The sequence below is a fragment of the Devosia sp. MC1541 genome, from assembly GCF_012847305.1.
Classification (GTDB): Bacteria; Pseudomonadota; Alphaproteobacteria; order Rhizobiales; family Devosiaceae; genus Devosia.
The window spans coordinates 114,419-172,089 of the sequence record NZ_JABBDZ010000006.1 but is presented as its reverse complement, the minus strand read 5'-3'; the positions used below and the strand labels follow the sequence as shown (position 1 = coordinate 172,089).

Sequence of the window (57,671 nt, the reverse complement as noted above, 5' to 3'; positions counted from 1 at the left end):
GCGTCCTTCGCCACCATGGCAAAGGTCAGCAATCTGAGCCTGCTCGACTACCTGCGGTAAGAACCATGTCCCTCAAGCTCACCCTCAAGCCCGGCGAAAGCGTTCTCATTGGCGACACGCGTGTAGAGATTGTCTCACGCGGATCATCTACGCTGTTGATCAGTGGGAGCGTGCCCGTGCTACGGGGTGAGTTTGCTGTGGATGCTGATACCGCGCAGGATACGCCCTCTCAGTTGCGCCTTGTGCTGCAGAAAATGTATCTCGATGCCAATGTCGCCACCCATCACGATGCGTATTTCCAGGTGGTTGGCGACATGTTGGCCGAGTACCCGAACTCGGTCCCCTTTATCACCGAGATCAATCGCTGTCTGATGACGGGCGACGTCTATCGCGCCATCAAAATCGCCAAGGAATACCTTGCCGATATGAACGCCCCTGCTGACAAGTGGATGCTGAGCGGCCCCGAGCCAAAACTCGCTCCTCAGCGCACCAACGCCGCTTAATCAATCGAGCGCAAACGCAGCAGATGGACGCGCATCGCGTCCTCTGCCTTATCGGGCTCTCGCGCTTCGATATGATCCAAAATCTCGGCATGATCACAATCAATGTCATGCCAGAGATGGGGACGACCCGGACTGCTCTTGGCGCAATGGGCAAAGATTCGCCACACGGGCGGCGCGATAACAGCCATCAAACGGTTACCCGCCGCCTCCATCACGGCCTGATGGAAATCCACACTGTGATCGGTGCGCTCACTCAGCACCTTACCGCGCTCAACGCTGCGCGCCGCAAGCCGAATGCGCTCAAGGTCTTGCTCTGTCCGACGCTCCGCCGCCCAACGCGCTGCAGGCAGTTCTAATGCCAGACGAGTCTCCAGAATCTCGGCTTCCGAAATCTGCTCCCCCGCGGTCATGAGACCGAGGCCGTTTTCAATATTGGCCTGCACAAAGCTCACATCGGGAATGACGACGAATGTGCCGCCGGTGATTCCCCGCGACGTCTGCACCAATCCCTGCGAGCTCAACACCCGAAGCGCCTCTCTAGTAGTGTTCCGACTGACGCCAAAATTGGCAGACAGCTGAGCCTCCGAAGGCAGTTGCTCTCCCGGTTGCAGCGCGCCTTGCAGGATTAAGTCCCGCAATTGCTCAGCAATCTGCAAATAAGCACTTTGCACCTTGCGCACGGCCAAAGCCTTACCCTTGGTTGGTTTTTCTATCAAAGAAGCCCCCAAAATCAGCATTCCGGCCCTGCACGGCACAGCGCGCGATTAAATTTTAATCACAACGATTTCATGCTCATCATTTAAACTTTTTTTCGCCTCCCGGACAGCTTTTTTGTTGCCGGAGTGCGAGATAGCCCCTTAGCCTCTAATTGTTGGACATTTAGAGGCGAGCGATGCCACGCTATATTCTCACCCGTATTGCATGGGGTCTGTTGACCCTGCTGGCAATCCTTACCTTCGTGTTTTTTCTGGCGCGAATGACCGGCGACCCGGTCCGCTTGCTGCTGCCAGACCAAGCGACACAGGCCGATGTCGACGCCATGCGCGAGACGCTCGGGCTTAATCGTCCTGTTGTAGAACAATACTTCGACTTCATGGCGAAGGCCGTGACCGGCGATCTGGGTGACTCTCTGCGTCAGCAGCGTCCCGCCCTCGAAATCGTACTAGAACGCCTCCCCGCGACCTTAGAACTCGCGATCACATCCTTTGTCATCGGCTTTGCCGTTGCGCTGCTTCTGGCGGTCTTGGGGGAAGTCACGGGCAATCGTCGACTGCGCAACGGCCTCCTATGGGTCGCAACCTTCCGCCAGTCGGTGCCGCCCTATCTCTTCGGCATCCTGCTCATTCTCATCCTCTCGGTGAATATGGGCGTCTTACCCGCCATCGGCCGCAATTCCACTGCCAGCTATGTCATCCCCGTGCTGACCATGGCGACATTTGAAATCGCGCTCTACCTGCGCCTCTTCAATACCTTCTTTGATGAGATGCGGCGTAACGACTGGGTCCGCACCGCCATTGCCAAGGGCATCAGCCGCAACCGCCTCGTGTTCCGTCACATGCTGCCCAATGCCATTCTGCCGGTCATCACCGTCGCAGGCATCAATCTGGGCATCCTCATCGGCGGCACCGTGGTGCTGGAGATGGTGTTCAATTGGCCGGGCATGGGACGCCTGATCGTCCAGGGCGTCACCCAGCGTGATTACCCCATCGTGCAGGCCGGCGTGGTCGTCACCGCTGCTGTGTTCATCCTCATCAACATCGTTGTCGACATTCTCTATGCGGTCCTCGATCCGCGCGTGAGGCTCTCATGACCCCAACATCTGTCACGCCCGAAAAGACCACCAAAACGATCCGCCTGCCCCGCCTGCCCTTTTCTCTTTGGATCGCCATCATCATGCTCGCCGGTGTTCTGGCGCTCATGGCCTTGGTGCCTCTGTGGTCAGGGTTTGATCCCAATAAGCAGAGCCTGTTCTTTGCGCTCGAACCCGCCTTCACCAATCCGGCGCACCCGCTGGGCACCGACGCTCTGGGCCGCGATATCTTGAGCCGCCTGTCGGTCGCGGCCAGTGTCTCTGTTCTGGTCGCTCTTGGTGCCGTGTGCATCTCGGCCGTCATCGGCATCGTCATCGGCCTATTGGCCGGTTGGATGCGCGGCCCGGTCGATAGCCTCCTCATGGCGCTGGGCAATGTGCAATTGGCCATCCCAACTGTTCTGCTGCTCATCGTTCTGGTCGCCGCCCTCGGCTCAAGCCCTCTTTTGCTGGTGATCCTCCTCGGTTGCGTCAACTGGGTCGGTTATGGTCGCGTCGTCCGGGCTCAGGTGATCTCGCTGCGGGAGCGCGAATTCATCACCGCCGTCACCACGTCCGGCGGCTCCAGCTGGTGGATCATGCGCAAGCATCTCCTGCCCAATGTTCTGCCCGCTGTGCTCGTGCTCGCCGCTTTCGATGTCGGCGTCATCATCACCGTTGAATCCTCACTCAGCTTCATTGGTCTGGGCATCCAGCCTCCGACCCCGAGCCTGGGTCTGATGATCAGCGAAGGTCAGCGTTATCTGCAGACCAATTTGCCGCTCACCCTCCTGCCAGCCTTGGTCATCTTCTTCCTCATCGGCGGCATTCAGTTCGCCTCCCAATCCCTCAATCGCGCCCCGTCTCGCGGTTGAACTTCCGCCCTTCCGTTTCCTCCACCTACCCAACACTGGAGAACACTATGATCCTCTCACGTCGCACCCTGCTGGCAACGACCACTGCCCTTCTCGCCATGACCGCGCTGTCACCAGCCTTCGCTGCCGACAAAACCAGCGTCACCGCCGCACTGGTCGCCGAGCCTGTCAGCCTCAACCCGATCTACGACACCAGCCTGCCAGCTTTGAACGTTTTCTATAACGTCTTTGATCAGCTGACCGGCATTGACGCCTCGGGCGCTGTTGTTCCGCGCTTGGCTGACGCTTGGGCAGCCTCGGAAGACCTCATGACTTGGACCTTCAACCTGCGTGAAGGCGCCACCTTCCACGACGGTTCGCCTGTCACCGCTGAAGACGTGCTCTTCACCTATGAAACAGCCATGACCGACAAGACCTCGCGTCTGGGTGGCTATCTCTCGACGGTCGAAAGCATCAGCGCGGAAGGCAACCGCATCATCTTCTCGCTGAAAATCCCATACGCACCGTTCGACCGTCAGGCGACGCTGATCCCGATCATTTCCAAGGCCGCATTTGGGACCATGGGCGCCGAAGCCTATGCCCGCAAGCCCATCGGCAGCGGCCCATACTCGGTCGAAAACTGGGCCAATAGCGACACCATCACTCTTCAGCGCTTTGACGCCTATTGGGGCAATAAGGGCACCTACGAAACCGTCATCTTCCAGCCGGTTCCCGATGAGACCACCCGCGCCAACTCGGTTCAGTCCGGCGATCTCGACATTGCCCTTCTTGGTCCATCCAGTGTTCCAGCCGTTGAAGGCTCGGGCAGCGCCAAGGTTGTCCACCAGCAGTCCAACCGCGTTGTCTATCTTGGCTTTAACGCCACCACGGCTCAGCTGAGCAATGCCAAGCTGCGTAAGGCTGCCGATCTGGCGCTAGATCGTCAGCTGCTGTCCTCGCGTCTGCTCAATGGCGCTGCCGAGCCAGCTTCCCAGCTCGTTGCGCCGGTGTCCTTCGGCTACAGCCCAGACATCGCTCCCACGACCTACAATCTCGATCAGGCCAAGGCTCTGGTTGCCGAAGCTGGCTATGACGGCACGGCCATCCCCCTGACCTACCCAAATACTGGTCTGCCGCAGATTGATCAGGTTGCACAGGCCATCGCCTTCTTCCTCGGCGAAGCGGGCATCACCGTGACCCTCGACCCGCAAGAAGCCAACACCTTCTCCAATTCGTGGTTCTCAGCCTCGCTCGGTGGTTTCTACCTCCACGCCTTTGCCCCATCGGTGATGGACGCGGACCTGCCCTTCAACATGCTGCTCCGCTCTGGCGGTCAGGGCTATGCCAACAATGCTGACATCGACGCTCTGCTCGACGTTCAGGTCGGCACTGCAGCCCAGAACGCACGCGCCGCAACACTGGCTCAGATCAGCACCATCGTTACCGAAAACACCTTCTACGCACCGCTGTTCGTGGACACCTATTCCTACGCTGTCACCCCAGACGTCGAGTGGTCCCCGCGTCCCGATGGCATGATCGTTTTCAACTAATTCACTGATTTCAGAGGGATATTAAAATGGCTGAACTCCACCCAATCCGCGAATACACCGGCGACGTTCCAAAGCACGAAACCGCCGTAATCGTTGTCGATATGCAGCGCGCCTTCTTCGACAATAACGATAGCCTGGGTCAGGCCGGTTTCGACGTCACCCCTTTGCGTGAAGCCATTCCGGGCACCATCGAGCTGGTCAACCTTGCCCGCGCCAATGGCGTGCCGGTGATCTTCACCCGCTACGTTTACTCCCCCGGCATGGTCGATTTCGGTCGCAAATACGGTGCGAACCCAGAAGCGCGTAAGTCCACCAATTCACTTGGCTACGGCACTGCCGAAATCGAGATCATCCCAGAGCTGAACGTGCAGCCCGACGAAGTTGTCATCGATAAGTCCCGTCCAAGCTCCTTCTACGGCACCCGCCTTGAGCCAGTGCTTACCGGCATGGGCGTCCGCAACGTCATCGTCTGCGGCGTCACCGCCAACATCTGCGTGGAAACCACCGTCCGCGACGCCGGCCAACGCGACTACGGCACCTTCGTTGTTGCCGATGCTGTCGCCGAGTTCCTCCCAGAGCGTAAGCACTATGCCCTTTTCGGCATGGCTTGGTCCTTCGCCAACGTCGTCAACGTCGCCGACATCGCCCGCTCTTGGGCAGCGACTTCTGCAAGCGACGCTGCTTAGGAACACTTGTGTCTTCACTTTCACACTCAGCAGGGTCGGGCCAATCTTTGGCCCGGCCGGCAATCTTGGTGGCGCTTGGGTTTGCCGGGGTCATCGGTGCCCTGATGCAGACCCTTGTGCTGCCCCTGCTTCCGCTCTTTCCCTCGATGTTCAACGTCTCCATCGCCGCCGCATCATGGGTGGCGACATCGACCATGCTGGTCGGGGCCATCGGCGCCCCCTTGGTCGGCTGGCTGGGCGATCGTTTTGGCCTCAAGTCGATGATCATGCTCTCGCTGATCGCCTTGGCCATTGGCTCCTTCATCTCCGCCCTCGCCACTGATTTCACCACCATGATCATCGGGCGCGTCCTGCAGGGCTTTTCTGTCGGCATCGTCGGCCTCTCAATGGCCATGTTGCGCCGTCTCTGGCACGTCGAAGGCCTGCCCATGGCCGTCGGCATCATCGGCGGCACTATCGGCATTGGCACAAGCCTGGGCGTGCCTTTAGCGGGCTTCATTGTCTCCTTCGGCACCTGGCAAACCCTATTCTGGATCATGGGCGGCTCCGCCGTTCTCGCAACCCTGCTCATCTGGGTCCTCGTCCCCTCCGTCGCCCCCATCTCAAGACAGCGCTTTGACCTCACGGGCGCGCTGGGCCTTGGCCTGATCCTCACCCTCATTCTTTTGCCGTTGAGCCTGGCTGCCGATGGCGAAATGTCCATTCCCATGAGCGCCACCCTGCTCACCCTCGCCGCTGCGCTTCTCTGTGCTTGGGTCTGGCACCAGAACCGCACGCCACAACCTTTTGTGGATCTAAGCCTCCTGCAGGTTCCGGCCGTCTCGACCAGCCACCTCATCGCACTCTTCCTCGGTTTCGGCTTCTTCCTCAGCTTCACCGGCACCATCACCATCAGCCAAATGCCCATGCACAATGGCGTCGGCCTTGGCGGCACCGTCCTCACCACCGGCTTTGTGCAATTGCCCGCCAGCCTCATCGCCATTGTCGCGCCGCCCTTGGCCGGGCTCATGGTCGTCCACTCCGGTGTCCGCGCCGCAATTGCCACCGGCATAGCCGTCTCCATCGCAGCCTTTCTGGCGCGCTGTTTTTATCTCGATAATTCCATCTACGTGGCGCTCTCGACCATGTTCCTCTCGGGCGGCATTTCCTTTGCCTTCGCGGCCTTGCCCGTGGCCCTGATGAGCGCGACCCCCACCGACAAGCTCGGCGCCAGCAATGGCTTCAATATGCTCAGCCGCCAGATGGGCGCGGCCGCCGCCAGCGTCGCCGGAGCCGTTATCGTTGCGCTCCACCTTGATTACGTCACCCCCTCTGGCCCCGAAGGTTTTTACTGGCTCTTCGGCCTTGGCGGCGTGTCCACGCTGATCGCGCTCATCCTCGCCCTCAGCACCAAAACCCTCAATTCCGCCCCCCTTTCCCAGGAGACATTGTCATGACTGAAAGCTCGAACCCACTGCTCGTTCTTCGCGATGTGTCCATCGAATTTGAGACCTCGCGCGGCCCCGTTACTGCCGTCCGCAATTTCAATCTCACCCTGCCCGCAGGCCGAAAACTGGCCATCGTTGGCGAGTCCGGGTCCGGCAAATCCACCATTGCTGCCGCCATCAATGGCCTTCTGGCCGATAATGGCCGCGTCTCCACTGGCGAGATTTTCTTTGATGGTCAGGACGTCACCAAGCTTGACCAAAAGGGTCTGCGCGCCCTGCGCGGCAAGAGCATCGGTCTTGTCCCGCAGGACCCGATGACCAATCTCAACCCTCTTCAGCGCGTCGGCACCCAGATCGCCGAAGCGCTCGAAGTCTATGGTCAGGCCAATAGCACCCAAGCGTTCAACCGTGCCGTCGAACTGCTCGACATGGTTGGCATCAATGAGCCCGCCCGCCGCGCCCGCCAATATCCGCATGAGCTTTCCGGCGGCATGCGCCAGCGCGTCCTCATCGCCATGGGCCTTGCCTGCCGCCCGCGCCTCTTGATCGCCGACGAACCCACCAGCGCGCTCGACGTCACGGTGCAAAAGGTCATTCTCGAAGAGCTCGAGAGCCTCACCCAGCAGTTGGGGACCGCCCTCATCCTCATCACCCACGATCTCGCCCTCGCCGCAGAGCGCTGTGACGATGTGGTGGTGATGTATCGTGGTGATGTCGTTGAAACCGGCACGGCCGCCGAGGTTATGGCCAATCCGCAACACGAATATACCCGCCGCTTGATCGCCGCCGTGCCAACCATGGTCACGCCACCGCTGGTCAAGCCTTTCCCCACGACCCAAGACACAAGCCGTCGACCCCTCGTAGAGCTTGTCGCCGTCCAAAAAATCTATCCCGGCCGTCAGGGCATGTTCTCCAAGGGCGCCGATTTCACCGCCGTCCAAAACTCCTCCTTCACCATCCAGCGCGGACAGACCGTCGCTGTGGTCGGGGAGTCCGGCTCAGGCAAATCCACCACCGCCAAGATGCTGCTCAAAATCGAAGAGCCCACCTCGGGCGACATCGTCTTTGACAGCGGCACCATCACCCATTTGCGCGGCAAAGACCTGTTCGACTTCCGCCGCCGCGTGCAGCCCGTCTTCCAAAACCCCTTCGGCTCGCTCGACGCGCGTTACACCGTCCGCCAATCCGTCGAAGAACCGATGATCCTGCACGGCATCGGCACCGCCGCCGAACGCCGCGATCGCGTGGATGAGCTTTTGCAGCAAGTTGCCCTGCCCGCAGCCCTTGCCGATCGTCGCCCTGCTGAAATTTCGGGCGGCCAGAGCCAGCGCGTCGGCATTGCCCGCGCCCTCGCCCTAAAGCCCGAACTCGTCGTCCTCGACGAAGCGGTATCCGCCCTCGATGTGCTGGTGCAGGAACAAATCCTCATTCTGCTGGCCAAGCTGCAAGAAGAGCTGGGCCTCTCCTATCTCTTCATCAGCCACAACCTCGCCGTCGTCCGCATGATCGCCCATCAGGTGCATGTGATGAAAGCGGGCGCTATCGTCGAGTCTGGCACACCCGACGACATTTTCCTCAATCCGCAGCACGCCTATACCCGCGAGCTGATCGCCTCCATTCCCGGTGCAGCGCCGCCAAGCCACGCGCTCAAAGCGGCAAGCTGATCACCCTCCACCACGGCTGCGCCCCGGCGCAGCCGTCAGGCGCGGTGACGAGATTTTCGCCAAAAAATATTCGCTCTACGACCGGCAAATATCTCTTTTTGCCATGCTGACTTAATCAGAGGATGCAATACGATACCGGCCATGCGGTCAGGGCAGTTTTTGTATTATGTCGTTCTACGCCTATTATTTTGCTCTCTATGCCCAAATCGCAATTGGGATAAGTTTCATGCCGCTGTGGCTGCAGTCTGAAGGCCTCAGCATCCAAGACATCGGAACCATCACTGCCGCCGGGGCCCTATTGGCAGTATTGATCAATCCCATCGTTGGCGGATTGGCTGACAAAACAGGGCAAGCCAAAGTCATCCTCCTTGGCCTCATCGCTCTTGCCCTGCTCGCCAATGCCGGGCTGCAGCTGGCCTCAACGCCGCTCGCTATAGCCGGTATCTTCCTCTGCTCGCGCTTCGTTAGCGCTCCGTTCATTCCCTTGAGCGAGTCCATTCTACTCGCCAACCTCGCCTCCACGCGGCTTGAGTTCGGCAAGGTGCGCGCTTGGGGCTCTGGCGCTGTTGTCGTCACCACGCTTCTGTGTGGCTATCTGGTCGATTGGCAGGGCACAGCGGCCGTCATCGTCTTGGTCAGCGTTGTTCTGGTGTGCCAAGCCGTACTGGCCAGCGCCCTGCCGCGCAGAACCCGCACCCGCGATCAAGCGACCTCGCTTGCCACAATCAGCACCGCCATTCGCAACCGCAGTTTCTTGCTGCTCGTCGGCAGCGCCGCAATCGCGCAATCCTGCCATGGCGTCTTCTACGCCTACAGCACGTTCCGCTGGATCGAGGCTGGCCACTCAACACTCGCCATTGGCGCGTTTTGGGCGCTTGGCGTCGGCGCCGAAGTATTCGCCTTCGCGCTCTCAAGCCGCGTCTCCGCACGCCTCACTGCTGGCAAAATTATCGCCATTGGCACCATAGCAAGCGTTCTGCGCTGGGGCACCTTCGCCTATTCGGCAGATCTCTACCCCACGCTCTTCATGCAGCTCTTGCAAACTGGTTCGCTGGCCATGACCCAAATCGGCGTCGCCACCTATATGCGCCGCAACATCCCGGTCGAAGCACTCTCGAGTGCGACCGGCACCTATGCCGCTGGGACAGGGCTCATCTCGGCCCTCTTCATCCTCGTCGCCGGACAGCTTCACGCCCTCGACAGTGCTCTGGTATTCTTATGCACCAGCATAGCCTGCATCTTCGCGGCTTGCGTCGCTCTCATCCTCGTCCGTACAGAAAACAACAGCGCGACACCAACATCACCCTGATACGCCAAAGCGCCTTATCGCTGATGGCCTTTCTGCCAATACCAAGTCACTCAAAAAGTTAGAAGCTGGCCACAGTCCGTGGTCAGCTTCTCATTATGCGACAGATATTCAGGGTAAGTCGCCAGCGCCCACAGTGCGGCCGCTGGCAAAAAGCTTAAAAGCCCTGAGTGAACTTCTGATTGATCTGATCGACCGACAGCTCGTCGATACCCAGCGCCACGGCCATGGTGTTTTTGGTGCGATAGTCGCGATCGCGCATGATTTGATACATGTCGATGACACGTGTCACATTTGGCGTCTGAATGCCCGCAATGCGGCCAAAACGTTCAAGCGTTACAAGGTTGTACGGAATCTCTTCCTCAACATAGCGGTGCTCGATCTTGCGCGGACCATTGCGGAAGGTGCGTTCGTAGGTCAGTGGGAACAGCACTTCACGAACAGTCGCGTCAGGACGCTGACCCTGGGTGAAAATCCCAGCAGCGCTTGGGCTATCGATGCCAAAGGCCTTGGCGACAGCGCGGCGGTCTTGGTCGAGCGCATTGATCAGGCGACTGATGGACTCGGTGACGTAGTAATAGCCGCACCATTCCTCACCCTCTTCCATGCGGGTGATATTGCCCATCACAAGGCCGGAGTGAACAATGCCGCCCATGGCCATCAGGCCAACTTCCAAGGCGCTGCCAAAGCCCTTGAAGCGGTCACCAAAGGCTTCCGAGACAACAGCGATAGCGCGGTCAGTCTGGTCAGCAGGGATGGCTGAAATGCGCGCCATCTTCTTTGGTGGCACTTGCACAGCGTCATTTGGCCCAAGCTTACGACCCATGGTCATTGGACCATTGAGCACAGCAATCAGGGTCTTCTTGCCCGCATCAGCCAAGAGCTTGGAGAGGTAGAGATCGCCCAGACCCATTTGACCACCGGTGATCAGCACGGTGTGCTCATCGGTCAAATAGGGCACCAGCTGATTGAAAATCGAGCGCTGACCATAGGCCGGAATAGCGATCAGGATCAGCTTGGCGGACTCGACCAGAAGCTTTGGGTCTTCGACGAAATTCACATCGAACGTGCCGTTCACGCTGCCCGTCGTGGTGATCTTATTGTTCTCGCGCAGACCCATGGTCCCACGACCCGACGGCGACCAGAGCGTAACGTCATTGCCGAGGAGGCGGAGCAAACAGGCGGACGTAAAACCAACGGCACCAGCGCCTGCGATAGCGACTTTCGTCATGACAAAGTGTTCCTAGATTTGAGTTTACGAGTTGAGGCGCTTCGCCTTGGAGAGATCGCCATAGACCTCGCCTGCTTGGATGGATTTGAGCGCCATACGCAGCCGTCGCGGGTCGTCAGCACTCATCGCAAACACGATCACCCCATCGTCATTGAGGTAAAGGGCCGAGAACTTCCCGTCCGCACGGTCGCCTTCTTCAACCACCTGCGTGGCCAGAGCGGCATTGCCAGCCATCTGGAAATTGCGGCCGAACTGATCGGTCCAAAACCGTGTTGTCGGCGCATAGACTGTCGGCGTGCCAGACAGCGTTTTCGCCATGGCCGCAGCGTGGTCCATGGCGTTGTACCAGGTCTCAAGCATTGCGTGCGTTTTGGAGCCGTCATGGAAGAACTCGGCAACATCGCCCAGCGCATAGATCGCCGGATCGGACGTCTGACCGTAAGTATCAACAATGATCCCGCGACCGACCGCGAGCCCCGCCGCAGTGGCCAGTTCGGTATTGGGCGACATGCCGATGCCCGCGACGATTAGACCAGCCTCAAGCGCCTGCCCATCAGCCAAGACCAGCTGATAGCCCGCCTCTTTCGCCTCAATCGAGGAAAGACCGGCGTTAAAGTGAAACGCGACGCCACGCTCGACATGGGCCGCTTGGAAAAAGTCACGCTCAGGCGCTGGCAGCAATCGCCCCATTACGCTCGAGGTGGCTTCAACGACATGCACGTGCACCCCGAGGTCTCGCGCCACGGAAGCCAGTTCAAGACTAATCACCCCGGCGCCAATGCAGACGAGCGAAGACCCCGCCGTCAGCTTTTGGCGGATTGCCAGAGCATCCTCAAAACTGCGCAGATAGGCCACATGCTCCGAGCCCGGAACAGCAAGCCGCCTTGGGCTTCCGCCCGTTGCGAGGATCAACTGATCATAGGCCAGCGTCTGCCCCGATTGCAGCACCACCACACGCTCTGCGCGATTGATCTCGGCAACCCGGCTATCGAGTAGAAGCGCAATATTGCGCTCCGCCCAAGCCTCCGGAGGGAGCAGATAGGGCGGCGCGGGTACATCCGCCAGCAGCACCGCCTTGCTCAGCGGCGGCCGATCGTAAGGCGCATACGCTTCCTCAGAAATCACCGTCAGAGCAGTATCAGCCGAGGCTTTGCGGAGAGCCGTGGCCAGCGCATAACCCGCCAAGCCACCACCAATGATTACGATCGATTGTGTCATGCCAAGAGGCCGCTCTTTGTCAGTTGCCAAAATGGTCGCGCAATTGGCCCAGAATGATCTCGGCGCGCAGCGGCAACACTTCGACGCTGGAGCTTCCCTGATGGGGGCTCAGCACCACACGGTCTAGCTGCATCAGCTCTGCCGGAACGCGCGGCTCATCGGCGAACACATCCAGGCCTGCCCGTTCGATCGTGCCGTTCTGCAACGCCGCAATTAGCGCCGCCTCGTCGACCACAGACCCACGCGCCACATTGACCAACCATCCGCCCGGCCCCAAAGCCGCCAAGACGTCCGCGTTGATAATGTTCTGCGTCTCCGGGCCACCCGGGCAGGACAGCATCAAAGTGTCAGACCACTTTGCAAGCTCAAGCAGATCCGCTTCATAGCGGTAGTCGACGTCCTTCGGACGCGGGCCGTAGTACGCGACCTCCATGCCAAACGCCGCGCAGCGATGCGCGATCTGCAGGCCAATGCCGCCGAGCCCAACAATACCCACCTTGCGCCCACGCAAGAGATTGCCCGGACGATAGCGGCGCTCCGGCCACAGATTGGCCCGCACATGCGCATCGGCCCCGGTGATATCGCGGGCGATACCCAGCAACAGCGCCAGCGCCAAATCCGCAACCGTGTCGTTCAGCGCCGCAGAGTTGTTGAACAACGCAATGCCACGACGCTTGACCGCTTCCACGTCGATAGGATCAACACCGGCCGTGTAGCAGGCGATAATGTCCAGCGCGGGCAGTTGCTCCAGCAGCTCTTCGCGCACATAGCCGCGCGAGCCGGTCACGATCCCGCGGATGCGCGGGCCCACTTCGGCCAACATAGCGCTGCGCGCCTCACCCTCTTCGGGCAGCTGGTGCACAGTAAAATGCTCAGCAATACGCTCAGCCGCAGGCGATGGAATTTTGATGAGCGCGAGAAGTTCGATCACTTAGCTTCTGCCGTGTTCATGAGAAGGGTATTTTGGGTGCTCCAAGCCATAACCACCTGATCACCAGCGGCAAAATTCTGCTCGGCTGACGCGGTGACAGCGAAGCGAACGCCGTTGACCTCAACGGTGTAATGGACAGAGCTGCCGCGGAAGACGCGGTCTTCGATACGGCCGGTAAGCATATTGTCCTGCCCCACGCCCTGCTGGTTGGCATGCAGCGTGATCTTGTCTGGACGCACGCCGATGAGGTTCGAGCCAATCTTCACGTCCGCCGAAACCGGCACAGCGCGCAAATCGAACTGCCCCCAGGCCACATTGGCCAAACCATCTGACAGCGTTTTGACTTGAACCGGCAGGAAGTTCATCTCGCCAATAAAGCGGGCCACGAACTCGGTCCGTGGGAAATTGTAGAGCTCCTCCGGCGAGCCCATCTGTTCGATGCGCCCCTCGTTCATCACCACAATCGTGTCGGACATCGTCAACGCTTCTTCCTGATCATGGGTGACCAAAACGAAGGTTTTGCCTGTAGCGCGCTGCAAGCGACGCAGTTCATCCTGCATTTCGCGGCGCAGCTTGGCGTCGAGCGCCCCCAGCGGTTCGTCGAGCAGCAGCAATGGCGGGTTCGGCGCAAGCGCACGCGCCAAAGCCACGCGCTGGCGCTGACCGCCAGACAATTCGCTGGGCATACGGCGATGCATGGTGTCGAGCTGAACCAGCTTGAGCAGTTCATCAACACGCGCCGTAACCTCGGCTTCCGGCAGGCCCTTGAGCTGCAAGCCGAAGGCAACGTTCTGCCGAACGGTCAGGTGTGGGAACAGAGCATAGTCCTGAAACACCATGTTCACATTGCGCTTATGCGGCGGGATATTCGTTGAATCCACGCCCTCAATGTAAATCTTGCCGCTGGTCGGTTCTTCAAACCCACCCACCATACGCAGCGTCGTCGACTTCCCGCAGCCCGATGGTCCAAGCAGGGTGACAAACTCGCCAGACTTCAATTCGAGCGACAGCGACTTAACGGCGACGAAATCAGAAAACTCTTTGGTGACGGCGTCAACCTTGAGAACGTTAGCCATTGTTCATCCTTCTGCGAACCATGCGCTCGGTGTAGAGGCCAATACAAATCGTCACGACGAGGATCATGGTGGACATAGCCGCCAGACTAGGCGTGAGACCGGAGAAAATGCGGCCGTAAATCAGGACAGGAAGTGTCGGGTTGTAGCCGCCCAAGAAGAACGAGCGGACGAAGTCGTCAAAGCTCGACAGCATTGAGAACACCGTCCCGCCGATCAGCGCTGGCATAAGATAGGGCAGTGTCACGCGCACGAAGGTGACGAAGCTATCCGCCCCCAAATCGCGCGCCGCTTCGGTAATGTTCTTCGGCATCCCATTGAGACGGGTCAGCGCCATCAAGGTCATGTAGGGCACGCTATGGATCGCATGCGCCATGATGATTGCTGTCGTGCCAGGCGGGATGCCCACCGACTGCGCAAAGATGCGCAGCGAAATGGCCGAAACGATTGACGGCACAACCAGCGGCATACAGGCCAGTGCGAAAATAATTGGGCGGCCCCAAAGCTTGGCGCGGGCCAACAGCACCGCCACCCAAACGCCGACGATCAGCGCAATCAGCGTCGAGATCACCGCGATGTAGAGCGACAGGCCCAGCGCGCTGTGAAACTCGCGATCTTGCGCAACTTCGAGGAACCAACGCGTGGTCCACTTCTCAATCGGGAAGCCGAGGAAAACGCCATCCTTAAAGCTCATCATCACGACGATCATGAGCGGGCTGAGGAGGTAGAAGGCAAAGGCCGCATAAGCGAAGCCGAGCCAGCTCCAGTTTTGCGTCAGTTTGGTGAAAAACTTCATCGATCAGTACTTCTTCTTGGCGCGCAGAAGCGAATGCAGAACGCCGCTGATGATCAAGGCACTGACAAACAGGATGATCGCGAGCGCTGCGCCGCGTGGCCAGGTCAGGCTGGATTCATGGAAGTAGGAGGCGATGACCTGCGCAAACAGATTGCTATCTGTGCCAGCAAGGATCATCGGCACGGTATAAACACCGGTCGTAATCAGGAAAACCAGCGTCACACCCGTCGCGATACCATCGCGCATAAGCGGCAGCGTCACCTTGAAAAAGCGGGTAATGCCATTGGCGCCGAGGTCTGAAGCGGCTTCAAGCACATTGCTTGGGATCTTCTCGATGGCAGCATAAAGCGGCACGAGCATGAACAGCGCCACGACATACAGCATCCCTGCCCCCAGCGAGAACCAAGTGTAGAGAAAGGGGATCGGGCGCTCGATGAAATTGGCCCACATCAACACGAGATTGATCGCGCCGTTCGAGGCAAAAATCAGCACATAGGAGAACACGCGGATAAGCTCGCCCACCCACGATGGGACCATGGCCAGAAGCAAGAGGCGCACCTGCCAGTTCTTCGGCACTTTCTTGGCAATGAAATAGGCCAGCGGCGTCATCAGCACGAGCGCGACGAACGACACCACAACGGCAAAGCCCATTGTCCTTAGGAACGGCAGATAGACCGTGTAGTCGGTAAACAAGAGCAGGTAATGCTCAAAAGTCCGGACTTCAGACTGTCCCGCGGGCACAGGATATTGCTGGAGCAGGCTGATATTGAGCATCTGTCCCAGCGGAAAAATGTTCCACAGAACGAGCCAAGCAACAGGAAGCACCACCATAAGGATGGAGGCCAGCTTCAGGTTACGATTGAGGAAACCGGAAAGCGCGCGGTAAGGCGTGTTGGACATGAGAAGGTACGACCAGTGGACCTTCCCTTCGCTGCGGCGCTTTGTGGCGACAACTGTTGAGCTCATAGTCTGCTCTATATCTTTCGCATATCAAAGACCGAGACATGCGTGGGGGCCGCAGGGACCTGCGCAGCTTTTCAGCTGCGCAGGTGTTTGCATCAAGCTTCGCGCAAGCCAGCGCCGTACTGATCGAGCAAGCCGTAACGGTTGTCGTCGGCGCCCTTCACGTCGAGCCAGGTAATGCGCTGGAGCTGTTCATCCGAGAATTGGATCGCCTGAGCTTCCGCTTCGGTCAGGCCCGATGTCGCATCAAGGAAGGTCGACAGGCTGCCAGACGAACGGGTCATCGACGAGCCAATGCTCTCCTGCTGCAGCAAGAAGTCGATGAACTTATAAGTGTTTTCCTGGTTCGCTGAATTCTTGAACAGCGAGTAGTTGTAGGTCCAGCCAGTCGTACCTTCGACCGGAATGCCCGGCTGAACGCTGCTGTCTGCACCGGCAAGAAGCATTGCCGTTTCGGTAAAGCCCATGCCCGCATCAATTTCATTGCCGAAATAGAGCTGCTGGAATTCAGCAGTGGTATCATACCACTTGCGCAGAACATGCTTACGGGAAATGGCATATTCGCGGCATTCCTTGAGCATGGCTTCGACGGCAGCAGAGTCACCGTTGTAACCGGTCCAGACATCCTGCAAACCAAGATGGAACATGGCTGCATAGAGCGCGCTGCCCGGACGCAGGGTGACGCGACCGGCATATTTGTCGCCGAAAATGGTTTCCCAGGTTTCGGTGTCTTCCGGCGCAACCACGCCCTTGCGGCTTGCCATCATGGCAAAACCAGTCAGGACAGGAATGCCGTAGCGCTTGCCCTGAATGAACTGAGCGTCCGCATCGCGGTAGACCGGGTTGATCTTGGACATGCCCGGAAGCTTGGACTCGTCGATTTCGGCCAGATAATCGGTGGCGATGTAAGCGAACATGCGGTGACCCGCGATGATCGACATATCGGTCTGGCGCTGATCACCTTCGGCAGCCAGCAGATTGAAAATCTGCGACTGATCGGTTGTCGAACGCAGATTGATGACGATGCCGGTTTCCTGCGTGAACTTCTCGCGCAGGTCCTTCGGCACGTAAGAGTCGTGACCAACAATGTTGACCACGCCTGCGGCGTGTGCGCGGCCGATCAGGGCGGGCATCGCCAAGCCGGCGGCGAGCGTCGCAGCACCAGCCTTCAAAAATCCACGGCGGTTCAGCTTGAAATTCATCTTATTATCCTCTCACCCTCTAATGCGTGTCGGAATTCCCCAATTCTGACACGCTAATACACGTCGGGTTATCGTACCAGTTGACGGACGACTAACCTTGGTGCGTTCCCTAGAATAGAAATCCAAGCCTTACCGCTGATTAGAAATTCTCTTTTCAATCAGCCAGTTCGACGTGAATCTCTTCTCCTTCAACCCGGACCTTGTAGGCCCGAATTGCCACCTCGCAGGGCGCCAAAGTGGGCTCCCCAGTCAGCGTATCGAAACACCCACCATGCAATGGGCATTCAACATGGCCTTCATCGGTCAGCCAGCCGTCAGACAAGAAGGCTTGGCCGTGTGAGCAGAGGTCGTCAGTGGCTCGGAATTCGCCGCCGGGCATATGGTACAGGGCGATCTGACGATCCCCAACAAACACCTTGAGAATTTCCCCCTCGGAGACATCGGCGACAGCAGCAACACGAACACTAGACGACATACGCAAACAGCTCTTTAGACAGACACAACGATATAGTTATCATCGACCGAAACCTCAAAAGTCTCAGCCTTATAGGGGCCTTTTACAACTTCATTGCCGGAGGCAACTTCGCTGAAATAGGTCTTCACCTTGGTGTTCGCCGGGTCGAACCATGATTGCCCCGTGCGGATGTCAAACTCCCAACCGTGGTTGGGGCACATGACAATCTCACCCTGACGTTTCATGCACGGACGGCCCGGACCATCATGGCCCGCCAGACCAGAGCGCACACCCGAACTCAGCGGCGCACCTTGGTGCGGGCACTTGTCCAGCAGGGCGAAATATTCGCCATCGAGATTATATACGACGATCGGACGACCACCCGCCTTGAATGCGAGCTGCGCGCCTGGAGCAATATCACCGACCTTGGCAACAACGTATTTCGCCATCAGAACCTCCTAGAGACGCAGGAACTTGCGGGCGTTATCGGAGAACACCTTACGGCGCTCCTCAGCCGAGAGTGGGAAGGTGAACACGTAACGCGGATCGTCAAAGTCCCAATGCGGGTAGTCCGATGCGAAGCACAGATTGTCCCAACCAACCCATTCCATGATTTGACGCAGGTCCGCCGGGTTCTTGTAAACGTCCATAGGCTGGGTCGAAACATAGACGTTCGAGGCGAAGTATTCCGAAGGCTTGCGCTTGAGGTTCGGCACTTCCGAACGCATGGTTTCCCAGAGCTTGTCCAAGCGCCACAGCGTCGACGGCACCCAGGTAAACGCCCCTTCCACCAGCAAAAGCTTGAGGTCAGGGAATTCCTCGAACACGCCTTCCATGATCATACTCATGGCAAAGGCGGTGAAACCACCATGCGTCAGCTGGTGCTGCTGCACGTGATAGGAGGCCCAGCCTGCATTGCCCATTGGCGGCGTGCCGCCATTGCCGCCCACATGCACACCAATCGGCAAGCCATGCTCAACAGCTGCCTTGTAAATCGGCCAATAGCGACGACGCCCAGCCGGTTCAGTATTGCGCTGCAACAGCCCAACCTGCGCCACCAGCGGGTTCTTGCCGAGGCGATTGATTTCCTCAACCGCTGCCTCTGTATGATCCTGCGTGACCGTGATCGAGGTGCGCAGGCGATTGTCTTCCTGCGACCAGCGTTCCAGCTGCCAATCGTTGACGGCCGAGGCCATGGCCACGCCCAGATCCAAATGGCGCTGCATGCCACCGGTCGGCGACAAAGGCTGCAAAAGGCCAATCTCGACATTATGCGGATTGAGATACTGCTCCTGCATAAACGCTAGATCAGTCCCCGGAATGCCACCACCCGGCGGATAAGCGTCGCGACGGGAAATGTTCGGCTCGATACCGGCATAGGGGTCGAGGCCAAAGAATGGTCCCTTCGACGCCCCGCGATAGAGGTCGTGCATTTCGTGCCACTTGGCGGGCAGGAAGGTCTTCAGCAACTCAGGCGGGCAGACAGGATGGATATCGCAGTCAACGATGCCGTTCTGAACAGGAGAGGTTGGAGAGCTCATCAGACCGCCTCAGACAAACGCGAATAAGTTGCGAGTGGATTTATGCTTTTGAGGCGAGCGATCCGCTCGTCACTCAGGCCAGTTGGCAAGGCGTTGTCGCCGTTGAACTGGAAGTGCGGATAGTCCGTGGAGAACAACAGCATGTCCTCAGAACCCAGCATGTCGATGACCCGATTGACGATCTCGCCATTGTTTGGCGCATCAAACGGCTGGGTGGTGAAACGGAAGTGTTTGCGCGCGTAATCCCATGGAGATTTATCAACCCACGGCACTTCACGGCGCAGCGCCATCCACTTGTTTTCCGCGTCGGTCAGATAGGACGGAACCCAGGTCACACCCGATTCCAGCATCACCACCTTGAGGTCCGGAAACTCCGAGAAAACGCCTTCGTAGATCAGGCTCAACATCTGGTGCGCCATGGTCGACGCCTGCAACGCATAGTCTTCCAGATAGAGAGAGTGATTGCCGATATAGCTCTGCTGGTAGCGACCACCGCCACCCGGATGGATCGCGATTGGCAGGCCATGCTTGGCCGCAGCCCGATAAATCGGCCAATAATAGCGGCGTCCAAAGGGCATATCGCCAGCCACAGGCATCACCACCTGCACAAAGCGACGATCGCCCGCTAGGCGCTCAATTTCTTCTGCGGCCAGATCTGGGTCTTGGATCGACACCATGATCGAGCCGCGCAGGCGCGCATCCTTGGCCAACCAATTCTCGATCAGCCAATCATTGCTGGCCTTACACGTCGCCGCTGCGAAATAGGGATTGAAGAATGACGACGCGCCATTGAGCACGGTGCAAATGGCGATATCGACCTTGAACGGGTCGAGCAGCTGCCCCTGAAGCACATCAAGGCTCGCCCCCGCGCGCGGTTCAGTCCCCAGCCAATCTGGGCGCGCACTCAAAGGCAAAGACGGGCGGTAAATGCCCAAATCCATGCCGTTCAGCTCACGCATCGAGACAAAGTCACGCCAATAGTCATCGTAATAGGGCAGCAGATCCTGCAACCCGCTAATGGCCGGATGAACATCACAGTCGATGGTGTTGTACGCCATTTTCATCTCCTGCACTTAAGCCGTCGCCTTGGCGAGCGACGCAGCGCGAATCTCCGACAACCGCGCCCGAACAGACACGACATCAGGTTGTATGACTAGATGAAGCACGGTCGGAACATCGCTTGCCAAGGCCTGCTGCAGCGCAGGCGTGAATTCCTCGGTCTTATTCACCGTTATTCCGCGTGCACCGAAGGAACGGGCATAAGCGGCGAAATCAGGATTGGTCAATTCCGTCGCCACAACACGCTCCGGATACTCCCGCTCCTGATGCATGCGGATGGTGCCGTAAATGCCGTTATCAAACACGATAAAGATCGGGTTGAGACCATAATGCATGGCCGTCGCGATTTCCTGCGAGGTCATCATGAAGCAGCCGTCACCGGCAAAGCAGAAGACCTGACGATCGGGGAAAAGAGACTTCGCCGCGATAGCCGCTGGCACGCCATAGCCCATCGCCCCGCTCAGTGGCGCGATCTGGGTCGGATACTGGCGGAAGAGATAATGACGCTGCAGCCAAGCCGTGTAATTCCCGGCCCCATTGGTGAAAATCGCATCGTCATCGGCCAGAGCACTCAGCTGCTCCATCACCGCACCAAGCTCGAGCTCCGTGCCAAACGCACGCGCCACGCGACCCTTTTCAAATTCCGCACGCCCCGCCTCGGCCCATTCGGCCCAGTCGTTATGCTCAACCACAGGCGCTGCCGAAAGAACATCAAAGAACGCCGCAACATCGGCATTGATCGCTAGATCCGCATGGTGCACGCGGCCAAGTTCTTCGGCGCCAGCATGGACATGCACAAGCTTCTGCGTCGGGACGGGTGACGCAATAATCGTGTAGCCGGCCGTCGTCATTTCGCCGAGGCGATCCCCCACAACCAGCAGGAAATCAGCTTGGCTTACGCGCGCCTTAAGGTCCGGCGTCACCGATGTCCCGAGCTCTCCGACATAGAGAGGATGCGCGTTATCGAACCGATCCTGACACCGGAAACCCGCAACCACAGGCAAGCCATAAGCTTCCGCAAACCTCTGTGCCTGCACGCGTGCCTCATCATTCCAGCCAGAGCCCCCCACTACCATCAGTGGTCGCTCCGCTGCACTCAAATCGGCCAAAAGCTGATCAATTGCCTGCGAGGTCGGCGCTGCTGAAACGCGCGCTGGGCGCGGCACATCGGCCACGTCCACGCATTCGGTGAGCACATCTTCCGGCAGCACCACAACCACAGGGCCCTTGCGGCCACTCGTTGCGATGGCGAAAGCGCGCGCCACGACCTCGGGTATCCGCTTGGTGTCGTCGATCTGCTCCACGTGTTTGGCGACTTCGCCAAACATGCGTCGGTAGTCAATTTCCTGAAAGGCTTCACGACCAATCTGCTCGCGCGAAACATGGCCAATGAACAGAACCATCGGCGTCGAATCTTGGCGCGCCGTATGCAGACCGATGGAGGCATTGGTCGCGCCCGGACCGCGCGTGACAAAGCAAATGCCCGGCTCGCCGGTCAGCTTGCCATAGGCCTCAGCCATGTTCGCAGCGCCACCTTCGTGACGGCAGGCGATGAGAGAAATCTGCTCAGCACTGTCGTAAAATGCGTCGAGCGCACCAAGAAAACTCTCGCCAGGAACGCAATAGCTCACCTTGGCACCGTAAGCGATGAGATGATCAACCAGAATACGGCCGCCAGTACGCACTACCATTCGTCCTGCCCTTCTTTAAAACACTGAGGCATTATCATTGGTTATATGGTTATCGTACAAATGATCCGTGTCAAGGCCATGACCGCCGCGCGTTGAAAACTCCGCTCATGCGCCCCGTGCGCGCAACTGCTCCAAAATCAGCGAAACCGGATGCCGCAGACGCGCATCGCTCTCTTTTTCCGCCTGGCACCGGCACGAAAGGCCGGTCGCTACCAGCTCGCCTGCCTCAAGAGACGGCTCTTCAACGCGAGACCGCCAGCTGAGCCCATAAATCTGCTGCGACAGGCGCCGGTTCTTGGCCTCGTGCCCAAAGGTCCCGGCCATGCCGCAACAGCCCAGACTTTCCGTTTGCGCGGCAATCCCAGCTGCCGCCAACACCTCACCCCACTGCCGCGACGAGGCAGAGAGGTTCGACGTAGCGGTACAATGATTGGCCAAACGTGCCTTCATCGCCCCCGCATCACGACGCGCATCCGCCAGACGATGAAGATTCTGCGAGAGAAACTCTTCAATGGTTTTCACATTCACCGCGCCGTCGACAATCGGCGCATATTCATCGCGATAGACCAAAGTCATCGCCGGATCGACACCGATCAGCGGCACACCGAGCGCATCGTAAGCGCGCAACCGCGCCGCGGTCCGACGCGCCACGGCGTCAAAACGCTTCAGCAACCCCTTGGCATGCAATGGCTTGCCGTTTTGCACCCGCACAATGAACGGCCGGAAGCCCAAGCCCTGCAAGAGATCGACCAGATCCAACAACAGCGCGGGCTCAAAAATCGCCACAAAGGCATCTGGCACAATAGCAACGAGATCCTGCCTCTCACGCGGCGACAGGGCCCCGATGTCCGGTGGAGACAAGGCCCCGACCCCACGCTCGGCCAGATCACTTTTCAGCAGTGTTTTAGGCAAAGAAGGCAGCGCCTCAAGCCCCAAGAGCCGCAAGCCAGATTGCCCCAGTTTGGTATTCGCCATGAGGCGATAAACCGGCGCAACGAGCGGCAGAAGAGGCAAGAACAATTCAATCTCAGCGATCAACCGATCAGCCGGCGTCCGCCAATAGCGCGTATGATATTGTTCCAAAAATCGCGACTTAAACGCCGGCACATCGACCTTAACCGGACAAGTGCCCTTACACGCCTTACACCCAAGGCAGGTGTCGAGCGCCGCCTTCACCTCATGAGAAAAGTCAGCGCCTTTGCTGCCCCACGCAAACAGGCGCGGACGCCATGACCGAGACCGCGTACCGGACTGAGTGCCCTCCTCCGCCTGCACCAAGCGCAGCCACTCGCGCACCAAAGTCGCGCGGCCCTTAGGCGATTGGCGGCGATCGCGCGTCGCCTTCCAGCTCGGACACATGGGCGCGTCAAATTCGAAGTCGAAGCACGCGCCATTGCCATTGCACTTCAGCGCACGGCTATAGCCATCGCTATGCGCCCGGGCCAAGCCCGCTTCGCGCTCGCCCCGCATCGGCACATCCCCAACATCTGTCAGGGGGCCGAAATTGCTGGCAATTTTTCCCGGATTGAACTGCTCATGCGGATCAAACAGCGCCTTCACGCGCTGGATCGCAGGGTAAAGCTCTCCAAAGAACGCGCGCGTATAGGCCCCGCGCACGCCCTTGCCGTGCTCGCCCCACAGCACCCCGCCATATTTCTGAGTCAGCGCATAGACACTGTCAGAAATGGCCTGCACCTGCTCGCGGCGCTCGGGCACATAAAGATCCATGTCCGGGCGGACGTGAATAACGCCACTATCAGCATGCCCAAACATGCCATAACCAAGCCCGAAACGATCAAGCAGGGCCCTGAATTCCTGAATATAGTCAGCCAGTTGATCGGGCGGAACCGCCGTATCTTCGACAAAGGCAACCGGGGCGCTCGTCCCCGTCACATTGCCCAATATGCCCACTGCGCGTTTCCGCATCGCCCATATATCGGCAATATCGGCGCGCGAATTTGTGGTCGCCAATGACAAATACTGCCCATCGGCTTTGACCGCTTCAACAAGGCGCAACATCTGCTGCTCGAGCCCATCGGCGCTATCAGCGACAAATTCGACCATGCAGGCGCTGCCAAATCGCCCATCGGCACTTGGCTTAAAGAAATGCGCGACTTTCTCCCCGGCCGCATCGGTTCGCGCCAGCCCAAGAACGCGCTCATCCACCACCTCGACCGACGCCGCACCAAAACCGAGAAACTTCTTTGTTTCCCGCAGCATGGACACAAAATCCGCATAGACGATGGTCACAAGACCCATATGGTCCGGAATAGGCGTCAACGCCAACTCGGCCTCGGCGATGAGCCCGAGCGTCCCCTCAGAACCGCAGATGACCGAGTTCAAGTCCAGCGAACCATCGGCTTTGCGCAGATGCCCCAGATCATAGCCGGTCACATTGCGATTAAGCTGAGGCACATCGCGCAGCCAGCGCTCAGCAACGTCTCTTTCCAGCGCGTCGAGTTCCTGCGCGAGGTCCAAATCGCCATGCGCGCCCGTATCGAGTACAGACCCATCGCTCAACACCAGTTTGACCGCGCGAACGTGATCTCTGGTTTTTCCATAAAGCACAGATCCCTGCCCCGAGGCGTCCGTGCTGATCATCCCGCCAATCGTCGCCCGATTAGAGGTTGAGAGTTCAGGTGGGAAAAACAGACCGTAAGGCTTGAGCGCCTTTTGCAGCTGATCCTTGACGACGCCGGGTTGAACAATGGCAACGCGGCGGACCGGGTCAATCGCCAAGATCTTGTTCATATGCCGAGACATATCAACAATCACCCCATTGCCCAGCGACTGACCATTGGTCCCGGTGCCGCCGCCACGAGGCCGCAGGATGATCGAACGATGCTGCTCCTCGCGCGCACGACTGGCGATCAGTTGCAAATCGGCTATGCTACGCGGGTAAGCGACAGCGTCCGGAACGATTTGATAGATCGAGTTGTCCGTCGACTGGACAAGGCGATGACCTAAGCCCGTTTCCAAATCACCCGAAAATCCCGCAACCCTGAGGTGATCGAGGAAGTTTTGATAGCTCACGGCCATCACATCGGGCGATTTTACAGCTGGTATCATGGGCCCAGCTTTACTTGTACGACGACCCGATCTCAAGCCCCAGAAAACGGTGTTTCAGCCAGCATCGTCGTCCGCTCGACGTTAGAGTGCCTGCTGCGCCAACCGCCCTAGCCGCGCCAAGCTCGCTTCGAGATGCTGGCGCATCGCATCACGCGCAGCATTGGCATTGCCATCGTTGATCGCATCAAAAATCTGCTGATGCTCGTTCTGAAGTCGACTGAGATAGGACGCGTCTTTCACGCCCCCAACATTGGTCGCTCGGCGCGGCACGCTATACTGGCCGAGGAAATCCAGGGTTCGAGGAAAATGTGGATTGCCAGATGCTTCCGCTACCGCTTGGTGGAACCGGAAATCTTCCTCGGCGCCGTCTTCACCGCGATCAATCGCTGCAGAAATATCGTCCAGAGCTGTGCGCAGGCGTTCTATGCTTTCAGCGCTGGCCCGTGCCGCCGCACGCGCTGCCGCCTCGACCTCGATCGCCAGTCGCAGCTCATTCAAATTGATCAGGTCGCCCACGACTTTCATGTCATTGGGAGAAATCTGCAAAGTCCGGTGATGGGCACCGGCCGACACAAAGGCACCAAGCCCCTGACGCGTCGTCACCACGCCGCTCGCACGCAATTGCGCAACGGCTTCGCGGATCACTGTTCGTGACACGCCCAGTTGCTGCATCATTTCGCGTTCGGTTGGCAGGCGCGCGCCTGGCTGCAAGTTGCCAGTGCGAATATCGGCTAATAGTCGAGTGGTAACTTCCTCGACGAGCGTTGGACTCTTTTCAACACGGCGAGATAACTGACTCACACCACCGGCGCTTCCACCGTTATCTGCCATCCCCGCCCCCAAATTCTTTTGTCCAGCTCGCAAAATACGCGCTCTTGCCCAGCACAGCCAGCGAAAAGAAAACCATAACCCACTATATGGCAAGTTTTTATCAGGTGATATGACCACACGACCAATTTAGCGATTTTGGACTTCGAGCACATGCATGACCGCCGGCAGCCACAAGTCACTGCACGCACGCTCTTGGTCATGGCCGCCCCCGTCATGTTGGCGTCGATGTCGACGCCGCTCGTCGGTGCGGTTGACCTGGCAGTACTCGCGCCCCTTGGCGACACAGCATTGCTCGGCGGCGTCGCCGCCGCCAATATCCTCCTGAACTTCCTCTTTTTTAGCCTCAACTTTCTGCGCTCCTCCACCACAGGCATGACCGCTCAGGCCCTTGGCGCCGGAGACACCAGCGAAGCCCTGGCCGTTCCCCTCCGGGCCATTGTCATCGCCCTCACCTTGGGCCTTCTCGCCATCGGACTGCAGGTTCCCGCTGAGCATCTCGGACTCGGCCTGATGGGTCTCAGCGACGAGATCCGCGCAGCCGCAGCGACCTATTTCAGCATTCGTGTTTGGTCAGCGCCCATGCTGCTCCTCACCTATTGCTTCACCGGCTGGGTGCTCGGGCGAGGCGAGATGCACAAGGGGTTCGCTCTGCAACTCGTGCTCAACCTGAGCAATATCGCCCTCTCGATCTTTTTCGTCTGGCATCTGAATTGGGGACTACAAGGCGCGGCCTTTGCCACTGTTTGCGCGGAAACGCTCACCGCACTCTTCGGAGCCGCACTGCTCACGGCCCAACTGCGTCCAAATTGGCGACGCGCCTTTGCCGCCGTGCCGAACTGGACAGCGGTCCGTCGCATGCTGCTCGTCAATGGCGATATGGTTCTGCGCTCACTCGCGCTCATTATCGTCTTGGCCTCGTTCACCAGCATCGGCGCGAGTTTCGGGCCTGACGTCATGGCTGCCAATGCCGTGTTGATGACCGTCTTTTATATGTCCGGCGCGGTGATGGATGGGCTGGCGACAGCAACCCAGCAGCTTTCGGGCCGCTTTGTCGGCGGGCGCGATGCAGCGGGCTTTAAGGCCGCCATTGCTCTGGCCGCCAAATTCAGCGCCATAGCGACGGCAATTTATGTCGCTGTTCTGCTCCTTGGCAAAGATGTCCTCATCTCCACCATGTCGCCGAACGAAACGGTGTCCGAGCTTATCTCAACCTATTATTGGTGGACCTTGCTCATCCCGATTGCAGGCCTCCTCGCCTTCCTCATGGATGGTGTTTTTATCGGCGCCAGCTGGTCGCGCGATCTGCGAAACATGATGTTCGCGTCGGCCCTGATCTTCTTCGGCCTCACCGCCACGATCATCCCGCTCTGGCATAACCACGGCCTTTGGATCGCCCTCGTCAGCTTTATGGCGTCCCGCGGCCTGCTTCTCGCCATGCGCCTACGCCACCAAATGCAGACCCATTTCTAGGCGCAAAGCCGCACAAACGCCAAAACCGGCATCGCTTGAAACGTTTTGAATTTTGTGAGGGAAAAAGTGGTGCCCGGAACCGGAATCGAACCAGTGACACGCGGATTTTCAATCCGCTGCTCTACCAACTGAGCTACCCGGGCAACCTGCTCGCCTTACGTCTGCGAACACCCGCTTTCTAGGGCATCATTTCGCGCTTCGCAATTGCTAGACGCGTGTGTGAACACAAGTTTTTTCGCTGTCCACAGGCTTCCATCATTTTGCCGCCCACAACGCCGCCAACTGCCCCGCAATCAACAAAAAACGCCGCATCGTCAACGCGGCGTTTGGTTCGTGTCTGCGCTGGCTCAGCGTCGAGCCTTGCTCAGCGAGCCCATGCCCACCGCCAGCAAGATGAGCGCCCCCACCAGAATCTGGCGGATATAGCTATCAACGCTCATCTGCGTCAGCCCATTGTCCAACACCCCGAGCACCAACACGCCCACGACTGTCGCCAGAATACGCGGCTCACCATGGCGCGACATGGTCGAGCCCAAAAACACCGCCGCAATCGCATTGAGCATCAGCCCCGAGCCCTGCACCGGATTGGCCGATGCCACGCGGCTGGCATACATAATGCCCCCCACCGCCGCAGCAAAACCGGTGAGCGCAAAGGCAATCGTGCGCAACCGCTTGACCGGAATGCCGCCCAAATGCGCCGCTTCCATATTCCCGCCAATGGCATAGAGGCGACGACCGAACGTTGTCTGCTCCAGCAGCACCCACACGGCAAAGACCACCAAAATCGCGATAATGGAGAGGTTCGGCAGGCTGATCGCCACCCCGCCCCATTCGCCCAGCGGAATGCCCCCACGCGCAAATGTGCCAAACTCTTCCGGAATGGCCCGCCCCGAAATCGTCTTGCCACCACTGACGACAAAGGCCAGCCCTGAGAACATCGTCATCGTCGCCAGCGTCGCGATGAAGGGCAAAATCCCGACAAAGCTCACCATCACGCCATTGACCACCCCGCCAAGCAGGCCAATCGCCAGCGCCCCGAGCACAGCCATGCTCACCGGCATCCCCGCCGCCATCATCAGCGCGGCGACAATCCCCGCCAGCGAGGCAGTCGAGCCCACCGAGAGGTCAAAATCCCCCATGGTCATGACAATGGTCATGCCCGCCGCCACAACCATCAACATCGACACCTGCTGGGTGATATTGAGCCAGTTGCGCGCGGTCGGGAATGTACCCGGCAGCATGATCGAGAAGAACAGAACGATAGCGATAAAGCCGATCAGCGTGCCGTAGCGACGAATGTGCTGCATATTAGGCCACCTTCACGCCGGAGGCCCGGCCGTAGCAAAGATTGATAAGAGTGTCTTCGGCGAGCTCCTCGGCATCGACAATGGTGTCGAACTGCCCCTCGCGCATCACCGCGATCCTGTCGCTCATGCCCAAAAGCTCAGGCAGATCGGTCGACACCAGAATAATGGCCGTGCCCTTGGCAGCCAGATCGCGCAGGATGGTGTAAATATCAAACTTGGCGCCCACATCGACGCCGCGCGTCGGCTCTTCCAAGAGCAGCAGTTTTGGCGGCCCCGCCACCACGCGACCAAAGACAACCTTCTGCTGATTGCCGCCGGAGAGCTCATAAACGGGCTGGCCAACACTGGCCGCCTTCAAGCGCATCGCCGCGCCGGTTTCGCTCGCATAGGCCTTCTCATGCCCCGGCTTGAGCCACACCCCCGCCGCGCTATGGCGCTTCAAATGGGCAACGGTAATGTTCTCATAGATCGGGCGCTGCATGAACAGCCCCTCAGCCCGTCGCTCGCGTGGCACATAGGCAACGCCCGCTTCCCAGGCCGCCCCCGGCGATTTCGGCGCATAAGCCACTCCGTCGAGGGTTAAGCGCCCGCTCGTGATCTTCTGGTCGCCAAACAGCGCCCGGATCAATTCGCCCTGCCCCGAACCGGAAAGCCCGGCAATGCCGAAAATCTCCCCGGGACGGACCGCAAATTCAATCGCTCCAATACCCTTGGCCATCAGCCCTTGAGCCGCAAAGGCCTCGCCCTCGCCCGGCTGCGACACCGCCTTTGGGAAAGCCTCGTCCACCCGCCGTCCGATCATCATGGCAATGAGATCGTCCTGCGTAATATTGCTCATCGCGCCGCTGTCGATGGAGGTGCCATCACGCAAAACCGTGGCCTTGTCACACAGCGCCATAATCTCATCGAGCCGGTGCGACACATAAAGGACCGAGCTGCCCGATGCGCGAATCTCGCGCAAAACCTTGAATAGCCTCTCACTCTCGTCGCGCGTCAGCGCCGCCGTCGGCTCGTCGAGCACATAGACCTTGGCGTCATCGAGCAGCGCCGCCGAAATACGCACCAACATCTGATCGCCCAGCGACAGCTCGCCCAGCGTGCGGCGCGGATCAATATGGTCGATCCCCAGCCGCGTCAGCGCCCGTTGCGCTTCCGAGTTCAGCGCAGCCCAATCGACAAAAACACCCGCCCGGCGCGGATAGTCGCGGCCAATGAAAATGTTCTCGGCCACCGACAGGGTCGGCACAACATTGAATTCCTGATGGATAAATCGCAGGCCCAGATTATAGGCCGCCTTAGTACCCTCGATGCTCACCAGCGCGCCATCAACACGGATCTCAGCGCTATCGGGCGTCACCACCCCGGCGAGAATTTTGATGAGCGTCGATTTCCCCGCGCCATTTTCGCCCATAAGCGCATGGATTTCGCCGGGAGCGACCACAAGGTCCGCCCCTTTTAACGCAGGCACGCCCGCGTAGGATTTCGTAACTCGGGTCGCGGAAAGAAGCGGAGTGGGAGAGGCCATAATGGCCACTCCCTTAACGCGGAAATTTGAGCCCGCGCAACTTATTCGGCAGCGTTTGCCGAAGTTACGAGCTTGGTTGGCACATAAATCGCCGACTGGCGGATGTCTTCGCCGGCAAGAACACGCGCAACTGCGTCTGCGGTTGCCGCGCCAATCCCCGCAAAGTCCTGCGCCACCGAAGCTTCGAAATTGCCGCCAGCAGCAATCGCTTCCTTGGCCTGTGGGTTGGCGTCGATCCCGGTGATGATGATGCCTTCGCCTTCGCGACCAGCCGCTTCAATCGCCTGCAGCACGCCCAGTGCTGGCTGATCCCAAGCCGCCCACACAGCCTTGATGCTGCCTGGCTCTGGGTTTGCCGCAAGGATTGCTTCCATCTTGGCGCGGCTATCGGCGATACCGCCGTCCGACACGTCTGGGGTTACGCGGTCGATCACCTTGATATCGGGGAAGTTGCCAAACACGGCATCCGCCACTACGCCACGCACCTGCACCGGTGGGAAGGCTTCAAAGATGAACATCACCACATTGCCTTCGCCGCCGATACGATCAGCAACATAGGTCGAGGTTTCCGCTGCCATGGCGTAGCCATTGGAGGTCACATTGGTCACAAGCAGGCTATCTGCGCCCGCATCCATGCCGAACACCGGAATGCCAGCGTCCTTGGCGGTCTGCAGCCCTGCGGTCACCTGTGCCGGGTCAACGTTGATCACAATGGCATCAACACCCTGAATGACGAGATCTTCAATGCGGCTGATGACAGCGGCGACATCGCCTGCAGTGTCGATGACGTTGACATCCCAGTCCTGCCCCTCGGCATAGTCTTGGAACGCTTCAACGTAAAATTGCGTGCCCGGCTGCGCCATATAAGGGGTGACAATCGCCACCTTGCTCGCGGCGAATGCGGCACTCGAAGACAAAACTGCAAGCGTAAGAGCCAAGCCGGATACGGCGAGCTTTGTGCGCGACATTGGAAAAATTCCCTCCACATAATTTCCGGAGGCAAACCAATTGCCTACGGTTGTTTTCCTTTGTGGTGGGGGCACTATATGAGCCAAATAGCGCTGAGCAAGTAGCGAATTGGACGGAGACGAGCATGGCCCTGACCCTAATCGGTATTGACGTCGGGACAACCGCGACCAAAGCCATCCTCATTGATGCCTCCGGCCAGCAAATTTCGAGCTTTTCGCGCGCCCACCCAATGGATCGGTCAGAGGCCGGCAAAGCCGAGCAATCCCCCGATACTTGGGTGGAAAGTGTCCTCGCCGCCCTCGCCCAATTTGCCAAGGTCGCGGATTTGTCTGAGCTAGCGGGCATTGGCCTCACCTCGCAGGTCAACTCTCATGTGTTTGTTGGCAAAGACAGGAAGGCACTGCGCCCAGCCCTCACATGGCAAGACACCCGTGCCGCCACCGATGCCGCCAAGGTCGACGCCGCCGTCACCACCGAACAGAAAACCAAATGGTTCGGCGGCCCCGTGCCGATTGACGCCAGCCACGCTCTCTCGCGCATGGCCTATATTGCCCGCACCGAACCTGAAGTTTGGAACCAGACTTGGCAGGTCCTGCTCCCCAAAGACTACATTGCTCTCCAACTCACAGGCGCACTCGCGTCCGATCCTGTGGCCGCTGTCGGCCTCGTCAACGAGGCTGGCGCCTATGTCTCCGAGCTGCTCGATCTGCTCCCCGGCGCCGAGGCGCGCCTCCCCCCGCTCTTTTCCTATGAACACGTCGTCGGCACGGTGAGCGCCGGACTTCCCGGCGCCGGTGCACCCGTCTGCGTTGGCGCCATGGATGCTTGGGCAGGCATGTTCGGCTGCGGCGTCGCTGAACACGGCGACGCCATGTACCAATCCGGCACCAGCGAAGTGATGGGCATTGTCTCCAACACAATTGTGCCAACCCCCGGCGTCATTCTCTTCCCGCCCTATCAGGGCATTCGTATGCATGCTGCCCCCACTCAGTCGGGTGGCGCTTCGCTCACCTGGCTTTCGGGCCTCCTCAATCGCCCCATCGGCGAGTTGGCGGCACTGGCGAGAGATGTCGACATCACCGCCCAAACCCCGCTTTTCCTTCCCCATCTGGCAGGCGAACGCGCCCCGATCTGGGATGCGCAATCGCGCGGTGTTTTCGCCAATCTCTCTTCGGCCACCACGCCGGGAGACATGGCAATTTCCGTGCTCGAAGGGGTCGCCCACTCAGCCCGCTGGGCGCTTGAAGCCCTCATCAGCTCAGCCGATCTCACACCCGAAACCCTGCGCATTGGCGGGGGCGGCGCACAGTCCGATTTGTGGTGTCAAATTCGCGCCGATGTCTTGGGCATCCCGCTTGAGCGCGCCAGCGGCGACGCCACCGCAGCGCTCGGGGCGGCAATTATCGCTGGCGTTGGCAGCCAGGTTTTCGCCTCCCTGCCTGCGGCCGTCCGCAGTCTCGTCCACTTCGACAAAACCTTTGTGCCCAATGCCGCCAACTCAGCGTTTTACGCTGCCCGCCACGGCCAATTCCGAACGCTCTACCAGCAGATGAAAGCGCTCAATTTCGCGTAAGCAAGGGTCTGAAATGGCGTGACACAGCGCGTGCCGCCGGAAAATCCAAATTTCTGAACTTCCGCGCGCCTTTAGCCTATGCCCTTGTCAATTCACGAGATAAACCAAAACCAGTGATTGCGGCGCTCACACGCGCTGAAAGCATATTTGAATGGAGTACCAATAAGATGTCATCTCAGCCCAATATGCGGTGGGGCACTGCGGCCGCGACCCAGAGCAACGCCGCTTTTGACGAAGGCCTCCGCCAGCACATGCTGCGCGTTTATAACTATATGGGTCTGGGCTTGGTCATCACCGGGCTGGTTGCCTTCTTCGTTGGCAACACGCCAGCGCTCTATGTCCCGATCTTTTCGTCGCCGCTCAAGTGGGTGGTGATGTTCGCCCCACTGGGCTTCGTGATGTTCTTCTCGTTCAAGATCAACACGCTCTCAGCCAGTGCGGCACAGGCCATGTTCTGGGCCTTCTGCGGCATCATGGGCCTCTCCATGGCCTCGATCTTCCTCAACTTCACCGGCGCGAGCATTGCCCGCACCTTCTTCATCTCCGCTGCTATGTTCGGCGTGATGAGCCTTTACGGCTACACCACCAAGGCGAACTTGGCTAAGTTCGGCTCCTTCCTGATCATGGGTCTGATCGGCGTGGTCATCGCCTCGATCGTCAACATTTTCCTCGGCTCGAGCGTCCTGCAGTTCGCGGTCTCGATCATCGGCATCTTGGTTTTCCTCGGCCTCACGGCTTGGGATACCCAGTCGATCAAGGACCAGTATTCCGAACATAACGGCGTTGAAGGCAATCAGAAGCTCGCTGTGATGGGAGCGCTCTCGCTCTACCTCAGCTTCATCAATATCTTCCAACTGCTGCTCAGCCTGACCGGGCAACAAGAGGACTAATCTTTTGGCGCGCTGTAGGGTATTGATCTTACAGCGCTCCTCCTTTCGGCCAAGGATTGCCAATGTTGAATGAAGATCCCAGCGCGCGCGTTACCGACGAAGCCTATAGCCTCTCTACCGCTCTGCAGCGGATCGCGGACCGCACCGACCGTGACCGCATCTTCATTCGCGATCTTCTAGCCGAACTCGACCAGCGGGCCATTGCGGCCATGCTCTTTGTTTTCGCCGTCCCCAACACCATCCCCGTGCCACCCGGCGTTTCGGGCGTTTTGGGTGCGCCGCTGCTGTTTCTGGCCGCGCAGCTCATGCTGGGCCGCGCCCCTTGGTTGCCTGCCCTGATCGCTGACCGCTCGTTTGCGCGGGCCGACTTCGCCCGCATCCTCAATAAAATTGGCCCGTGGCTGGCAAAGGCCGAGCGCCTCATGCGCCCGCGCCTCACTGTCCTGACCAAGCCGCCCGCCGAATACATCATCGGCGCGATCATGCTCGTTCTGGCGATAGTGCTGTTCCTGCCCATTCCGCTCGGCAACATGCTCCCCGCCATTGCCATCTGCATTCTGGCGCTCGGGCTCATCCAGCGTGATGGCCTATGGGTCATCGCAGGCACGGTCACAGCCATAGTTTCAGTCATTATCGTTTCAGGCGTCGTTGCAGCCTTTGCCTTCGCCGCCTGGCTGGCCTTAACGGCCATATTCTGATCGCCAAACCCGCTCCCCCGCGCGCTAGACCACGAGGAAATTCTATGTCGCTCGCCTTGTCCAATCTTCTGCTTGCCCAGCATAATGCCGGAACACTGATCGAAACCCTCGACGAAAACCTAGTCCCCAAAGACCGGGCTGAGGCCTATGTGGTGCAGTCAGAAGTCGTCGCCGCGCTCGGCCCGATTGGCGCATGGAAAGTGCAGCCCTATCCTGCCGACGCTGAGCCACTTGCCTCCCCTATTCCTGCCAGCTTCGTCTTCCCAGCGGGCGACGCAATCGCGCTCAACACCAAAGCCGCTCTGCTTGTCGAGGCTGAAGTTGCGGTGACGCTCAAGAGCGACCTACCAGCGTTTGATGGCACCTATGGCCCAGACGACGTGCTCGCCGCCATTGGCACCACGCAGCTGGCCATCGAAATCCTCGGACCCCGCTTTGCCAATCCAGCAGCCACCCCATCGCTCGCCGGTATTGCCGATTTCCAGAGCAATGGCGCTGTCATTTTCGGCAAGTCCCGCTCCTTTGGCGATCTGGCCGAACTGGGCACGCTCGACATGGATCTGCTGGTTGATGGCGCGTCCATTGGCAAGGTCACCGAAGGCCCAACCACCGAACGCACGCTGCGCTCGCTCGCTTGGCTCGCCAACCACGCCGTTTCGCGCGGCACCCCACTCAAGGCTGGCGATGTGATCATCACCGGCGCGCGCATTGGCGCTCTACCGCTCAACGGCAAGACCATCACCATCACCGCACCTGGTTTTGAAACCATCACCGCAACGCTCGTCTAATCCAGTTTAGACGTCACGCATTTTCTCAAGGGCTGCACCTCGGTGTAGCCCTTAGTTTTGAGCGCCATCCCCGCCCTATCAATTTGAGGTATTATCGAGAAACCGCCAGTCGGACTTCGACGGCCAGCACCGCGCCAACTGCGCAGTTTGAAATCCCCAACATGTCTCAAGCTTTAGCGCACGTAGCCGCCTCGTTTGCGGCCATCAACAAGCCCCCAACGGCCTATCCCGCGCCCAAGCTCAAGCCCATAAGTGCCAGCCAAAAGCCACAGCAACGCCCATGCCTACAGCACTAGCGACCAGCTATACTGATCATGTTTTCAATGTAGGGAAATAAGTGGTGCGCCTAGACGGCGCACAGTCGAACCAAATTTTCGATGAACTTGCTCACTGGGAGCAGATTTTAAAGGACACATCGTTGGCGAAGCCAACACCGCCCTCCCTGTGAGGTGCGGCCATGTCACTGTCCCGCATTTACGAAAAGGCCGTTGAGCCAGTTGCGTCCACACCTGCGAAAACCGCAGGCCGGAAGCGTGCAATCAGACCTGCTCCATTTTCCATTCGTCTGAGCGAGGCTGACCGCGCCCGCTTAGCTATGGAGGCTGCGGGCGCTCCGCTTGGGGCTTACATAAAAGCAAAGATTCTCGGCGGGATACCAGAGGGGCGCAAGCGTCGGAAGGTCCTAACCATACAGGACAGGGAGGCGCTTGCGCGGGCACTGGCGCTGCTGGGGCGCTCTGATCTTCTTCGCTCCTTACAAGATATGGCGCGCGCTGCGGAGATTGGTGCGCTCGCAATCACCCCTGAAACCGAAGCCGAACTGCGCGATGCGCTTGCCGCCGTGCACGACATTCGGCTCGCTATTATTAAGGCGCTTGGTCACCGCACTGGAGGCCGGGCATGATCCTCAAAGCCTCACAGCGCGGCGGCGGCCAGGACTTGGCAGTTCACCTTATGCGGATGGATGACAACGAGCATCTGTCCGTCCATGAGCTGCGCGGCTTCGCGTCCGACAATCTGCGTGACGCCTTCCGCGAAGTGGAATCGATCAGCCAGGGCACGAAGTGCCGCCAGTATCTGTTCTCACTTTCGCTCTCCCCGCCTGCCGATGCGCGCGTGCCAGTTGAGGATTTCGAGGCGGCTATCGAGCGCATCGAAGAGCGCCTTGGCCTCGAAGGCCAGCCACGCGCCGTCGTCTTCCATGAAAAAGAAGGCCGCCGCCATGCGCATTGCGTGTGGAGCCGCATCGACGCCGACACCATGACAGCGCGGCAGATGTCCTTTTTCAAAACCAAGCTCACCGGAATTTCCCGCGATCTTTACCTCGAACATGGGTGGACCATGCCTCAGGGACTTCTCGACGCGTCTATGCGCGATCCTACCAACTTCACCCTTGCCGAATGGCAGCAGGCAAAACGCCAGGGCATCGATCCGCGTCTGGTCAAGCAAGTGGGACAGGCCTGCTGGAAAGGCGCTGACAACTTCAAATCGTTTATGGGCGCTCTTCAATCGCACGGCCTTACAGTGGCGGTCGGCGACCGGCGCGGCCTTGTGGTGGTCGATTACCAAGGCGAGGTCTATTCGCTCGCCCGCGTCCTGAACTGTAAATCGCGACACATCGAAGAGCGCTTTGCACTCCCCTTAGGCTTGCCTGGTGTCGAACAGACGAAGGCAAAAATCGCGCAACGCATGACGCCCGCGATCCGCCGTCATATCGACGAATCCCGTACGCAGTTCCAGCGCCGCTCGACCGCCCTTAGCGAGAAGAAGGCAGCGATGACGCAAGAGCATCGCAGTGAGCGCGCTGCTCTTGCGTCGATCCAGACTAACCAATGGGAAATGGAAACGCGTGAGCGTGCGCAGCGTCTGCCCAAAGGCCTGCGCGGCCTGTGGCACCGCATCACCGGGCAATATCAGGACGTGCGCCGCGCCAATGCGGCGGAGGCCGAGCAAACGCAGCTGCGCCATGCGCAGGAACGCCAAGACCTGATCGATGTGCAGCGCGAACGCCGCGCTGTCCTACAGGCCGAATTCAAAGACCTTCGAAGTGCCCGAGCCGAGCAGCTTCTGGAGTTGCGCGGTGATGTCGGGCGCTTCCTCAAATTTACGCAGGCGCGGCAAGTGCAGGCCCGCGCCCGTGATCTGTCCTCCGGCCTGCAGCTCGAACGCTAAGGGAGCGTCCTATGTCTCAGAATAATAATGAAACGAATGGCATCTCTATCGCTATGGCGCTGGTGTGCGTCACGGCGCTGTTTATGGGCATTATCATCTATGTGCTGCTAGCGGTCCTCACACTGGGCCTAAGTATCTTCTGCCTGTTCGCGCTTACAAAGCCGCGCAGGCTGTTCAATGAAACAGTGACTCCGAAAGAAGCGCGCTGGTTTATCGGGCGCGGCATAATCGGTTGGTTTGCCTTTCCGGTTCTCCTCTCGGCCCTTGCACAGTCCTTCGATGTTCGCATCGAACAGGACTGGATCATTCACATGATGGTCTGCGGCTACATCATCGGCGCGCTTGGCGGTGAGTACGTCATCGCCAAGATCAAGGAAGCACAGAGCGAGCCGGAAACTATTGATGTCACGCCGACGGTGGCCCCCAAACATCCGATGATCGACAACCCTAAACAGCCTTTCGAGTTCGCGACTTGGGACGATGAGGAGCGCCGCTAATGCGGCAGATAAGCGAGATCATCCAGTTTTTCTGGATGTTCGAGTCCCACCATCATCAGCGTCTCGCCTGGCGGGACGCGGCAGAAATGCGTGTCGCCAGAGAGCGGGCGGAATCCCAAGCTCTGGCACAGCACAAAGCCATGTTGAGCGCGAACCCGAGCGGCCAGCTCGGTCACTCTGTCCTTGACGACGAAGATGCACTGCGCAATTCCGGATTGATCGAATGAAACACCCGAGCGAATACAAAAACCTTCGTAGAGGCATTGAACTCGGCTTCTTTAACAGGAAGCCGATTGTCTATGACGGGACCGAACCCGTCGCCATTGATGCGCAAGCGGGCAAAGGCAAGCTCACGCGTTTCCTCGGTCCCAATCTTATATCGCCGCGCACAGCGCATCTGACCAAGATCATCACCGACCCAAAAGACGCAGAGCTTGCATGGATTTCATGGAAGGCTCTGGAGCGCCAGGGTTACCGCGTCCGCTTTATCAATCCAGGCGGCCTCTATGGCTATCCAACAGATAGCTACAATATCAGCTCGCGCTTGATCGAGATTGCAGCGCGCCCTGAGCTGCTCGGCATTCTGAACGAGGCCGCCTATGATGCAGCCAGCTATCTCGTACCCATCGATCCGAACCCAAGCCATCGCTGGATAGGACAAGGCACTCGCAGCGCCTTCGCGGTCTACAATACCATCACAGCACGTTTTCCATCCGAGCGCTGGCCTTGCACACCGGGCGGCCTTTGGGACTTCTTTGCCCGCACACCCGATGAAATTGCCGACGATCTTCTGCTCTGGGCGAGCGACAACCGGATGCAGGATCATTCGGGCATGTGCCGTCAGATTGCAGGCTTTACGCAATCGACCAATCAATGGAATGCCTATGCCTCAATGATCACGGAGCGATTGCAGCCCTTCCAGCCGGGCGCTGCCGCGCGGCGTGTGACCAACTCGAACAGCTTCGATCCTGCTGAGCTAAAGACCGTCCCGACTGCGCTTTTCATCATCGGCTCGGCAACGTCCGATAGCAGCCGCACCTTCGTCGGCGCGATGGCGGCGGCCTTGATCCAGCGTTTTGCTACGGCAAGTGGTCCACTGCGCGCGCTGGTCATTGGTGAAGAATGGGGACAGCTTTACGTCTCGAACTTCCACGAAATTCTCACGCTCTACCGCGAAGGCGGCATCAACTTCCTCGGCGTATTTCAGAATGCCGCAGCGCAGATTGAGTCCCGCTACGGGCGCGAGACTGCTCGTCTCTGGAAAAAGGCCGTCGCGCACACAATCTATCGCGGCTTGCCCGATGATCAGACACTCAAAGAGATCGAGCACCGTTCAGGCAAAACCTCGGTGATGGTGCGCGGCCTGAACGTCAACAACAACCAGGTGAACGGGTCGGGCGACAACCTGGTGGAACAAGCTCGGCCTCTGCTCCAGGTCGAAGACATCCGCTTGATGACCGGCGGCGAAAAAGCCTTGCTGGAATCCCGTGACCAAGGTTTTTTTACGGTGGAAATGCCGAACTTTTGGCAGCGGCTTGAAATGTCGGGAATGCTGCGCGACGTTAGGCAAAAGCCTAGCAATTACAACTAACCACAACCCTCATACGACCCGACGAAGTAAACAGTTCAAACATCTATACTGTTCTCCTTCATATCTTCAAACTGGCGCCGCGCAACCATCGTTGGATCTTGCGTGAGCTGATCCTCGATGATCGTAAGCATCGACAGATGATGCTCATGAATCGAGTTATTGTTACACGGGCAGTCGTCTTTCGTTACAACACGGTGCCACGATCCATCATCCACAATCTTGTAGTGCCATCCCATATTCACTCCGCAGCCATGCATCTGAAGGCCGGGGTGCTCCACCACAAAGTCTGCCACCGACAACAATCCATTCTCGGCCTTAGAGACCGCCACCCCTTTCAGATACTCTTGCGAGAGACGACCAGGTCTTCTAACCAAGGTATCAATTTCGAATATGAAATGGCGCTCGTCCTGCTGGAGTAATTCGGCCACGCGTGGGAATTTGGTCGAGACCGGATCTGCAAAGCCGTAAACTACTATTTCTGGTACGTCATAGATCGCGATGTCTTCTGTCATTCGGGCCATCGGACTAAACTTACCGTCGTAATATGCAATGTGTGGCGGGTTATGTTTTCGGAAGCTATCGTGATACTCTGGAAACTCGAACGGCTGATCGAAAAATTGTAAGCCGTCATCACCTTTCTCGCCGGGAATTTTAATTTTCTTCCACGGCATACTTGTGAGCAGTTCGAGTACAGGATCTTCGTCAATCCGAGGAAATAGATCAGAAGTCTCTACAAAACCGGCCTCGTTTGATAGTTCCTTGAATACTACCCGTGGTGCTTCAATAATTGCTAAGATGCATTCGGAAGGCAAATTTCCGTGCAGTGGCCCAACTAACCAAGCCCTCTGCGCATGAAAACGTGGACGGCAATCTTCCATTTCAATGGAGGACAGATCGACCAGTCCATGACCACACTTAGCAAGAGCTTGCTTTGAAAGGACATAGAGGTAGCCCGTACCTTCCTCATAGGAGTAGTTCGCCATAAATTTGACGAGGAAGAGAGGATCCTCAAAGCAATCTTCACATATTTCCATTGAGCGCTTGCCGCTAAAAACGTGGGAAGCAAACCAGGCAGACACCGCTGGCGAAACGGATGCGTCAAGATAGAAGGACCGCCAGCCATAGTGTTGAAGGACAGCCTGCGTGAACTCAAGGCTGATGCTGCGTTGATCTTGGCCAAGTAGAGCAGCGAGGATGAAGCTGGAATAGTGCGACCATCTGAGCATCAATGGTGGAATGCAGCCATTGCGCGAAAATGAGGTGTTTATGATAGGTGCACCATCGACCTCATATTGCCGCACCTGACCACGAAAAAGAGAGTCCGAGCCATAGAGGGCTATAACCTCCTTCAGGCCATCTAAACTCCTGACGCTGTGCCTTTCCATTCCCTACGGTCTCCTGCGCTAGTGGCTATCAATTAAGGCGACGGCGTACCGTCTACACCACCTTCAACCGCAGGTTCCGATGTTTCCGGAACATCAGGTTCTTCCACCACTGCTGGTGTCTCTGTCCTCGCAGACCCCGACGAAAGTTCTGCTTCCAGCGTCTTGATCCGTTCTTCGAGAATGGTGACGGTGCTTAAAAGCTCCTCATTAATAGACGGCGCGCCCCAATTTCGGACCGCGTCTGCCGCCGGTGGTGCGAAGACTTGGATCACTGTGAACAGTATCGCGCTGAGCCCAATCCAAGCCAGTGCTTCCACGCGAATTCTCGACATGACTTTTTTGCCAGCCTGTTCTGCGATCAGATCATGGTTCATAAAAGTGTGAGGAAACCGGGACGACGCACGTGACTGAACCTGTTTCCGATAGACTTCCAGTTCCGGAGCTTTCCTCATGAGGTTTGCGCCAACAGCCTCATGCTCAAACAGACTTACGCGCAGAAACTTGTCGCCCTGATGGATGGTGTGTTCGACCTTGCTAAAGTTGAGTAGCGTGGTGGCAATTGGTCCGTTCCAGCCGGGGTCAACAATACCGACTGTCAGAGCCCAAATGCCCTCTTGGGTCAGCGTCGTCTTGTAGGTCACGTGGCCGGTCGTGTTTGCAGGAAGGTTAAAAATCTCCTTTGAAACCACCTGCACCATGTGGCCAGGCTTAAGATTGAAGCGGGGGACCTCTGTCCCCGTCTCGTCATATATACAGCCTATAGAAAGGTCGAAACTTGACGCCTGCGCTGTTGGATAGCTGCCCGTAAAGTACCTTTTTGGATCTAGCTCGGTGCCTGCTATCAGTTTCATAATCCCCCCCTTGGCTGAGCTGATCTCAACCATCACAAGTTAGCCTAGTACAATATAAATGTGATATAATTCACATTTGCAATAGAATAAGGTTCTGGAATGCCCGTCTCTGAACAAGATCGTAGTGTTATTGCACAACTCGCAGCAGCTCGCGATTTAAGTCACGACCCTGACAGGCAAGTCGGGGTTTTGATTGCCGACGAACAAGGAAATATTCTCGCCAGCGGAAGCAACAAGCCGCCGGAGGCTTACCATTACAGCCGAGCAGACACTCACAATGCGGTCAAGTCGGACCCTCTTTGGAAGTATTATATGCTGGAACACGCGGAGCGAAATGCCGTCATTAGCGCTATGCAAAACGGCGTCGATCTCCACGGCAGCACCCTATACGGCACGCTTTTTCCCTGCGCTGATTGCGCACGCGCGGTAGTGGCTGCCGGTGTTGTTCGCGTTGTTGTCCCCGCGTCAGGATTAAATCCGTCTAGAGATCAAAAATGGCGGGAGCACTATGAGTACGCCCAGAAGGTCTTCGAACTATCTGGTGTCCAGGTCGATCATTATGAAGCTGACGAACTGAGCCAAACGGCAGAAGACATATGAAAATGAGCCATCCGGGATAGCTGTTAGTTTTTACACTTTCCTTCTTGTTCCATTTTTGTTCCAATGACATCATGTCAGAAATCGACCCAGCGATTCACGCTGGAGAAAGGCTCTCATGTCTTCTTTTTCTGACCTCCGCCTGCAAGCTGGCCTCACAATTCGCGAGGCCGCTCAACAGCTTGGTTATACTGAGCGGCAAATTTACCGGTTTGAGACCGGTGAAGCGGAGCCTCGGAAAAACGTCCTAGAGCTGCTCAAGCTTATGGGCAAACCTGAGCCTGCCAATACCAGCTTTACCTTCATTGATCTGTTCGCTGGGATTGGTGGACTACGACGCGGATTCGACGCAATAGGCGGCCACTGCGTTTTCACATCGGAATGGAACAAGTACGCTCAACAGACTTATGCCGCGAACTTCCGGGACAATCGTCCAATTGAGGGCGACATAACGAAGGTTTCAACGGATGATATTCCTGATCACGATGTGCTAGTTGCAGGCTTCCCTTGCCAGCCATTCTCTATAGCTGGCGTCTCAAAGAAAAACTCGCTCGGCAGAAGCCATGGCTTTCTCGACGAGGCGCAAGGAACTCTGTTTTTTGATGTAGCTCGTATTCTGCAGGCAAAGCGCCCCGCAGCTTTCCTCTTAGAGAACGTCAAGAACCTTCAGAGCCATGATCGTGGCCGCACTTTTGACGTCATCATAAAGACGCTACGGGAAGAACTGGGTTATCACGTTCATTACCGCATTATTGACGCGAAGCACTTCGTGCCTCAGCACCGGGAACGTATTGTGATCGTTGGCTTCCGCGATGACGTTCCCTTTTCCTGGGATGACATGGTTCTTCCGGAAAAAGGCGCAGTGCGCCTGCGCAGCATTCTTCATCCGGAAGATGGCTTTGAGCAGCCGGAAGAGCCGTACACCATGAACCCAAAGGGCCTTGTGAATGCGAAGTACACCCTGACCGATAAGCTATGGCAATATCTGCAGGACTATTCGGCAAAGCATAAAGCCAAAGGCAATGGCTTTGGCTTTGGGCTGGTTACACCGGATGATGTCGCGCGCACCCTTTCCGCTCGTTACTACAAGGACGGATCAGAAATTCTTATCAGCCAGGGAAAGAAAAAGAACCCGCGCCGCCTGACGCCGCGAGAGTGCGCGCGCCTGATGGGCTACCCGGAGGATTTCAAAATCCCGGTCTCTGATACGCAAGCCTATAAGCAGTTCGGCAACTCCGTGGCAGTGCCAGTGTTCTGTGAAGTTGCCAGGGTCATGCTGCCGCACATTCAGGCCCTTGTCAGCGCGCGGAGCCAGCGCAAGGCCGCCTGATTGTGGATGTTCACGATCCGCAGACCCGAAGCCGGAACATGGCTGCCATCAAAGGCAGCCATACCAAGCCTGAGCTGACGGTTCGCAGGGCTTTGCACGCCGAAGGTCTTCGCTACCGACTGCATGTCAAAGACCTGCCCGGCAAACCGGATCTGGTGTTCCCCAAACACCGCGCGGTCGTTTTTGTCCATGGATGTTTCTGGCACCAGCACAGCTGCCATCTGTTTAAGTGGCCAGCGACGCGCAAGGAATTCTGGGAACAGAAGATCGGGCGCAATGTCGCTAACGATCTTCGCGCAATTGAGAAACTGCAAAGCTTGGGCTGGCGCGTAGCCATCGTCTGGGAATGCGCGCTTAAGGGTAAAACCAGGCTGAACGAGGCTAACGCTATGCAAACCCTTGCAAGCTGGGTAAAATCAACCGAAGAATCTCTAGTAATTGAGGGGATATAGTTTGGTTGATTCATTATCGGGGCTGCTCCGACTTTTCGTTGATCATGGCGCTGACCGGATTTACGCAAAGAAACTCGCACCCAACGATAATTCGAAGAACCAGATTTATCTCGGCGGCGGGTTTGGTGCGCTGAACATTATCCCTCACGGCGAAATCTACACAGACACGCGGCCTATGGCCGGGAGTAAGCAGGACCGTCCTAAGGCACCGGTTCGCTTCTTCTGGGTTGATCAGAATGGCAAGCACCAAGCACCGCAGGCACAGCTCATCCTGTATCCGGATTATCCCGAGGTGCGTATGTCTGGCTTTCTGCAGGGCTGCAAACCTGCACCTTCGAACCTGCTGACCGTGCGTGATGAAGGCCGCATCCTGTTTTTTGGCATAACAAATGCCGGAGACGTGCTCGGTTACGCTGTGGGCGGGGATCACCCGATCGCCACGGAAATCAATGCGCGCCAATGGCAGAGCGTTGGCGTCTTCATTGAGCTTCCGACGGCGCCAGATAGCAAGCAAAGCCCAAGAGACATTCTGCTTTCAGAGCTTCGCCGCGTTTATCAACTCAACTGGATCTCGTCGCAGAAGCTTGCCAAAGACGGCCAAAAGATGCCCTACGCTGCGCGCAACGGTGGTGGCTATACTCTGGAGGCGGAGCTTGGAATTACACCCAACGGGTATTCTGAGCCAGACTTCATGGGCTGGGAAGTTAAGCAATACGGCGTTGGGAACTTCACCAAGTTCCTGCCTAAAACCCCGGTGACCCTGATGACGCCCGAACCCACCGGCGGTATTTACAAAGACATGGGACCTGCCGAATTTTTGCGTCGCTATGGCTATCCTGACAAAAGCGGAAAACCTGACAGAATTAATTTCGGTGGTGTTTACACTTGCACCAAAGACCATCACGCTGACACTGGCTTACGGATTTCCATCGATGGATACGATGCAGCGAGGGGCACAATCACCAACTTGGAAGGGGGCATTCAGCTCCTCTCGCGTTTGAATGAAGTGGCCGCTGCGTGGTCATTCAAAGGAATGATGGAGCACTGGAACCGCAAGCACGCCCAAGCGGCCTATGTTCCTTCATTGTTTCGCACACCGCCACCAGAGTACTCTTACGGGCCTAGGATTTTGCTTTGTGAGCAGACAGACTTTTTGCTCTTTTTGAAAGCGTTTGCTGCAGACGTAGTCTCATACGATCCGGCCATAAAAATTGAGAATGCATCATCGCCTCGTCCCGAGATAAAGCGACGTAGCCAATTCAGAATAAAGCATAGCGAAATTACCCAGATGTATCACCGTAGCGAGATCGTCCAGCTGTAGTGCTCGCAGTGCAACGACGTAGGCTGAAGAGATGCTACGCAACCAAGGCGTATCGACGTTCCCGCCGTTGAAATGCCTTCGTTCCGCCTTCGAGAATTTTGCACGTGCGCTGCCGAATTCCAGTTTCATCGGCTGCCGAGTTCTCTAGCGAGTTGGCCACGTAACTGATGTACGGCAGGCCGCTTTCGCCAATTCTGGCAGTAGCGACTACCACCTGTTCAGAATCTCCGTTGACCACCAAGTTCGGATTGTGAGTGATTAGAATTATTTGTCGCCGCCTTTTGGCTGAGCGAAAGTATGTGGTCAAAAGTTCAAATATGGACTCGTTATCAAGATTCTCGTCAGGCTGATCGACAACAAGTGGTCGCGTATCCCGCTCATCGAGACCAAGATATAGAATTAGAAGAACAATGCCCTTCGTCCCGGGCGAAAGTTTTTCCAAGTCCGTTCCTCGATACTTTAATCCATAATTCAGCCCCACCTGATCAACGTCATACAGCCAGGTGAGCAGTTCTTCGAACGTCACGCCATTTCGTAGATAGTCGCTAGGAGGAAGCTTACGGAACTCCTCCATAAATTTCTCGTGAGCCTTTCCAACTCGAACGGGGTCGCCAGAGGTCCATGCTGCAACCAGAAGCTGCGTGGCCTGTTGCCGCATTCCATCGATCGTGCCGTAAGGAACCGCTTTTCGTTGATCCATCAACTGACTCCCCCGCGCTATCCAGCGGTCGAGATCCGCCTCCCACCTGATGGAGAACTGGAGGTCTTGCTCGTGCTCTCTGTGAGCCAGCTTGTCGTGAACAGGCTTATAGAGCTCCTCCAGTATCTTCTGCTCATCCGCAAGATTGGAAAAGAACGCGATGTAAGCATCCAGTCTTTTCTTTCGCGAGGATTCAATCTCGCTGCGGATGGCCTCACGTTGACCGATCTCAGTGGAGAGTCTTTGCATCTCGACATCGATGGCAGCAAGTCGCGTTTGAATGCCTTTGACGCGATCATGTCGCGCCTTGTCATCGGACTCTAGTTTGCTCAGCCTATCAATACTTGCTTGAACGCCGAGCAGAGACTCGGGATTTTCCGGAGTTCCTTCCAACGCAGCGATTGATTGAACCAGTGCTGCATCGCGGGCTTTAAGGACGGCGTCATAGCCACTAGGGAAGGCAGGGACAAATAGAGAATGGTCGCCTTCTAATATGTCTGCGGCAACGAGGATTGGCTTGATTTCATCACGAAACCTATCCAGTTCGCGTGTGACACCCTGAATCCGACCACGTACGTCAACAAGCTTCTGGCGCTTTTGTTTATGTGTACCAATGTCTGCCTGAAGTTGGCCCAATTTTGAACGCGCGGCCAGCAAATCGGCCTGCGTCTTAGCCTCTTCCGCGGAGGCAGGCTGTGGCATCTGCTTCTTGAGGCCATCGGCCTCCTCAATAAGTTTAGTCAAACGTTGCTGCTTCTCAGGTATTTTTCCTAGCGTCTGCCTCAGCGCAGTTTCGTCCCGGATGAGCCTAAGCATTTCTTCCCGCAGATGTTCGCCTTCTTCTCGGGTGGTGTCGGTCCTAAGTTCACGCAGTTCTTGAAACGTAGAGGCATTTAAGGTGTCGGTGGGATCAAGTGCATCAAATATGACCGCCTCAATCTCTCGCACCAAGTCCTCACCCAGCTCGTCGTTGGCGCACAGCTTCTCCACAAATCTCTGAGACAAGAACCGGACGTTACCAACGGCGGAAAAGTTCCGGCCTAGAAATTCAGTAGTTGCGTGGCCATCGCCCCACTTCAGTTCAACTTCTAGACCATCCAGATGAGACCCGGCCCGCCCCAGAAAGCTGCCGTCCGTAGGCTCCCAGCTGCCAGCGCCATATGCAATTAGCTCTGCAAGGGCAGACTTACCTGAACCCTTCTGTCCTATGATCGATACCAATCCTGGGTTTAGGGGGATGGTTTCTTCGTTGAACCAGCCGTTGGTCCGCCTAAGTGTCACGCTCTCTATGACCCTTGCGCTATCGTGGTAAAGCGGTGGGGTAGGACCGATGTAAACCCGATCAGCGGGCTCAAGGAGAATTTGCTTCAAACCTTCGAACGTGGGGTCAGCCTTAATCCAGCAAAAGCGGTCCTCGTCAGGCTTGAACAGCTTGCTGAGTTCGTGAGCATCGGAACCATGGACGCAAGGCTTCGGTCCTCCGAGCTTAAACATAAAGTCTTGGTTTTTGCCTGCCTCAGCGCCTATCCAAAATTCGGCCTCGCCGGGTCTGCCCGAAAAAATTATGGCACTAAGCCGGGTGATCTCTTCGCGCATCGCTGCCCAACCGCCGTCTACAAGGAAGCCAGACAATCCATCCTTGTTGCCAGAAACAGCGACGAGCGAGTTGGATCGAAGCCATGGTTCTTGGAAATACCAGTCGCGAAAAGCGCTGAAGTCGATCTTAAACTGTTCTACGCCCTTCGAAAGTGCGTCCTTTTCGGACGTAATCGATGGATCAACGGCCAGGCCAAGAGACATGAGCTGAGGCTTGGTGCAAGAATATCTCTTGTGGTTGTACTGCCAATGGAGCCTCGCAAGGGCATTACTGATGTGGGTTTCGTGCTGCGGATCGTCCGGGCAGACAAGCAAATGGATGTTAACTGCGGTATCTTTGTCAGTGGGAGGCGCTAGACGAAATTCAAGATTGGGAATGACATACTCAATGTCCTTGAGCCTGCCTGCGTCGCGGTAGGCCTTGAGCTTGGAGTAATTTTCCAACAGGCAATAGTCGGTGACTCCTAGGACACGCACTTGCGACTGGTTTTCGACAGCCTGCAGGAATTCATCCCAACTCCCGAATTGGTCATTCATGCTCGTATCGGGCGTGTGAATGTGCAGATCCCACCGACGCCAAATTGAACCACGCTCCAGCATTATGTTCCCCCCCAAACAATGCAGTATGCCGACATAGGAAATGTTACGAAAGCAATTAATGCGCGTTAGATGCTATGGAAATTGCAGAGGTTCTTAAGTCTGTTCGCCTATATCGGCATCCAATCGGCGCACGGTTGGTCGATGGTCCCGAGGAGCGCTGAAGGCTCCCGGTCGTCTCCATGGGCGGAACCATCGGCGCGGTTCCAAGGGCGGCGGACGCCCTCGGTTGCGGTCCAGCGGCAATCACGTCTGGTCAGGGTCAAGGTCTTGGACAGGGCGGAACGCCTTCCATCCAAGCGGGATCGAACGGCGTCGTTCGGATGGCGCAGAAGAGGCTCAATGCCTCAAAGGTGCCACGGCTTGGGGGATGCAACGGGGGTGCGCAGCGGCCCCCTTGCCAAGATTGCGGTACTACACCGCACATCTTGCACTTCCTAATTCTGCACTTTTGTAAGGTTCTTGCGTCTCTGCTCTCGGTCTTCGGCCTGGCAACGAATGATCCTTTCCGCAACCTCTAAATTTGCCGGTTTACCTCCAACGGGTCCGCAGCAGTTGATAAGCTCCAAGAGGCAGTCGGCCATGAAAGTCCAAGTTTCTATGGCGTCTATCTGGATCAAATCGAAGTGGTGCATGCGCCACCGTGACTCGGCTAGGTGCGCCAAGCGGGACGTCTCCGACCCCCTCAAACCCCGCATTTCGGAAACGCGGAGTTGATGAAGCGCTAAAACGTGGAGACGGTACTCTATCGGATCTCTCGGATGTTCCGATGGGTCGGGCTTCTCGTCTTGCGTCGGAAAGAGACCTACTTCGACAAAGAACGTGCGAAGTTTCAGGAAGATGGAGCGCACGGTATTAGTGCTCAGTGAAAGTTCGTTGGCAGCCATGTATGCTGCTCTATCGAGCACAAAAATTCGTACGAGCATTTCGAAGGTCTTAGCGTCGATCTTCGCCCCTAGATAATTAGGGTTTTTCAAGCGCGTAGGCGGACGTTTGGAGTGGACCCTGTTTCACCGGACAGGCGGCGGTTGGGTTTAGGCACTGAGGCGCAGGAACTCGCGTGGTGAGCGGAACTTGAGCCCGGAGTGCGGGTGAACCTCACAGTAATCGTCGATCCATCCTGGCAGCAAGGCCAGGATTGTGCCGGCGTCTGGGAGGATGACGGTTGAGGCATAGTCCCTTTTCAGGGTTTTGACGAACGCCTCAGACATGCCGTTGCTCTGCGGGCTTCGAACCGGGGTGAAGAGCAAGTCGATGCCCAATGCTGCGGCCACCTGTGCGGTCTGCCTGGCGATATAGGCGCTGCCATTGTCCGACAGCCACTCCAGTCGCTGCGGGACCTTGAGGGTCTTGAAGCGGCGTTCGACGGCCGCGATCATCAGATCGCAGACCATCTCGCCGGAGATGCCGGCATTGGCGACGGCCGACCAGGCAATGATCTCCCGATCGCAGGCGTCGATAACGAAGACGATACGCACCACCTCGCCATTGCGGGAGTGGATCTCTAGATGATCTGAACACCAGCGGATATTGGAGCGCAGGGCAACGACGACCCCGTCATGGGTGCGTGTGGGCCGCAGGGCAGTATGCTTTTGAAGGGTGAGCCCGTGCTGTTGCATGACCCTTAGAACCCGCTTGGTGTTGACGGTGGGTTTGGCCTCTTTACGCCGCTGCCGGTTGAGCAATGTCGACACGCGGCGATAGCCATAGGTGGGGCGTTGATCGATGATCGGGCGAAGTTCGGCAAGAAGGGCCACATCATCGGCCTTGCGATAGGGTCCGCGAGGCTTTGAAGGCTTGCTGGCGCGCTCGATCAGGTTAGACCGAGACACGCCCAACGTTCTGGCAATGGCGCTCATGGGGTATCGTCCTCGGGATTGCTCCACGACAGCAAGGGCGACGTCCGTTTTTTTGGGCGCGCGATATCCAGAGCCTCCTTCAGGATCTCGGCTTCCATGGTCTTCTTGCCCAGCATGCGCTCGAGGTCGCGCACGCGCTTCTCCAACTCGCGGACCTGAGAGGCGCCCACAACATCTTCGTCGGCCTGGACAGCCGCATGGCCGCCCTCGAGCATGCGGCGCTTCCAGGCGAAGAGCTGAGAGGGGGAAATGCCAGCGCGGCGTGCCACGTAGGAAACGCTCATGCCGGGCTGCATGGCTTCTTCAACCAGCCGCACCTTCTCGGAAACGGACCAGCGACGCCGGCGCTGCACGGAGGTGATGACTTCGACCCGTCGAAACGGCTCATCTGAACTCTTGGACATAGTCGTACTCATAGGCGCATGCCTATGCCTTATCGGCTATGCCGCCTGTCCGGTCAAAATGGGGTGCGCTCCAACGTTGCAACTGGGCGTTTCCGTAATAAGAGCTAGGAGACTTGGCAATCTGGTTGTGTTGATCGCAATCTGCTGTGTTTGATCCTCCGGTAAAGCCTAGCTAGCAATCGTTAATGCAATAAAAACATAGACTTAAGCAAAGGGCGGTTTCCCAGCGCAGCTATTTCCATGAAAAACTTCACTGACAAAATAGGAATTTATTCTTGCTTTTTGAGTAATGTTCTTGTATTGTTCACCCTTATCGAATGGAATTTCTGGGACAACAATAACCGGAAGGAGCAAGCAAGGAGACAGAACTGTGGAAATCATTAGCCTAGAAACACACGAAACTGCTCCGGCTGATCTCGCCGTATCCGAGTCCCTCGCTCACTATCTGAGCTTTATTGCTCACCTTGATATGCCGCTGTCTTCCAAAATTGAGATGGTGTCTGCCATGCGCAAGATCATGGCGAGCTTTGTCGACAGTGCCTTTGGCGATGACTCCGTTCAGCATGTGCATGAAATGCACGCGAGAGATGAAGTCCGTCGATCCGTCATGCTAGGCTCAGACACATCACAGCCAGAAACTGACCAGAGCGACCTTTCCAGCGCATTCGCAACTCCTGCCGCTGGTGGGGAGAAGGGGGGAGTCGATGAATAACGTCACAAAAGCCAAGGCAGTGATCTACTGCCGTGTATCGAGCACAAAACAAGTCAGCCAGGGCGACGGCCTGCGTAGCCAGGAAACGCGTGCGCGCGAGTATGCTGGGTATCGCGGCTATACCATTGTTGACGTGTTCCATGACGACGCCTCTGGCGGGACGACTGACCGTCCCGCCATGAAGGAGATGCTAAAGCTGCTTAAAAAGCATCGCGGGGAAGGATGGGTTGTCATCATCGATGACATCACACGCTTCGCCCGCGATATTCGCGGCCATTGGGATTTGCGCGATCTTCTGCGCGAAGCTGGTGGCAAGCTGGAAAGTCCGTCAATCGAGTTTGGAGACGATGCCGACAGCATTCTGCATGAAAACCTCATGGCGTCGGTGTCTCAGCATCAGCGCCAGAAAAACGCGGAGCAGACCCGCAACCGCATGCGCGCTCGCGCCATGAACGGATATTGGGTTTCAAAAGCACCTATCGGCTATCGCATGGAGCGCAAGCCTGGGCATGGCAAGATGCTGGTGCGCGATGAGCCTTACGCCTCCATCGTTATCGCAGCACTGGAGGGATATGCCTCTGGTCGCTTCGAAACCATCGTCGAGGTGAAGCGCTTTCTTGAAGCGCAACCGGCTTGGCCAAAAGATCACGGCGGTGAAGTTCACCAAGAGCGCGTCAACGAGCTTTTCTCGCGCCCCAGCTACGCCGGTCACATGACGTATGAGCAATGGGGTCTGCACCTCGTTCCAGGTAAGCATGAGCCGTTGGTATCGCTGGAAACGTGGTTGGCGGTCCAGTCACGGCATAAGGGAATGGCGAAGTCTCCTGTGCGCAAGGATTTCGCAGAGGACTTCCCGCTACGTGGATTTGTAACCTGTGCCGATTGTGGAGAGCCGCTGACTTCCTGTTGGTCAAAAGGCCGTAGCGCGTCCTATCCGTATTACCTCTGCGATACACGAGGCTGCGCATCGGCCCGGAAGTCTGTCCGCAAAGAGGTCATCGAAAGTGAATTTGAAAAACTCTTGGCGCAGCTTCGACCTGCTGAGGGGATGATGGACCTTGCCTCGCAAATCTTCCGAGACTTGTGGGATGCGAAGGCAGCTCAAGCCCGTGAGCAGGTCGTGCAGTTGCGCAAAGAGATCGCAGAGACTGGTCGCAAGGTAGATCAATTGCTCGAACGCATTGTCGATACGACGAGCGCGTCTGTTGTCTCTGCTTACGAACGAAAAATCAAAGACCTCGAAATTCACAAAGCGATGTTGAGCGACAAAGCAGCTCGAACAGGCAAGCCAGTGAGAGGCTTTAGCGAAACTTATCGAACCGCTTTCGACTTCCTCGCAAACCCCCAGAAACTCTGGCTTTCTCCGCGCGCAGAAGACCGTCGCGCGGTGCTTAAACTAGTGTTTGCACAGAAGCTCGCATACCAACGCGGACACGGTTATCGAACCGCGCAAGTGTCTGCGCCATTTGAACTTTTTGGAGATTTTATGATGAAAAAGGAAATGGTGCCCGGAACCGGAATCGAACCAGTGACACGCGGATTTTCAATCCGCTGCTCTACCAACTGAGCTACCCGGGCAACCATAATTCGCAACATTGCTGCGAACCGAGGGCCTTATAGGACATGTCTTTTTTCCGCGCAAGCAAGAACACCCGCTGTGGAAAAGAAACATTTCAACCCACAGTGATCCGCGCCAATTCAAAGTTCTTGGCGTTAATTTTCGGCACATCCCCGGCAACGAGATCTGCCATAAGCTCCCCCGCGCCCAGCCCCTGCGTCAGGCCGAAAGTGAACCCGCCCATGACAAGAAGTCCCGGCGTACTCGGCACCGGGCTGATCACCGGAATCTCGTCCTTAGCGACATCGACCATGCCACCCCAACGCTCGATAACACGCCCCTCCTAGAACGCCGGAAACTCGTCTTTCAGCCAGCCGAAAGAGGCATCCAGCGTGCCATCATTATGCGTTGGCGCCACAATACGGGCCCGCTCAAACGGCGTTTGCTGATCGAGCTTCCACGAGCGCTCAATGCCAAAAGACCGCGGCAAATCAGAGCCTAAAGTCATATCAAGCGGCGTATCACCGGAGAGCATTTCCGGCAGAACCGGCAGAAAATCAAAGAGTAACGAGAAGCTATCGCGCAAAATCGGAGCGGTCATAAAACGAGGACCGTTCGAATAGCTCCCGTCCACTTCCTTGCGCCAAACCACACGCCCGGCTGCGCCCACAGCAGGCGGCCCCTCAACGCCCGCAATGCGTTGCTGGGACAGGTAAACCGGCAGAACCGGGAAGTTGATATCGGCGTTACCGAGGAACAGACGCGACCAGCTCCCACCCGCAACCACCAAGGCCTTCGTCCGCACCACCCCCTTTTCGGTGATGACATGGGACACCGCCCCACCCTCAGTTTCAAACCCGCGCACAGCACACTCGGTAACAATGGTCACGCCCCGCGCCATCGCTCCTTCGGCAACAGCAGGCGCTGCAAACGCAGGCTCCATCCCGCCATCATCGTCTTGATAATACCCAGCTTTCCACTCAGATTGCGCCCCGGGCAACAGTTGCTCCAGCTCTGCCCCCTCGACAAATCGAGCCCGAATAGGAGCCTGAATAGGCGCCACGGCTTCGGCCTTTGCCAGCCACGCACGCGCCTCTTCAATCTCGCTGTCTTCCTTGAAAGCCTGCACCCGCCCGTAGGCCCGATAACTCGTATCTTGCCCAATCCGGGCGTTCATCCCCTGCCAGAGCATTTTGCTCTGCTGACCAAGCTCGACAACCTCCTGCGGCAGGCCAAAATTGGTGACCTGCCCATAGGCTCGACTCGATTGCTCCGCGGCCACTTGACCCTTTTCGCAAACGACGACGGAAAGGCCTTTTTCGGCCAGAAAGAATGCCGTGGAGACGCCCATGATCCCCGCGCCGATAATGACCACATCGGCTTCCGCCGGCAGGGTTCCTTGCCCGCTCACAGGCCGGGCGCGCGACGTCGACGCCTGCAAACTGCCCGGACGCAACGCCATGGGGATTGTGATCGCGCCAGCACCCGCGAGAAGCAGGGCTCCCGATCCAAGCAACACATTCCGTCGCGTCAGCTTCATCCCGACCACCCTAAAATCACGTCATGACAACGGAACCGCAGGCGGCGTGGGTGGTTCCCCTTGATAACAATTGTGCAGATTTGCGCAGCGCATAGCGTCGTCCCTTGCCGCGAAAATCGCAGCATGAGCCGACCAAAAAACAGAACGCTGAAGACCAAAAGGCCCCGAAAACTCTCGTTTTCAGGGCCTTAAAATTGGTAGCGAAGCCCAGATTTGAACTGGGGACACACGGATTATGATTCCGCCGCTCTAACCAACTGAGCTACTCCGCCTCAAGGGCATCAGCGTTGTGCGCCGATGAGCGACTTACTAAAACCGTCTGCTTTTGAAGTCAAGCGCTTCAGCACCAAGGCTGTGAATATCCTTTTCCATCATGAGGTTTCGCACAAGTGTCAGATCCGATTGGAACTTTTCCATTTCCTCCTGCCGCACTGCAGGGTCCGGCAGCCTTAGGAGATAGGAGGGGTGATTGGTCACAAAGAGGAGCGCACCATTGTCCAATGCGAACGGCTTCCCTCGGCTCTCGGCAATGGAAACGCCACGCCGACCGAAGAGGCTTTCGGCCGCTGTCGCGCCCAAAGCCACGATGATTTTCGGCTTCACCATAGCAATCTCCATATCGAGCCAAAACCGACACGCTTGAACCTCGCCTGCGGTAGGCCTTTGGTGGATCCGCCGTTTGCCCCGCGGTTCAAATTTGAAATGCTTGACCGCATTGGTCACATAGATCTTTTTTCGGTCGATCCTGACCCGACCCAAAACCTCATCAAACACTTGCCCTGCAGGCCCAATGAAGGGCTTGCCCGCCAGATCCTCGCTGTCTCCGGGCTGTTCCCCGACAAACAAAACCTCCGCGTTTTCCGGACCTTCGCCAAACACTGGCTGCGTGGCGAATTCGTGGAGCGGACAGTTTTTGCAAGAATGGATTGCCTCCCGCGCATCGGCCAAGGTTTCAATATCCACCGGTTGCGCTGCCACAACCCGGTCCTGCATCCGCATATGGCGCGAAGGCGGTTGCGAGCTTGCCTGCGCAATCATCTGCACTTCCATCGCCTTGGCATCGCGGATGAGGCTTCCAATCTCCTCGGCCTCAGGCAGGTTCTTCCAATATTTGACCGGCATCTCCGATTTCATCATCGACACCTTCAACCGCGCCGGATTGAAAATGGAGCGATAATAGGTGCGCCAATCGTCCTCGACGCTATCCTCTTGCGGAACATCGCTCTTTTGGCCGCCCGGCCCAAAAGTGAGCGTCTCCGTGTCCCAAAAGGCGCTGGCATAGGGTGTGATAATGGCCCAATCCATGCTGGCAAAGCGGCGTGCGAAAAAGGGCGCAGTCGTCTCGAGCACAAAGTGTTCCGGCTCGAACCACGAGACAAAATGTTCGCCATTGGCGCAGCTCTCGTCTTCGAGCCGCCGAAACCGCACAAAGGCTTTCATCTTGTGGCTGTCTCGTCTCACCCCAGAGGCGAGCCGCGTCAGTAGAAGCATGTCGCGATCAGAGGCCACATGCACCAGTGAGCGGTCTTTTTGCAGCCGCCACAACAATCGATAAAGCCCGTCGAACCGCGCAGGATCGGAGTGCTGTATCGCGCCACGCGCCAGCTCCATAAATTCCTTCGGCACGGCCCCCACGGGGCCATTGGCTTCCGGCAGTAGCTCCTCCCCCGCTTCAAACAGCCCGTTTTGATCTGTCCCAAAACGCCAAACAACGTCATGCGGCGCAACGCCTGCCACCAACAGGCGACGCGCCTTGCCGCGCCATTCTTCAAGATCGTTGGGCTTGCTCAGTCGGATCGCCAACATAGCGCTTAAAACAGGCTCATTTGCTCAGGATGCGGGGCGAGCCTTTCGCGAAGCTTTGCGTCGTCGGTCAGCCCGCCCGGCGTCCAATCGGAGGCAGCGATGAAGGGGCGAACCTTGTCGATAGACGCGGCCATCCTCGCCACATCTTCAAGCCGGAGGCGCTGGAACCGACGCGAAGCGATGATGCGATCGACGCTACGCACGCCAAGCCCAGGCACGCGCAGCAACATTTCCCGATCGGCGCGGTTCACATCCACGGGAAAATTCTGTCGCTGTTTCAGAGCCCAAGCCAATTTGGGGTCAATCGCAAGATCAAGCAGCCCCTGATCATCCCCACCCGAAACAATTTCAGGAACATCAAATCCATAAAACCGAATAAGCCAATCGGCCTGGTAGAGCCGATGTTCCCGCATCAGCGGCGGTGCCTTCAGCGGCAGGCGCGACGATGCGTCGGGAATGGGCGAAAATGCAGAGTAATAAACTCGTTTGAGCCGATAGCCCGAATAAAGCCCCGCCGCGCGGGTAAGGATTGCGCTGTCATTGGCCCCGTCTGCGCCCACAATCATCTGCGTGGACTGCCCGGCAGGCGCGAATTTTTGCTTCTTGGCCTTGCTCAACAGCTGCTTTTTATCGGGCTTGGTCTCGTCCAATTTGCCCCGCAGATTGGCCATGGCCGTACGGATTTCCGAAGGTCGCTTTTCCGGTGCCAAGGTTTCCAGCGCCACGTCGGTCGGCAGCTCAATATTGGTCGAGAGACGATCGGCCCACCGCCCGGCCTCAATCAGCAGTTCCGGCGCGGCATTTGGGATAACCTTAAGATGGATATAGCCCTTGAAATGGTGCACTTCGCGCAGCGCTTTGGCCACGCGCACCATCTCCTCCATCGTATGGTCCGGCGATTTAATTATCCCCGATGATAGAAAAAGGCCTTCAATATAGTTGCGACGATAAAAATCGAGCGTGAGGTTGACCACCTCTTCGACAGAGAACCGCGCGCGCTGAACATTGGAGGACGAACGATTGATGCAATAAGCACAATCATAGATGCAGAAATTGGTCAGGAGCAGCTTGAGCAGGCTAATGCAGCGGCCATCGGGTGCGTAGGAATGGCAAATGCCGCTCCCCTCGGTCGAGCCAATCCCCTTGCCGTCCGAACTATTGCGTTTCTCCGTGCCGCTCGACGCGCAAGACGCGTCATACTTGGCTGCATCGGCGAGAATAGCGAGCTTTCGGTTGAGAGTCAGCGGAGCCATTGTTCATCCTTTGTTCTCACCCTTGTAGCGCGACAAGCGGCGGGATGAAAATAGGATTGCAGGAATGTGAAGTGGACTTATCCCCTCCCCTTCACAGCCTGTTAGAATGTCGACCCACAAAAAGACGCAGGATCAATCAACCGAAGTCAGAACCACAATTCAACGACATTACCGGCGCGAATGGAATGGTCAGCCGGCCGATGTCACGAACTATAGCCGCCTTCACACCTTCGATCGACGCCAGCCTGCGGCCCGAGCTTCTTGTTCGGAACAAAACCAGCGCTCTCCATGCGACGCGCTAATGCGGGTCTCGGCGTAATAACGCTGCCCGGGAACGTGGTAGATCTTCTCGCCACGAGTGCTGACGTTGCCCTTAATGTTGCAACGCGTTC

Annotated in this window: 51 protein-coding genes, 3 tRNA genes and 1 pseudogene (2 of these 55 running past the window's edge); 25 read left to right on the top strand and 30 right to left on the bottom strand. The window is 57.6% G+C overall.

The features are described from left to right. Positions 1-60, top strand: partial view of a flagellin gene (locus tag HKD40_RS09110; protein ID WP_169195423.1) — the end only. The gene continues 852 nt to the left of window position 1, outside the view; only the last 60 of its 912 coding nucleotides appear in the window; its start codon lies beyond the left edge, outside the window; it ends in the stop codon at positions 58-60. A gap of 5 nt (positions 61-65) precedes the next feature. After that, complete coding sequence (locus HKD40_RS09105; protein WP_169195422.1) at positions 66-503, top strand: flagellar biosynthesis repressor FlbT; 438 nt, start codon at positions 66-68, stop codon at positions 501-503. On the opposite strand, the gene HKD40_RS09100 is transcribed toward HKD40_RS09105, so the two are convergent. Further along, positions 500-1,219, bottom strand: a complete 720-nt coding sequence (locus tag HKD40_RS09100; protein WP_169195421.1) for a FadR/GntR family transcriptional regulator — start codon at positions 1,217-1,219, stop codon at positions 500-502. The genes HKD40_RS09105 and HKD40_RS09100 overlap by 4 nt on opposite strands. A 176-nt stretch (positions 1,220-1,395) precedes the next feature. Here HKD40_RS09100 and HKD40_RS09095 point away from each other — a divergent pair, with 176 nt between their 5' ends. The 7 genes from HKD40_RS09095 (at position 1,396) to HKD40_RS09065 (ending at position 9,782) form a co-directional block, all read left to right on the top strand. Then, complete coding sequence (locus HKD40_RS09095; RefSeq protein WP_169195420.1) at positions 1,396-2,313, top strand: ABC transporter permease; 918 nt, start codon at positions 1,396-1,398, stop codon at positions 2,311-2,313. Beyond that, positions 2,310-3,167 carry an ABC transporter permease gene (locus HKD40_RS09090; RefSeq protein ID WP_169195419.1) on the top strand — a complete coding sequence of 286 codons (858 nt, stop codon included), beginning with the start codon at positions 2,310-2,312 and terminating at the stop codon, positions 3,165-3,167. The genes HKD40_RS09095 and HKD40_RS09090 overlap by 4 nt, the downstream gene beginning before the upstream one ends. A 47-nt stretch (positions 3,168-3,214) precedes the next feature. Next, complete coding sequence (locus HKD40_RS09085) at positions 3,215-4,696, top strand: ABC transporter substrate-binding protein (RefSeq protein WP_169195418.1); 1,482 nt, start codon at positions 3,215-3,217, stop codon at positions 4,694-4,696. 26 nt (positions 4,697-4,722) lie between these two features. After that, positions 4,723-5,382: an isochorismatase family cysteine hydrolase gene (locus HKD40_RS09080; protein ID WP_169195417.1), complete on the top strand. Its 660-nt coding sequence runs from the start codon at positions 4,723-4,725 to the stop codon at positions 5,380-5,382. A gap of 47 nt (positions 5,383-5,429) precedes the next feature. Next, a complete protein-coding gene (locus HKD40_RS09075; protein ID WP_210257067.1) occupies positions 5,430-6,818 on the top strand; it encodes an MFS transporter in 1,389 nt (462 codons plus the stop codon). Continuing rightward, positions 6,815-8,473, top strand: a complete 1,659-nt coding sequence (locus HKD40_RS09070; protein ID WP_169195416.1) for an ABC transporter ATP-binding protein — start codon at positions 6,815-6,817, stop codon at positions 8,471-8,473. Before HKD40_RS09075 ends, HKD40_RS09070 begins: the two co-directional genes overlap by 4 nt. A gap of 166 nt (positions 8,474-8,639) precedes the next feature. Continuing rightward, positions 8,640-9,782 (top strand): MFS transporter, encoded by a 1,143-nt coding sequence (locus tag HKD40_RS09065; protein WP_169195415.1) that lies wholly within the window; start codon positions 8,640-8,642, stop codon positions 9,780-9,782. 154 nt (positions 9,783-9,936) lie between these two features. On the opposite strand, the gene HKD40_RS09060 is transcribed toward HKD40_RS09065, so the two are convergent. The 14 genes from HKD40_RS09060 to HKD40_RS08995 all read right to left on the bottom strand — a co-directional run bounded on the left by HKD40_RS09060 (position 9,937) and on the right by HKD40_RS08995 (position 25,808). Continuing rightward, on the bottom strand, positions 9,937-11,010 hold the full coding sequence (locus HKD40_RS09060) for an NAD/NADP-dependent octopine/nopaline dehydrogenase family protein (RefSeq protein ID WP_169195414.1): 1,074 nt from the start codon (positions 11,008-11,010) through the stop codon (positions 9,937-9,939). A 24-nt stretch (positions 11,011-11,034) separates the two neighbouring features. Further along, a complete protein-coding gene (locus HKD40_RS09055; RefSeq protein ID WP_169195413.1) occupies positions 11,035-12,228 on the bottom strand; it encodes an FAD-dependent oxidoreductase in 1,194 nt (397 codons plus the stop codon). A gap of 19 nt (positions 12,229-12,247) precedes the next feature. Further along, positions 12,248-13,159 carry a 2-hydroxyacid dehydrogenase gene (locus HKD40_RS09050; RefSeq protein ID WP_169195412.1) on the bottom strand — a complete coding sequence of 304 codons (912 nt, stop codon included), beginning with the start codon at positions 13,157-13,159 and terminating at the stop codon, positions 12,248-12,250. Continuing rightward, the gene (locus HKD40_RS09045) at positions 13,156-14,235 is read right to left on the bottom strand and encodes an ABC transporter ATP-binding protein (RefSeq protein ID WP_169195411.1); all 1,080 of its coding nucleotides are present in this window, start codon (positions 14,233-14,235) and stop codon (positions 13,156-13,158) included. Before HKD40_RS09045 ends, HKD40_RS09050 begins: the two co-directional genes overlap by 4 nt. Further along, on the bottom strand, positions 14,228-15,028 hold the full coding sequence (locus tag HKD40_RS09040; protein ID WP_169195410.1) for an ABC transporter permease: 801 nt from the start codon (positions 15,026-15,028) through the stop codon (positions 14,228-14,230). Before HKD40_RS09040 ends, HKD40_RS09045 begins: the two co-directional genes overlap by 8 nt. 3 nt (positions 15,029-15,031) lie before the next feature. Further along, positions 15,032-15,994: an ABC transporter permease gene (locus HKD40_RS09035; RefSeq protein WP_169195409.1), complete on the bottom strand. Its 963-nt coding sequence runs from the start codon at positions 15,992-15,994 to the stop codon at positions 15,032-15,034. A 92-nt stretch (positions 15,995-16,086) separates the two neighbouring features. Further along, positions 16,087-17,193, bottom strand: coding sequence for an extracellular solute-binding protein (locus HKD40_RS09030; RefSeq protein WP_169195408.1), 1,107 nt, complete (start codon positions 17,191-17,193; stop codon positions 16,087-16,089). Between the two features lie 154 nt (positions 17,194-17,347). Further along, complete coding sequence (locus tag HKD40_RS09025; RefSeq protein WP_169195407.1) at positions 17,348-17,668, bottom strand: non-heme iron oxygenase ferredoxin subunit; 321 nt, start codon at positions 17,666-17,668, stop codon at positions 17,348-17,350. 14 nt (positions 17,669-17,682) lie between these two features. Then, a complete protein-coding gene (locus HKD40_RS09020) occupies positions 17,683-18,096 on the bottom strand; it encodes a Rieske (2Fe-2S) protein (protein WP_169195406.1) in 414 nt (137 codons plus the stop codon). 9 nt (positions 18,097-18,105) lie between these two features. Further along, positions 18,106-19,188: an amidohydrolase family protein gene (locus HKD40_RS09015; protein WP_169195405.1), complete on the bottom strand. Its 1,083-nt coding sequence runs from the start codon at positions 19,186-19,188 to the stop codon at positions 18,106-18,108. After that, positions 19,188-20,246 (bottom strand): amidohydrolase family protein, encoded by a 1,059-nt coding sequence (locus tag HKD40_RS09010; protein ID WP_169195404.1) that lies wholly within the window; start codon positions 20,244-20,246, stop codon positions 19,188-19,190. The genes HKD40_RS09015 and HKD40_RS09010 overlap by 1 nt, the downstream gene beginning before the upstream one ends. A 15-nt stretch (positions 20,247-20,261) precedes the next feature. Continuing rightward, entirely contained in the window at positions 20,262-21,938 is a 1,677-nt protein-coding gene (locus tag HKD40_RS09005) for a thiamine pyrophosphate-binding protein (RefSeq protein ID WP_169195403.1), read from the bottom strand. Positions 21,939-22,043: 105 nt separating this feature from the next. Next, a complete protein-coding gene (locus tag HKD40_RS09000; protein WP_169195402.1) occupies positions 22,044-25,007 on the bottom strand; it encodes an FAD-binding and (Fe-S)-binding domain-containing protein in 2,964 nt (987 codons plus the stop codon). 81 nt (positions 25,008-25,088) lie between these two features. After that, entirely contained in the window at positions 25,089-25,808 is a 720-nt protein-coding gene (locus HKD40_RS08995) for a FadR/GntR family transcriptional regulator (protein WP_169195401.1), read from the bottom strand. A 180-nt stretch (positions 25,809-25,988) separates the two neighbouring features. On the opposite strand from HKD40_RS08995, the gene HKD40_RS08990 reads away from it, so the two are divergent. Continuing rightward, on the top strand, positions 25,989-27,308 hold the full coding sequence (locus HKD40_RS08990; protein ID WP_169195400.1) for an MATE family efflux transporter: 1,320 nt from the start codon (positions 25,989-25,991) through the stop codon (positions 27,306-27,308). A 67-nt stretch (positions 27,309-27,375) separates the two neighbouring features. Here the strand turns inward: HKD40_RS08990 and HKD40_RS08985 are convergent. From HKD40_RS08985 to HKD40_RS08970, 4 genes are all read right to left on the bottom strand, one after another. After that, a tRNA-Phe gene (locus HKD40_RS08985) sits at positions 27,376-27,451 on the bottom strand. A 204-nt stretch (positions 27,452-27,655) separates the two neighbouring features. Beyond that, entirely contained in the window at positions 27,656-28,615 is a 960-nt protein-coding gene (locus tag HKD40_RS08980) for an ABC transporter permease (protein WP_169195399.1), read from the bottom strand. A gap of 1 nt (position 28,616) precedes the next feature. Next, positions 28,617-30,140 carry a sugar ABC transporter ATP-binding protein gene (locus HKD40_RS08975; RefSeq protein ID WP_169195398.1) on the bottom strand — a complete coding sequence of 508 codons (1,524 nt, stop codon included), beginning with the start codon at positions 30,138-30,140 and terminating at the stop codon, positions 28,617-28,619. Positions 30,141-30,181: 41 nt separating this feature from the next. Next, positions 30,182-31,108, bottom strand: coding sequence for a substrate-binding domain-containing protein (locus HKD40_RS08970; protein WP_169195397.1), 927 nt, complete (start codon positions 31,106-31,108; stop codon positions 30,182-30,184). A gap of 125 nt (positions 31,109-31,233) precedes the next feature. On the opposite strand from HKD40_RS08970, the gene HKD40_RS08965 reads away from it, so the two are divergent. The 9 genes from HKD40_RS08965 (at position 31,234) to HKD40_RS08925 (ending at position 39,318) form a co-directional block, all read left to right on the top strand. After that, a complete protein-coding gene (locus tag HKD40_RS08965; protein ID WP_169195396.1) occupies positions 31,234-32,682 on the top strand; it encodes an FGGY-family carbohydrate kinase in 1,449 nt (482 codons plus the stop codon). Positions 32,683-32,849: 167 nt separating this feature from the next. After that, a complete protein-coding gene (locus HKD40_RS08960) occupies positions 32,850-33,572 on the top strand; it encodes a Bax inhibitor-1/YccA family protein (protein WP_169195395.1) in 723 nt (240 codons plus the stop codon). 62 nt (positions 33,573-33,634) lie between these two features. Continuing rightward, positions 33,635-34,270, top strand: a complete 636-nt coding sequence (locus HKD40_RS08955) for an exopolysaccharide biosynthesis protein (RefSeq protein WP_169195394.1) — start codon at positions 33,635-33,637, stop codon at positions 34,268-34,270. A 44-nt stretch (positions 34,271-34,314) separates the two neighbouring features. Then, complete coding sequence (locus HKD40_RS08950; protein ID WP_169195393.1) at positions 34,315-35,058, top strand: fumarylacetoacetate hydrolase family protein; 744 nt, start codon at positions 34,315-34,317, stop codon at positions 35,056-35,058. A 457-nt stretch (positions 35,059-35,515) separates the two neighbouring features. After that, on the top strand, positions 35,516-35,962 hold the full coding sequence (locus HKD40_RS08945) for a hypothetical protein (protein ID WP_169195392.1): 447 nt from the start codon (positions 35,516-35,518) through the stop codon (positions 35,960-35,962). Next, positions 35,959-37,230: a relaxase/mobilization nuclease domain-containing protein gene (locus HKD40_RS08940; RefSeq protein WP_169195391.1), complete on the top strand. Its 1,272-nt coding sequence runs from the start codon at positions 35,959-35,961 to the stop codon at positions 37,228-37,230. Before HKD40_RS08945 ends, HKD40_RS08940 begins: the two co-directional genes overlap by 4 nt. An 11-nt stretch (positions 37,231-37,241) precedes the next feature. Continuing rightward, complete coding sequence (locus HKD40_RS08935) at positions 37,242-37,727, top strand: hypothetical protein (protein WP_169195390.1); 486 nt, start codon at positions 37,242-37,244, stop codon at positions 37,725-37,727. After that, on the top strand, positions 37,727-37,954 hold the full coding sequence (locus HKD40_RS08930) for a hypothetical protein (protein ID WP_169195389.1): 228 nt from the start codon (positions 37,727-37,729) through the stop codon (positions 37,952-37,954). The genes HKD40_RS08935 and HKD40_RS08930 overlap by 1 nt, the downstream gene beginning before the upstream one ends. Next, positions 37,951-39,318 (top strand): type IV secretory system conjugative DNA transfer family protein, encoded by a 1,368-nt coding sequence (locus HKD40_RS08925; RefSeq protein ID WP_169195388.1) that lies wholly within the window; start codon positions 37,951-37,953, stop codon positions 39,316-39,318. Before HKD40_RS08930 ends, HKD40_RS08925 begins: the two co-directional genes overlap by 4 nt. Positions 39,319-39,353: 35 nt before the next feature. On the opposite strand, the gene HKD40_RS08920 is transcribed toward HKD40_RS08925, so the two are convergent. Both HKD40_RS08920 and HKD40_RS08915 read right to left on the bottom strand, forming a co-directional pair. Continuing rightward, positions 39,354-40,703, bottom strand: coding sequence for a hypothetical protein (locus HKD40_RS08920; RefSeq protein WP_169195387.1), 1,350 nt, complete (start codon positions 40,701-40,703; stop codon positions 39,354-39,356). 32 nt (positions 40,704-40,735) lie between these two features. Beyond that, positions 40,736-41,554: a hypothetical protein gene (locus HKD40_RS08915; RefSeq protein WP_169195386.1), complete on the bottom strand. Its 819-nt coding sequence runs from the start codon at positions 41,552-41,554 to the stop codon at positions 40,736-40,738. A 99-nt stretch (positions 41,555-41,653) separates the two neighbouring features. Here HKD40_RS08915 and HKD40_RS08910 point away from each other — a divergent pair, with 99 nt between their 5' ends. The 4 genes from HKD40_RS08910 (at position 41,654) to HKD40_RS08895 (ending at position 45,254) form a co-directional block, all read left to right on the top strand. Next, positions 41,654-42,154, top strand: a complete 501-nt coding sequence (locus tag HKD40_RS08910; RefSeq protein WP_169195385.1) for a deaminase — start codon at positions 41,654-41,656, stop codon at positions 42,152-42,154. A 115-nt stretch (positions 42,155-42,269) separates the two neighbouring features. Continuing rightward, positions 42,270-43,481 (top strand): DNA (cytosine-5-)-methyltransferase, encoded by a 1,212-nt coding sequence (dcm, locus tag HKD40_RS08905; RefSeq protein WP_169195384.1) that lies wholly within the window; start codon positions 42,270-42,272, stop codon positions 43,479-43,481. Positions 43,482-43,519: 38 nt separating this feature from the next. Beyond that, entirely contained in the window at positions 43,520-43,933 is a 414-nt protein-coding gene (locus HKD40_RS08900; RefSeq protein ID WP_210257066.1) for a very short patch repair endonuclease, read from the top strand. Between the two features lies 1 nt (position 43,934). Further along, a complete protein-coding gene (locus tag HKD40_RS08895; protein ID WP_169195383.1) occupies positions 43,935-45,254 on the top strand; it encodes an MvaI/BcnI family restriction endonuclease in 1,320 nt (439 codons plus the stop codon). Positions 45,255-45,288: 34 nt separating this feature from the next. Here HKD40_RS08895 and HKD40_RS08890 read toward each other — a convergent pair whose 3' ends face one another. Beyond that, positions 45,289-48,150 (bottom strand): TrlF family AAA-like ATPase, encoded by a 2,862-nt coding sequence (locus HKD40_RS08890; RefSeq protein ID WP_349236798.1) that lies wholly within the window; start codon positions 48,148-48,150, stop codon positions 45,289-45,291. Between the two features lie 1,031 nt (positions 48,151-49,181). Next, a protein-coding gene (locus tag HKD40_RS08885; RefSeq protein WP_248305981.1) for an IS3 family transposase occupies positions 49,182-50,410 on the bottom strand; the annotation gives its coding sequence in 2 pieces (ribosomal slippage) (positions 49,182-50,062 and positions 50,062-50,410; 1,230 coding nt in all). Between the two features lie 370 nt (positions 50,411-50,780). On the opposite strand from HKD40_RS08885, the gene HKD40_RS08880 reads away from it, so the two are divergent. Continuing rightward, positions 50,781-51,122, top strand: coding sequence for a hypothetical protein (locus HKD40_RS08880; RefSeq protein ID WP_169195380.1), 342 nt, complete (start codon positions 50,781-50,783; stop codon positions 51,120-51,122). Further along, positions 51,115-52,131, top strand: a pseudogene (locus HKD40_RS17870) (recombinase family protein); the annotation flags it as partial. The gene HKD40_RS08880 and the pseudogene HKD40_RS17870, both read left to right, overlap by 8 nt. 493 nt (positions 52,132-52,624) lie before the next feature. Here the strand turns inward: HKD40_RS17870 and HKD40_RS08870 are convergent. The 7 genes from HKD40_RS08870 to HKD40_RS17865 all read right to left on the bottom strand — a co-directional run. After that, positions 52,625-52,700 (bottom strand) — tRNA-Phe (locus HKD40_RS08870). Between the two features lie 95 nt (positions 52,701-52,795). After that, on the bottom strand, positions 52,796-53,011 hold the full coding sequence (locus HKD40_RS08865) for an FAD-dependent oxidoreductase (RefSeq protein WP_349236800.1): 216 nt from the start codon (positions 53,009-53,011) through the stop codon (positions 52,796-52,798). A gap of 12 nt (positions 53,012-53,023) precedes the next feature. Next, positions 53,024-54,220, bottom strand: a complete 1,197-nt coding sequence (locus HKD40_RS08860; RefSeq protein WP_169195378.1) for an FAD-dependent oxidoreductase — start codon at positions 54,218-54,220, stop codon at positions 53,024-53,026. A 195-nt stretch (positions 54,221-54,415) separates the two neighbouring features. Then, a tRNA-Met gene (locus tag HKD40_RS08855) sits at positions 54,416-54,492 on the bottom strand. A gap of 37 nt (positions 54,493-54,529) precedes the next feature. After that, complete coding sequence (locus HKD40_RS08850) at positions 54,530-56,026, bottom strand: UdgX family uracil-DNA binding protein (protein WP_169195377.1); 1,497 nt, start codon at positions 56,024-56,026, stop codon at positions 54,530-54,532. Between the two features lie 5 nt (positions 56,027-56,031). Continuing rightward, entirely contained in the window at positions 56,032-57,279 is a 1,248-nt protein-coding gene (locus HKD40_RS08845) for a putative DNA modification/repair radical SAM protein (RefSeq protein ID WP_169195376.1), read from the bottom strand. A gap of 222 nt (positions 57,280-57,501) precedes the next feature. Beyond that, a protein-coding gene (locus HKD40_RS17865; RefSeq protein ID WP_248305980.1) for a hypothetical protein crosses the window boundary here: on the bottom strand, positions 57,502-57,671 show its 3' portion. Its footprint extends 85 nt past the window's final position; the window shows 170 of its 255 coding nt (coding positions 86-255); its start codon lies off the right edge, out of view — the gene reads right to left on this strand; its stop codon occupies positions 57,502-57,504.

What these genes read in the sequence shown, in the direction of transcription:
- HKD40_RS09105 (WP_169195422.1), top strand. Translation starts at nt 66, where the DNA reads ATGTCCCTCAAGCTCACCCTCAAGCCCGGCGAAAGCGTTCTCATTGGC.
- HKD40_RS09095 (WP_169195420.1), top strand. Translation starts at nt 1,396, where the DNA reads ATGCCACGCTATATTCTCACCCGTATTGCATGGGGTCTGTTGACCCTG.
- HKD40_RS09090 (WP_169195419.1), top strand. Translation starts at nt 2,310, where the DNA reads ATGACCCCAACATCTGTCACGCCCGAAAAGACCACCAAAACGATCCGC.
- HKD40_RS09085 (WP_169195418.1), top strand. Translation starts at nt 3,215, where the DNA reads ATGATCCTCTCACGTCGCACCCTGCTGGCAACGACCACTGCCCTTCTC.
- HKD40_RS09080 (WP_169195417.1), top strand. Translation starts at nt 4,723, where the DNA reads ATGGCTGAACTCCACCCAATCCGCGAATACACCGGCGACGTTCCAAAG.
- HKD40_RS09070 (WP_169195416.1), top strand. Translation starts at nt 6,815, where the DNA reads ATGACTGAAAGCTCGAACCCACTGCTCGTTCTTCGCGATGTGTCCATC.
- HKD40_RS09065 (WP_169195415.1), top strand. Translation starts at nt 8,640, where the DNA reads ATGTCGTTCTACGCCTATTATTTTGCTCTCTATGCCCAAATCGCAATT.
- HKD40_RS09060 (WP_169195414.1), bottom strand. Translation starts at nt 11,010, where the DNA reads ATGACGAAAGTCGCTATCGCAGGCGCTGGTGCCGTTGGTTTTACGTCC.
- HKD40_RS09055 (WP_169195413.1), bottom strand. Translation starts at nt 12,228, where the DNA reads ATGACACAATCGATCGTAATCATTGGTGGTGGCTTGGCGGGTTATGCG.
- HKD40_RS09045 (WP_169195411.1), bottom strand. Translation starts at nt 14,235, where the DNA reads ATGGCTAACGTTCTCAAGGTTGACGCCGTCACCAAAGAGTTTTCTGAT.
- HKD40_RS09040 (WP_169195410.1), bottom strand. Translation starts at nt 15,028, where the DNA reads ATGAAGTTTTTCACCAAACTGACGCAAAACTGGAGCTGGCTCGGCTTC.
- HKD40_RS09035 (WP_169195409.1), bottom strand. Translation starts at nt 15,994, where the DNA reads ATGAGCTCAACAGTTGTCGCCACAAAGCGCCGCAGCGAAGGGAAGGTC.
- HKD40_RS09030 (WP_169195408.1), bottom strand. Translation starts at nt 17,193, where the DNA reads ATGAATTTCAAGCTGAACCGCCGTGGATTTTTGAAGGCTGGTGCTGCG.
- HKD40_RS09025 (WP_169195407.1), bottom strand. Translation starts at nt 17,668, where the DNA reads ATGTCGTCTAGTGTTCGTGTTGCTGCTGTCGCCGATGTCTCCGAGGGG.
- HKD40_RS09020 (WP_169195406.1), bottom strand. Translation starts at nt 18,096, where the DNA reads ATGGCGAAATACGTTGTTGCCAAGGTCGGTGATATTGCTCCAGGCGCG.
- HKD40_RS09015 (WP_169195405.1), bottom strand. Translation starts at nt 19,188, where the DNA reads ATGAGCTCTCCAACCTCTCCTGTTCAGAACGGCATCGTTGACTGCGAT.
- HKD40_RS09010 (WP_169195404.1), bottom strand. Translation starts at nt 20,246, where the DNA reads ATGGCGTACAACACCATCGACTGTGATGTTCATCCGGCCATTAGCGGG.
- HKD40_RS09005 (WP_169195403.1), bottom strand. Translation starts at nt 21,938, where the DNA reads ATGGTAGTGCGTACTGGCGGCCGTATTCTGGTTGATCATCTCATCGCT.
- HKD40_RS09000 (WP_169195402.1), bottom strand. Translation starts at nt 25,007, where the DNA reads ATGATACCAGCTGTAAAATCGCCCGATGTGATGGCCGTGAGCTATCAA.
- HKD40_RS08990 (WP_169195400.1), top strand. Translation starts at nt 25,989, where the DNA reads ATGCATGACCGCCGGCAGCCACAAGTCACTGCACGCACGCTCTTGGTC.
- HKD40_RS08980 (WP_169195399.1), bottom strand. Translation starts at nt 28,615, where the DNA reads ATGCAGCACATTCGTCGCTACGGCACGCTGATCGGCTTTATCGCTATC.
- HKD40_RS08975 (WP_169195398.1), bottom strand. Translation starts at nt 30,140, where the DNA reads ATGGCCTCTCCCACTCCGCTTCTTTCCGCGACCCGAGTTACGAAATCC.
- HKD40_RS08970 (WP_169195397.1), bottom strand. Translation starts at nt 31,108, where the DNA reads ATGTCGCGCACAAAGCTCGCCGTATCCGGCTTGGCTCTTACGCTTGCA.
- HKD40_RS08965 (WP_169195396.1), top strand. Translation starts at nt 31,234, where the DNA reads ATGGCCCTGACCCTAATCGGTATTGACGTCGGGACAACCGCGACCAAA.
- HKD40_RS08960 (WP_169195395.1), top strand. Translation starts at nt 32,850, where the DNA reads ATGTCATCTCAGCCCAATATGCGGTGGGGCACTGCGGCCGCGACCCAG.
- HKD40_RS08955 (WP_169195394.1), top strand. Translation starts at nt 33,635, where the DNA reads ATGTTGAATGAAGATCCCAGCGCGCGCGTTACCGACGAAGCCTATAGC.
- HKD40_RS08950 (WP_169195393.1), top strand. Translation starts at nt 34,315, where the DNA reads ATGTCGCTCGCCTTGTCCAATCTTCTGCTTGCCCAGCATAATGCCGGA.
- HKD40_RS08945 (WP_169195392.1), top strand. Translation starts at nt 35,516, where the DNA reads ATGTCACTGTCCCGCATTTACGAAAAGGCCGTTGAGCCAGTTGCGTCC.
- HKD40_RS08940 (WP_169195391.1), top strand. Translation starts at nt 35,959, where the DNA reads ATGATCCTCAAAGCCTCACAGCGCGGCGGCGGCCAGGACTTGGCAGTT.
- HKD40_RS08935 (WP_169195390.1), top strand. Translation starts at nt 37,242, where the DNA reads ATGTCTCAGAATAATAATGAAACGAATGGCATCTCTATCGCTATGGCG.
- HKD40_RS08930 (WP_169195389.1), top strand. Translation starts at nt 37,727, where the DNA reads ATGCGGCAGATAAGCGAGATCATCCAGTTTTTCTGGATGTTCGAGTCC.
- HKD40_RS08925 (WP_169195388.1), top strand. Translation starts at nt 37,951, where the DNA reads ATGAAACACCCGAGCGAATACAAAAACCTTCGTAGAGGCATTGAACTC.
- HKD40_RS08920 (WP_169195387.1), bottom strand. Translation starts at nt 40,703, where the DNA reads ATGGAAAGGCACAGCGTCAGGAGTTTAGATGGCCTGAAGGAGGTTATA.
- HKD40_RS08915 (WP_169195386.1), bottom strand. Translation starts at nt 41,554, where the DNA reads ATGAAACTGATAGCAGGCACCGAGCTAGATCCAAAAAGGTACTTTACG.
- HKD40_RS08910 (WP_169195385.1), top strand. Translation starts at nt 41,654, where the DNA reads ATGCCCGTCTCTGAACAAGATCGTAGTGTTATTGCACAACTCGCAGCA.
- dcm (WP_169195384.1), top strand. Translation starts at nt 42,270, where the DNA reads ATGTCTTCTTTTTCTGACCTCCGCCTGCAAGCTGGCCTCACAATTCGC.
- HKD40_RS08900 (WP_210257066.1), top strand. Translation starts at nt 43,520, where the DNA reads ATGGCTGCCATCAAAGGCAGCCATACCAAGCCTGAGCTGACGGTTCGC.
- HKD40_RS08890 (WP_349236798.1), bottom strand. Translation starts at nt 48,150, where the DNA reads ATGCTGGAGCGTGGTTCAATTTGGCGTCGGTGGGATCTGCACATTCAC.
- HKD40_RS08860 (WP_169195378.1), bottom strand. Translation starts at nt 54,220, where the DNA reads ATGAAGCTGACGCGACGGAATGTGTTGCTTGGATCGGGAGCCCTGCTT.
- HKD40_RS08850 (WP_169195377.1), bottom strand. Translation starts at nt 56,026, where the DNA reads ATGTTGGCGATCCGACTGAGCAAGCCCAACGATCTTGAAGAATGGCGC.
- HKD40_RS08845 (WP_169195376.1), bottom strand. Translation starts at nt 57,279, where the DNA reads ATGGCTCCGCTGACTCTCAACCGAAAGCTCGCTATTCTCGCCGATGCA.